Genomic DNA, 57,671 nt, shown 5'->3' with positions numbered 1-57,671 from the left:
TGCAAAATAGTGAAATTGACCTGTTAAATGATCAGGAAAAAATTGAAGATTTACGCAAACAGGTTGGCTTAACCAATGAGCAAACACAGGATATTTTATTGCAGTTAATTCGTGAGCGTCGTGAAGAAGAGCTGCGTTTAGAACAGGAGCCTTATAAATACTGCCCACATTGTGGAGAGAAGTTGTCGGAGTAAGCGAGGCTTGGGTTAAGAATTTCAATTCTAGTTTGGCTCTGCACGTTGGAAGCCTAAAACATGCTTGCTGAAAGCCATATTATTTTTATGGAATTGTATTGATTTCGTAGTAAATATCATCGAATAAAAACTAAGATGAAGAAAACTCATTATTTACATGCTAAGATTAAATTAATTCATTATTAAATTGAATCATGTTTGGCTTTGTTTCTTATTTTGCAAAATAAAAATGCGACCTAGGTCTAAACATGCAGTCAATAACTTGAAAAACTAGGAACAAGCAATGCTTGAAATTCGCCACTTAAAAACGCTATCAGCCCTGCGTGAACATGGTTCTTTGGTTGCTGCCGCCAATGATTTATGTCTGACGCCATCTGCCATTTCTCATCAACTCAAAGAACTAGATCATTGGTATGGCGTAGAAGTGGTGAACCGTCGTAGTCGCCCTGTGACATTTTCCAATGTCGGACAGCGTTTATTGAAACTGGCGGATGATGTCCTGCCACAAATTCAAATCACCCAAACTGATATTACCCGCATTGTGCATGGTCAAACGGGGCGAATTATTTTTTCTTCGGAATGTCATAGTTGCTTTGACTGGTTGATGCCGCTGCTGAATCAATATCGTCAGCAATACCCTGATGTAGATTTAGATTTTGCTTCAGGTTTTGAAGCCAATCCGCATGAATTATTGCAAAACGCAGAATTTGACCTATTGATTACTGCAGACCCGATTGCCTTAAAAGGTATCGAATATTTTCCAATTTTTGAATATGAATCGCGTTTGGTGTTGTCAAATACTCATCCTTTAGTACGTGCCGAGCGCATTACCGTACAGGAGTTGGCAGAAGAAACCCTGATTACCTATCCTGTCGATAAACACCGTTTAGATATTATGTCTAAGCTATTCATTCCAGCCAATATTCAGCCAAAAGCTATTCGTACTACAGATTTAACCCAAATGTTGATTCAACTGGTGGCGAGTGGGCGAGGGATTGGCGCATTGCCAGATTGGGTGGTGAATGAATATGAGCAAAAAGGCTGGGTAACTTCACGTCGTTTAGACTGCGTTGCTGCGGGAGGATTACGCCGTACCTTGTATGCGGGTTATCGTAGCGAAGAAAAAGAAAAGAGCTATTTTGAAGGCTTTTTGAAGCAATTAGAGAAATTTTCCCAAAAACGCACACAATATTATTCGAGTTAAAAATTGCACAATCAGCATTTTAAAGAGGATGCTGATTAATTGCTAAAAACACTAAGCTCATCTAAATCTCCACTAAAAACAGTGAGATGTTCTTGCTAAGCTTGCCTTGCGAAAATTAAGGGAGAGCGCTGTGAGTTCGGTACGTTGGCTGACCAAGGATTTGTGGATTGTTGCTGCGGGTTTTATGGCAGCAATGCATATTGGCAAGTTGCCACCGACTGTACCCATCCTACAAGCTGAACTCGGAATTAGTTTGGTTCAGGCAGGTTTTTTGCTGTCTTTGGTACAAGCTGCGGGCATGTCTTTGGCGTTGTTGCTAGGCAGTTATACCGCAAAAATTGGCTTAAAACGCTGTGTACTTTTGGGTTTGTCTTTATTGGCAGGTGCAAGTTTTGTTGGTGGTTTTGTACATAGCTTTTCCGCACTATTAAGTCTGCGTGTAATTGAAGGTTTTGGCTTTTTACTGATTACACTCAGCGGCCCTGCATTTATTCGTCAACTGGTTGCAGTGGAGCAGTTGCCTGCCAAAATGGGGCTGTGGAGTGCCTATATGGGCGGTGGGATGGGTATTGGTTTACTAAGTACGCCGTTTTTACTGCCCATCTTGGATTGGCAAGGCGTGTGGATGTGGTTGGGATTGTTATCCTTTGCGCTCGCAATCATCATTTATAAAGCCGTACCAAGTGTGCAGATCAGCACGCAAGCCATTGCCATCTTTGAACTGATTAAAAGCACTTTGAGCCATCCACCCGCATGGATATTGGCTTTGGTTTTTGGTGTTTATGCAGGGCAGTGGTTCAGTTTGGTGGGTTTTTTGCCGACCATTTATCAGCAATATCAAATATCTTTACAAACCGCAGGTGTGCTCACAGCTATGGTTGCAATGGCAAATGCGGTGGGTACATTTGTATGTGGGTTGTTATTACAGCGTGGGCTGAGAGCGCAAGTGTTGATGCAAATGGGTTTTGCGGTATTGATGCTATGCGCACTGAGTTTTTATATTTTGCGTGATGTTTTACCATTCATTGTGCAGTTTTTATTGGTCATCCATTTCTCTTTATTTGGTGGTTTAGTCGCAGCTGTGGTATTTGCGCAAGTACTTAATTTTGCACCACAACCGATTGCGATTAGTACCACCGTAGGTTTGGTGTTGCAGTGCTCGGCAATTTCACAATTTTTATTGCCGCCTGTGGTCGCAGCTATCGTATCTGCCACAGGAACATGGCTTTGGGTTGGTATTTTAATGGCCGTTTTATCTGCAATGGGAATGATATTAACATCTATCTTGTTTCGCAAAGTGGCTTAGATTTGGATGGTTTTTATTGAAATTGGTTGATACAAGACGATGAATTCAAGCAAAACCATCTAAACCAAGCGTCCCTAAATCTATGTTAAGAATAGCCAATAAACAAGGTGAGAATTCCTGCTGCAATCAGTGGTCCCACAGGCACGCCACGTAGCACAGCAACACCTGCGACTGTACCAATCAATAAGCCTGCGACCACATCAGGCTGATTGGTCATGAGCTTGACACCACGCCCGCCTAACCATGCCACAAAAACACCAATTGCAATCGCAAGTAAAGATTTCCAACTCAGGAAAGATTTTAGAATTGCTTCGCCTGGAAGTTTGCCACTGGCAATGGGTGTCAGTACGCCAATGGTGAGAATGATAATGCCCAGATTTAAGCCATGCTGCTGCAATAGTGGGAAAAATTCACTTAGCGGCGTAATTCTAAAAACAATCAGTACTGCTGCGGCAATGGTCACAGCCGTATTTTGGCTAAAAATACCGCATGCGAGTAGAACGATCAGCACCATCAGGTTAAGGTCTAATTGAGAGAGCATGGTGATCCATAAAAGGGGAAATAAATTGGAAAAGTGCAGTTATTGTAACTGTTTTGAACTACAAGCGGGCAAGGTACGCAATGTGTTCAGAATTTACGGTGTATTTGGTTTAGAATAGCAGCAAATATATTTATACTTTTTATCATTAGGTCGCTCATCATGTTGTTGGAAAAAATGTTGCAATCACAAGGCTTTGGATCACGTAAACATTGCCAACAACTCATTAAAAATGGTGCAGTCACCATTATGGGCGAAACCCAGACCAATCCTAAATTCGCGATAAAAATTGCGCCTGAAACGGTTTTGCAATTTTCGGTGTATGGGGAAAATTATCAATATCGTGAAAAGGTCTATATCGCCTTACATAAACCACAAGGCTATGAGTGTTCGCATCAGGCGACCCATCATTTTAGTGTGTTTGACTTGTTTGATGATGTATTGCTGAATCGTGGTTTGCAGTGTGTTGGACGCTTAGATCAGGACACCACAGGGCTGTTATTGCTGACGGATGATGGACAGTTTTTACAAGCATTGACCCATCCTAAAAAGCATGTGGCAAAAGTGTATGCTATGCACACCGCAGACCCGATTAATGCAACACAAATCCAGCAACTTGAGCAGGGTGTCGCATTGCGCAATGAATCAGGGACATTTGCTGCAACAGAGGTACAACAGCTTGCTGAACATGAATTGCAGATGACCATTCATCAAGGTGTTTATCACCAAGTTAAACGTATGCTGGCAGCAGTGGGCAATAAAGTAGAACAATTACATCGTCAGCAAGTTGGTGCATTAAACTTGACTGATTTGGCTTTAGATGTGGGTGAATGGATGTATTTAAGCCCTGAACATGTCGAGTTGGCAAAAAGCCGTATGGAATAACATGAGTTTAGCTGAGCTTTCATCAATAGCTTATGAGCAATGGCTTGGGCTAGGTTAAATTTAAATCCATTGTCTAACTCTGCAATCGTCAGATCAGATGACTATTTTAAAAAGCAGTGATAGGTTTGAAATTCATCATCTTTGACAAAACCCATCTTTTCATACAATTGGTGGGATTGGTAATTACTTTTCTGTGTTTCAAGGCTAATCCGTAGCGCATTTTCATGTCGTGCAAATAAAATTGCAGTATCAATGAGCTGTTTGGCCGAACCTTGTCGTCTAAAAACAGGGGTGACATAAACGTCATCTAAAATATAGTAGGTCGAGCAGGCAACCGAAGAAAAGCCTAAATAAAGTAATACAAATCCAGTGATTTTTTGATCTTTGATATGAATGAAAATCACACTTTCCTGATTTTCAAAACGCTGTTTTAAGAATGCTGCTGAAAGGCTTAAATTCGAGGATGCACCATAAAACTGACGATACTCATCGAACAATACAGCAAGCTGGTCTAAGTCTTCTAAAGTGGCACGTCTTACAATCATTACGATACTCCATGCTTTTTTATTGTCCTTGCATGAAGCATAGCTAAGTTTTTAAAGTAAATTTTTAAAGAATTGTTTAAAAATGCAACACTGTTAATTTTTGTCAGTTTCACCCAAAATTGCATTGAGTTCATCAAACAAGTCTAGATGTTCATCATCCAGTTCAAAATCTTCAACACTATTATTGCCAGTTACAGATGCTTCATTGCTTGGGGTTGCATCCACTAGCGTTGCTTTTTGCTCTTGTTTTAATTTGCGTAACTTAATCAATTGTTCCAGATTAATATTCTGATTTTCAATTGAAAAGGGAATTGATTTAGTCAGCACGACTTGCTTAAAAAACAAACGTACCGCTTGCGCAGGCGTAATCCCCAACTGTTTAAACACAGCAAAGGCTTGTTTTTTCTCTTGAGAGTCCAAGCGTACTTGATAGACTTCAGTTTTTCTCATAATTTTTAATAGAAGGAAGTAGATTTAAATTTTAGCAATATTGTAAACAATTCATTTGTAATTTCAATATGACTACAACGAAAATCCACTATTTTGTAATGACAAACATATTACAATGTCAATTCTTGCTGTGCGCTAAAGTGGAATTGTTGCTGGCTAATCGGGTCAAAAAAACTTAAATGCTTGGCAAGCAATTGTAGCGGTGCAGAAAAATCATCTGCTTGTTTGTGCTGTAAAATGGGATAAAACGGGTCGTTCTTAATCGCAATACCTAAGCTATTTAAATGCACACGCAGTTGGTGCTGCTTGCCTGTTGTAGGCTTTAATTCATATTTTGCCCATGTTTGATTATGTTCAAGCAAACGAATTTCTGTTTCGCTGTTAGGTGTGCCTGCCACGACGTGCATCAAATAAAAAGGTTCACCTTTTTCCATGCGTAATTGCACAGTACATGGTAGTGACAAATTAGCTTGATAAGGCGCAATGGCATGGTAGGTTTTTTGCACCTGACGTTCTGCAAATAATTGCTGATACACCGCCCGAGTTTCTGGTTGTTTGGAAAACAGCACCACACCCGCAGTTTCGCGGTCTAAACGATGAATAGGTGTGAGCTGCTCATTCTGTGTTTGTTTTTTTAAGCGTACTAATAGGGTTTCTTGTACATATTGCCCTGTAGGGCTCATGGTCAAAAAATGTGGTTTATCTACAACCAATAAGTGTTCATTTTCAAATAAAACTTGATGCTGAAAAGGCACGGCAACTTCATGCGCTAAAAAACGATAATAAAAAATATCCTGATGTGCGCTATAAGGTGTATCTAAATCTAAACGCTTGCCTTCGGCATCATAAACCAGACCATCCTCAAAGCGTTGCAGCCATTCCTGTGCAGAAATATGGGCAAACTGGGCACATAAATAACGAAAAATTGATTCAGGCTGTGTGCTTAATTTGGGTAAATGCAATTTGCTGGCGCTCACACCATCTAGCATGGGTGGAACAAAGGTGTTGGGATGAGTCGACTTCATCTGCAAATTGCTCATATTCAGGTGGGAGAGTTTCTTTTTCATCATATTGAAAATAGCCTAAGCAGTTTGGGTGCTAAGCTTAATAATCTTGATTCATTGCCTTGTCTAAACTTGTTATAAATTGTCCACATTTACACAGTTTTATCCATCAGTACATAGGCTTTAAAGCAGTGCGATGCTATCATAATTGGTCTTTTGAATCATGTCGTGAGCGTTATGCAGTATTCATTTAATTTGGCTTTAAATAATGAGCAAGATACCCAAAATCTGGCGCAGGTTTTGGCAACGCATTTTCGGTCGGGTGTGATTTATTTAATTGGTGATTTAGGCGCAGGAAAAACCACTTTATCGCGTTATTTTCTACAGCATTTGGGGCATCAGGGCGCGGTTAAAAGCCCGACTTACACCTTGGTGGAACCTTATCAAATACAAGGACAAGATATTTTTCATTTTGATTTATATCGTTTAAATGATCCTTATGAATTAGAGCTGATGGGCATTCGTGATTATTTAGAAACCCCAAATGCCTTGTTTTTATTTGAATGGCCATCAAAAGGTGGCGATGAAATTCCGCCCGCAGACCTGATCATTGAAATTAAAAAATCGGAAGATGAATTAAGCCGTACTGCAACGCTAAGTTCGTCTTCGGTTGCATTACAACAAGCTTTGGAGCAACAATTTAATCATGCCTAATGATGTGTTAAATCTACGTCGGATCCACACGCTTGAACCTGCCTTAGCCAACCAAATTGCTGCAGGTGAGGTGATTGAACGTCCTGCCTCTGTGGTCAAAGAGTTACTAGAAAACTCCATTGATGCAGGTGCAACCGAGCTGATTATTCGTGTGGCACAAGGCGGCAGTACACTCATTGAAATTATTGATAATGGTCGTGGCATTCATGCTGAAGATTTGCCTTTGGCGGTGACTCGTCACGCGACCAGTAAAATTCAAACGGCTGATGATTTACATGCTATTGTCAGTTTAGGCTTTCGTGGTGAAGCACTGGCATCAATTGCAGCAGTATCGCGTTTGACTTTGGTCAGTAGCCAAACTGAAGATGGTGTCGGTTATCAGGTCGAAGTCAATGGCACTGCCTTTGACCATCAAGATATTCAGGCCGTTGCTGCACAAAAAGGCACACATATTCGGGTACAGGATTTATTTTTTAATGTGCCTGCACGACGTAAATTCCTGAAAAAAGCGGGTACAGAATTCGGACATATTGAAGAAATTGTGCGTCGTTTGGCACTCACACATTTCGATATTCGTTTTGTTTTGGAACACAACGACAGCATCAAACTGAATTTACCCATTGCAGACAGTGGCGAATTGCGTTTTCAGCGCGTGCAGCAACTTTTAGGACGAAACTTTGTCGAAAATGCCTATTGGATAGATGCTGACAGTGTCACCATGCACTTATCGGGTTGGTTGGGGCATCCTTCCGATGCACGTTCGCAAGCCGACTTGCAGTATGTGTATGTGAATGGGCGCATTGTAAAAGACAAGACCATCTCCCATGCTTTGCGTATGGCATACGAAGGTATTTTGCATGGACATCAGCATGCTGCGTATTTACTGTTTTTAGAGGTTGAGCCTGAAAATATTGATGTCAATGTGCATCCGACCAAGCATGAAATTCGCTTTTTAAATCAGCGGGAAGTGCATGAGTTTGTACGACATTATGCCAAAGAAACCTTGGCGCAATTTCAAACTGCAACAGCAGATTTAGCCACTGCTATGAAAGCTGATCCTGTCGAACAAGCTGCGCCTTATGTGGTGCAACCGCGTTATCAGGAACAATTTTTACTGCACAAACATGCCGAGGCAAATCCTTACAATTCCGCTGACGATGCAGTAGATGCGTACACGATGCAGCCCGCTTCACAAGCGGGAAGTGAGTTACTTACCGATTTTAATCAGAGTCAGCCGCAGACAGTTCAATATAACCGACCTGTGCAGAGTAATTATCAAGGTTCGCAACAGCTCAACAATGCTTTAAAAAGCTATCTCGCGCCTTTACGTGATCTAGATCAAGACTCAGCCAATCTTACGCAAACAAACACAACACCTGCGGTGGATGAGCATCCGCTCGGCATTGCAATTGCGCAATTGCATGGTATTTACATTCTGGCGCAAAATAGTGAAGGCTTGATTATTGTAGATATGCATGCCGCCCATGAACGAATTGTGTTGCAACAGATGAAAGCCGCTTGGGATAAACCTGAGTTTTGGACTTCGCAGCAATTGCTGATCCCCAAAGTTATCAGCATTAGCCGCATGCAAGCCATGCGGGTGGATGATTTAAAAGAACAATTGGCACGACTGGGCTTGGAAATAGACCAATATGGCGATGAGCAGGTCATTGTGCGCGGTGTGCCCGCGATTTTGCATAAGGCAGATTTTGCCGAATTAATTCCTGAATTACTTGATGATTTAGACCCGAATGATGAGGCGCAAGCCTTGTTGCAAAAGCGTGATCATATTTTGGCGGGAATGGCATGTCATAGTGCAGTACGTGCACATCGGATGTTAAGTCTTTCTGAAATGAATGCCTTATTGCGTCAAATGGAACAAACCGAATTTGCTAGCCAATGTAATCATGGTCGCCCGACTTGGCGTGCCTTTCCATTGGCACAACTAGATAAACTTTTTGCTCGAGGAGAGTAGCGTTACATGTCAAATCAATTGCCGGTCATCAATTTAATGGGACCAACTGCAAGCGGTAAAACTGCTTTGGCATGTGAGCTGTATGAATTGGGGCATTTTGAGCTGATTTCAGTCGATTCTGCGCTAGTTTATCGAGATATGGATATTGGTACAGCCAAACCAACTAAAGAGGAACAGGCGCGTTATCCGCATCATTTGATTGATATTATCAGCCCGCTTGAAGTGTATTCTGCTGCACAATTTGTCGAAGATGCCTGCGCCTTGATTGACGATATGCACGCGATAGGAAAAACCCCAATTTTAGTGGGCGGAACCATGCTGTATTTTAAGGCATTGCTTGAAGGTTTATCTTCAAATTTACCCAGTGCCAATTACCAAGTACGTGCTGAAATTGAAGATAAAGCCGCGCGTGAAGGTTGGGAGGCTGTATATGCAGAATTATGTGCGGTAGATGCATTGGCGGGACAAAAGTTTAAAGTGTCCGATAAGCAACGTATTATTCGTGCTTTGGAAGTTTATAAATTAACAGGCACACCAATTACCCAACTGCAAGCAGAACAACCTAAAAATGTACCATATCGTTACACTTTTCATAACCACGCCTTAGTGCCTGATCGGGTAGAATTACATCAGCGTATTGAAAAACGCTTAGAGATCATGTGGGAAATGGGTTTTTTAAATGAGGTGCGTCATCTTATTGAAAAATACGATTTAGATGCAAATTTACCTTCCATGCGCTCTGTCGGTTATCGTCAAGCTTTAGAGTTTTTACAAAAAGGTGATGAAAGTCGCGGAAAAATGCAGGAAATGGAGGATAAGGCGCTATTCGCAACACGACAACTTGCGAAACGTCAATATACTTGGCTCAGATCGTTGCAAGAATCGCATAAATTTCACACATATTTTACGATAAAGCAGGCTCAAGAAGACTTGCGAAACTGGTACGGATAAAGCAAAATTTACACACTGTCTTTTTTATAATTTTTAATTGAAAAATAAAGATAGTTTTTGCGCTGATTTTTAATTATTTTTGGAGTTATAACATGTCTAAAGGTCAAACTTTACAAGATCCGTTCTTAAATTCTCTCCGTAAAGAACGTATTCCTGTTTCTATCTTCCTTGTGAACGGTATCAAGCTACAAGGTCATATTGAATCTTTTGACCAATATGTTGTTTTATTGAAAAACACGGTAAGCCAAATGGTTTACAAACATGCAATTTCTACAGTTGTTCCTGCACGTAATCCACGTCCAGCGGGTGCACCAGCAGGCGGTCAAGGCGCAGGCTTTGGTGGTCAAGGCGCAGGCTTCGGTGGTCAAGGTGGTGGCTTCGGTGGTCAAGGCGGCTTCGGTGCTCAAGGTGGTGGCTTTGGCGGTCAAGGTGGCTTCGGTGGTCAAGGTGGTGGCTTCGGTAGTCAAGGTGGCGGCTTCGGCGGTCAAGGTGGCTTCGGTGGTCAAGGTGGCGGCTTTGGCGGTCAAGGTGGCTTCGGTGGTCAGTCTGCAAGCGGTTTTGACAACGATTCTAAATTTGAAGAATCTCAAGAAGACGACAACAATCGTTAATTGATATTCTGAAAAAAAGCCTCTCATTTTGAGAGGCTTTTTTTATGTCTTACTCTTTTTCTGGTCAATTTACATACTCTGATTTATAAGCTTAAGTGTAAGCGTGTGCTGAACCTCATACCTATTTTTTGATTTTGGTCGGGTTGCCACTGATTTGGCAGGGTAATCCTCCCATAAATAAGTGCCCACTAAAATTTAAGTGGACACTATTGGGGCATTGCATTTTAGCGAAAGTGGGGGTTCACTGGATGCTTACTGCTTATAGTCTCTTTATGCAATCGTGCCCATCTAAAATTATTCAATTATTTGAAAATCATTGAGATCTGCCTGAATAGATTTTGGATTATTTGCGTATACAAATTCTGCATTTGTATACAACCAGCCTATTTGACCTTGCTGATTAAAGCGTTTATTCAAATATTTAAGGATAGGAGTATTTGAGAAAATCTCTTCTGAAAATACTTTAAATTCTCCTACATCTAGCTCTTCACTATCTTTCATAAATAATAAGCCATTTTTTTTAGTGGCAGATATATCTAAAGAGCGACTAACTAAACGATACCCATCCTTAGCCTGAGCATTTATCATACTTTGCAATGCTAAAGCACGTTCAAGTCTTGTACTCTCTGTTGGATAATCTTTGTATCGATATGTGTAGGTACCATTATGTTTACTACTATTTATACAAGTTACTATCTTAGGTTGATTTTCTTTATTATCTAAAATTTCTACATGATTTCCTGTAAAGTATTGTTTAAATTGAATAATGCGACAACCTTCTTGACCTAATTTATTAAGTACATTTATTAATTGATTAGTGTCAACAAGTGGGGAAAGATAACCACTATCATAAGTGTATGATGCATTATCATTTTCATTTTTTAAAAAATAGTCTTTAAAATTTAAGTCAGTAGAAGGCCTTACAGAATGAAGAAATTGGTATCCAGATTTTCCATTCTCATTAAGATTACTTAACCATGAAAAATAGATATTGCTAATAGAGCTTGCAGTTCGATCAGACACAATAGCAGAGTAGCGAGTATTCTGATTAGCTAACTTCATATAGCTATTTACAGTTTGATTTCCATACACCTTATTATTGTATGCGACAATTTTATATCCATTTTTCCCCATTTCATTAAGCTGAGATAGGAATGCAGTACTACTGGTTGAATTAACCGCATCTACATTTAAAAAATTTGCTGTTGTAATAAGGGTCTTAGGTTTTTCTGCAGTAAATAATCCGACATTACTTTTTACATAACAGCGATTATCCTTGTAGGGGTTAGATATAGAATTCCTTTCTAACTTAATGTAAGCAGGATTATTACTAGTTGAATTAATAATACAAAATGAGTCATCATTTAAAAAAGTTAAGACTCTATTTTCTTCTGAAGTTGTGCTATATTTTTGATATTTAACAGGATAGTAAAAGAAATTATCATATTTAATACCAGTTTTAATATCTTTTAGTATTAGATCTCCAAGTAATTGATAACGCTTGCTAACCAATTCACCTCCACACATTTTTAATGAAGGATTATATAGAGAATATTGAACACCTTCATTACTGGCTTCTACTGAATTATTCCCAGTTTTAGTAATTTCAATCTGAGCTAAATTACAATCAGAAATACCTAAGTTAGATGAGCCTTGAATCCACTCTCCAGCCAATTTATCCGCTACTGTTGTTGGTGTTGGTGTTGGTGTTGGTGTTGGTGTTGGTGTTGGTGTTGGTGTTGGTGTTGGTGTTGGTGTTTGTGTATTGGAATTATCTGAGCTGTCACTGTTACAACCAACCAAAGCAGTAATTATTACAGTCACAAAGCCACTTTTAATTATCTTGTTCATAATAAGCTACTCACTAGAAATATTTTTCACAGAGATAGCCATCAAAATTCTGATAGCTATGTTATCACTATCGCCCCCATTTTAAGAATTAATGAATTAAATGAGACTCTACCCATCCATTTCCATATTCTGTTGTTACTTCGATTAATCCATTTGAGCTGACATTACCTGCATAAATAATGTCAGAATTTTTAGAAAGCTTAGTTTTTACTTTGCTTGATTTATTAGACGTTTCATAAAGCGGTAAGTTGTTTAGTTTTGGGGTTAATTTTTGTCCTATAGTACGTTCAATATCTTTAGATGTTTCATCATTACCACGAAACTTAGTCATTTCTTTGGCTGTACCTGCTACTTCTTTGGTCGTTTCGTTAATTTGACTTAAGGTTCCTCTTAGATCTCTTAAACTGTCTGCAAAGCCAGCATAAGAAGACGTTGAACTAGCATAAATGGTAAACAGAAGAATCAGGGGTGAAATTTTCATCATACTTACTCCTTAACGATGATTATTTAAATTGAATACTTTGTTTAGGAATGCGAAAAATTCGCATTTTTATGATAGAATATTTAATTAACAGTTGTAAATAGATGAACGTTAAATAGTAAAAAATTAAAAAGTGATATAGTGAGAGCCAGGTTGTGAGTATTTTTATTTCACAAGATATGAAAATTCATCTGATATAATTTGTAAGAGACTAAAAATAGTGAGAAAATTTCAATTGTAATTCTATTGCTGTTGGTGTAATGACTAAACTTCCTACTAATGATGCTGAGTTTAATTTAAAGCAAGTGCTTGCACTCATGGATTATCTTAGCCAATGGTTAATTCGTTCTGGTGTTGGATATACAGAATTTTCAGCTGCTTTAAAACCAATTTTTTATCAACAGGCTCTTCAAGAATTAGAAAGGATTGATCAAAAGCCTACTATTTCTGCTATTAGTTTATTATCTGGTCTACACCGTAAGGATGTCAGTGCATATAAAGAGACAAAGCTGGCGGGTAAGCCTTTGACTGAAGCAAATATCTCTGAACCAATTAGTGTTCCTTCTCGGGTTATAGGTTTGTGGTTAGCAGAAGGCTGGGGAGAATGTTTACCATTCAGTAGTGATGAAGAAAATAATTTCGAAATTCTGGTAAAAAAAGTATCTACTGAACGCCATCCTAGGTCTGTGTTAAATGAGTTGATCCGATTAGGCATAGTACTTGAAAAAGAGGGTAATATTTTCTTGCAAAAAGGACAGTTTATTCCTGATCCTTCTTTACAAGAAGCTCGTAAAATTTTGATTAAAAATTTACAATCCCATCTGGCTGCAGGTTTACATAATTTATTTGAAAATAATCAGACAAACTTTTTAGAACAAGCTGTGTGTGCGGATGGCTTAACAGAAGCATCTGTTCAGTTTTTACGTGATCAAAGTCTAAAATTGTGGCACGAATATTCACTACAACTACTCAAGCTAGCTTCTGAAAAATGTACAGAGGATGAAGGCAAGCTAGATGCTTCTAAAACTTTTATATTTGGGGTTTATCAACATGACCGTGAAGAAAATGGTTAAGCTATTTTGCTTTAATGTTTTATTTTTAACAATGATTGGTTGCGGACAGGATTTTAGTGTAGGGGGAGCTAGTTTAGAAGGTACAGGTAATGGGCTTCCACCTCCACCTGGTCTTGGGAATGCTAACGACAGCAATAGTGATGATGTCTTTAAACAGGATCAATATACGTTAAGACTATCTGGGGCTGCAACTGATTTGTGTGGTCTAGTCGTTCGTGAAATTCAATTTTTGGATTTATATCAAAAAACAGATTTACGTAAAGATGCTTCGTATGATCTAAAAGTTGATAAAGATAAAGGTACTCCTATAGAGATTAAATTATCTTTTCTTAATAATTATTCGGATAAAGTGATATTAGAATATCCTGATTGCAATGTGCCTTTAGATTTTTATAATACTGAAACAAAAGATCAATTATTTCCTGAGATGCAGTGTTCCATTATTAAAAAAGTTGAATTAATGCCAGATGAAGAGCGTATTTTTCAGCTTAAATACAAGTTATTTGAACCTGTAAAAGGAGTATGGCAGTTAAATAATCAAGTCAAAATTACTATCCCATCTGAGCCAGAAGAAGAGTGTGGAGAATTGCAGCTACCATTGGAACTAATAGAAAATAAAAACTTTTCTTGATGAAAGTCGAACGGATGAGGACATAAGTTTGAGCAGATACCCTTGCAAATAAAAAAACCAGTGCGGTGGCACTGGTTTTGATTGTGATCTAAAGCTCTAAAAGCTATATGCGCTTAGGAGTTCTTTTTACGATCTAGGCTTGGGTCTTTGATTTCTACAAAAGCATTGTTGCGTGTTTCACGTAACCAACTGTCCAATTCAGTATCAAACTGGCGTTCACCTAGTATTTGACGTGCCATACGTTCTTGGTATTCACGAGTCATATCTTGCTGGCGTGTATCGGTCACTTGCAGTACATGCCAACCAAACTGGGTTTGGAATGGTGCGCTAATTTCACCTTTTGCAGTATTTTTCATTTGGTTTTCAAATTCAGGTACCATCACCCCAGGATTAACCCAACCCAAGCTACCACCATCACGTGCAGAGCCAGCGTCATTAGAGAACGTCGCTGCTAAGGTTGCAAAGTCTTCACCCGCTTTTAAACGGTTGTGAATACTGTCAATCATGTGTTTCGCATTTTCAGGGCTTACGACTTCACTTGGCTGAATCAAGATATGTCGAGTTTGATATTGTGGAACTAGTGCACGTTGCTCAGTACTTTTGCGCTCCAGTAATTTTACGACATGAATACCATCACGGACTTCAATCAGTTCACTGGTTTGCCCCACATCTAATGGCGTAATACGTGCAGCAAGTTCCGCGGGAATATCGGTCAAGTTACGTAAACCCATGTCTGCAGACTGAACGGTTACACCATTGCCTGTATATTTTTTACTAATGGCTTGAATGTCATTGTTCTGCGCCAATTCAGCTTTGACTTGTTGCGCAACTTGTGCGGCATTTTCTGCTCCAGAAACACGCACATGCAAAATATGGACTTGGTTGCCTAAGGCAGCCTGACCTTGTGGGGTTTTCAGAAAGTTATCAACGTCTTGATCGCTAATTTGAATACGTGACATCACCACTTGCTGACGCAAACGATTCATAGCTAAATCTTCGGCAATACGATTACGTAAAAACGCATAACTGCCAGGAGATGATTTATCTAACTTTTGCTGAAAAGCCTCTAAGCTATTGCTTCCATTTTGCTGTGCAACTTTTAACACAGCTTCATTCAGGGATTTTTCATCAGCTTTAATGTTATAGCGTTTGACTTGTTCTAATTGCGCTTGGCGTACAATCAGTTGTTCTAAAGCTTGTTGTTCTAAAATGTGTTGTGGCGGAACAGGGCGCTTTTGCATTTCAAGTTGTTGTTTGAGTTCAACCACGCTTTGCGCTAAATCACTTTTTAAAATGACACTATTGTCAACTACAGCCACAATTTGATCATTCGCAGCAAATGCAGGCAGCGCTGCTGTCATGCAAAGTGCTAAGGTTGATGCTTTTAAAAATCGTTTTAACTGTTCTGTTTTCATTAACGTTGTGTCCAAGATTGATTAATTTTATTAAAACCTAAAATACGGTTTTCAAGTAAAGATGCAAGTTTATTATTGAAACTGCCTAAACCTTTTAAATTTAACTCTGCCATAATGGCACGTTTGGGTTTAACGCCCGCATCCGTCACATCATCCAAGTCGTTATAGTAAGAGCGTCCATAGACTGAAATGCCCCAACAGCAAGATTCATAATTCACCCCTAGCAAATATTCACGGGCGACGCTATGGTCTAGGTCGTATTGCGCATGACCTAAAATACGCCAGTTGTTGTGAATCGGCTGAATAAACGATGCCACAACTTGATCATAATGGTCTTGGCGGTTTGGAATATAACGACGGTTAATATAGCCAAAGTTATATAAGTTACCCTGATCGCCAGCGTAAAGCAGATTTACATTACGCTGAGCATTGTCGCCATTAGACATCCAAGCAGCATTGGCACCGATGCTGAGGTTTTGGCTTAATTGGCTGGTGAGGCTGACAATTGGACCTGTACGGCTTTGCGTATCAAAATCATCGCTGGTATTTTCTAGTGTGACACGGCGGTCTTCAAAATAGAAACTTTGACCAATGCCTGCCTTAATACGTTCCAAACCAATTTCATCAAACAGGCTGTAGCTTAAGCCTAAAGATAAGAAATTATTATCTTCTAAACGGTCATGTCCATAGAAACGGTTTGGACTGAACAATTGATCATAATTGATTGATGCTGTTGCAGAATCAAAGTTGGGATGGTCATTTTGATTTTTATACGGTGCATAGGCATAGAATGCACGTGGTGTAATCGTTTGTAGGAATCGGCCATCTTTTTCAAAGGTAATCCCTGTGTCCAATGTAAATTGTGGCACAGTGACGGATTCACTCTCACTAGATGAGTTATATTGATTCAACGCATTTCTAGTGTCTTTGTCATAGAAGGTGTTAATGTTGCGTAAAGACACTTCTGGAATAACAAATGACCACGGATTGCGGTAGTTATAACGCACTGCAAAGTCGTTATAAATACGGGTGCCGCTTGGTTCGCCTACATCTAATGCACCAATGTCTTTTTTGAAGTAAGCCGTGTCGTTATTAAACTCGACTTGGAAACCTTGAGGATTACCTGTTTTATAATTCAACAAGAATTGTGGTAAACGTGCATAAGGGCGTTTTTCATAGGCAATAGATTGATCCAGCGTTTGGAAATCTTCAACTTTGAGCTGAGCTTTTAAGCCAGGAATACCATTGCGATAGTTAAGTTCCCAAGCACGACGTAAATTAAGATCGGTTTTGGAGTTAGGGTTATTATTTAAATCGGCAAAGTAATCTTTGTCTGAAGCATAGTTGTATTCAAGATTAGTCGAAAACTGATTGTTAATTTGCCAGTTGTGTAAAAAGTGCAAGTCTTTACGGTCTTGATCATCATATTTGGCATCCGATACTAAATAACCGCCCCAAATTTTACCTGAACCAAAATTTTCAGTTAAATAACGGAATTCACCTTCTAGCATCGCGCCACGATCGGCAATATAACGCGGGCTAACGGTTGCATCAAAATTCGGTGCAAGGTTTAAATACACAGGCACAGACAGCTCGACACCACCATCATTGGTAAAGCCAAAACTAGGCGTCAAAATACCTGTGGTACGGCGGTCATCAATTGGGAAATTGAAGTAGGGTACAGCTAAAACTGGTACATTTTTCACATACAATTTGGTGCCGCGTGTTTCACCGCGTCCCGTTTCCTGATTCAGCTTAATTTCATTGGCTTGAATTTTCCAGGTTGGCGCTTGCTCGGGCGGGCAGGTGCTGTAGGTGGCGTTATTGAGTACCATGGTATTGGTTGAGGTACGTGCAATTTTTTCTGCCATGCCATGAGCATGCTGTTCTTCAGCAATATAAAAACTGTTATTTAAATCGCCTTGCTGAGTTTTAAGGTTGTAGTTAATTTCATCACTTTGCGCAAGTAAACCAGCTTGTGCCATTTGTACACGACCTTCGGCTTTGGCAAAGGTTTGGGTTTGATCAATGGTAATTTTATCGGCGCGAATTTGACGGCCTTGCTGGTCAATCAGGACATTGCCTTCCAAGACGGAATCGCCATTTGGGTCATAGTGACCATAATCGGCAGTAACGGTAGAGGTCGCTTCTGCAGCATCTACGGCAAAGGTGCTTGAGCTGATAGGCGTCAGCCAAGCACCTTTGCAATAAGCCGAGCTGGCTGTGTTACCAAATTGTTGTTGCGCTTCGGGCGTTGCTTTATCAACATAATATTGCTCAAAGAATTGCTGACCTGGGTAAGTCTCTTGAATACTTTGTTTAAGCCGTTGGTTGTCAATATGACTGACCGATGAAGCCTGATCTGCTGTCTGTGCATAACTGGAAACAGAGTGACCACATAACAGAGTTAAGACCGCAGTCGCTAAAGGATTAAATTTAAACTGATGCTTCATTTATCTCATCAACCAAGAATGCTTAATCGCAATTAATTATTGTCGCATCATAGAGAAAAAGCGCAGAAGTAGCTACACTTAGCACTTTAAAAACTCAGCCTGTATTAGAATTTATTGCAAATGAATACACAACGCGAACAATTGATACAAACATGGATAACATCTGTACTTGGTTCAGATCAATTTGAAACTCATTTTTTAGCAGGCGATGCAAGTTTTCGTCGTTACGCACGAATCAAGTTGAATAATAAAACATTTATGCTCATGGATGCACCACCAGAAAAAGAAGATTGTGGTCCTTTTGTGACGATTGATGAATTTTTTGCTGCCCATGGCGTGCGCGTGCCAAAAATTGTAGCTAAAGACCTGACACAAGGCTTTTTGTTGCTTGAAGATTTTGGTGATGTCTTATTATCTACCTTGCTGAATGATCAGACTGTAGATGACTATTATGCGCAGTGTTTTAAACAACTGATTCAATTGCAAGGCATTGATGGTACCGCACATTTCCCTGAATACTCGTATGACAAACTGATCAGTGAAATGGAACTACTCACCGACTGGTTATTGCCTGCCTTACAGATTCAGCCAACGGCTGAAGAAAGTGCATTAATTAAACGTACATTTGCAATTTTGGCCAATGCCGCTTTGGCTCAGCCACAAGTGATTGTGCATCGCGATTTTCATAGTCGTAACTTAATGAAAATTAATGATGATACCGAGCTAGGTGTAATCGATTTTCAGGATGCAGTGATTGGTGCAGACACCTATGACCTGATTTCAATTACGCGTGATGCTTATGTACAGTGGAATGCTGAGCGTGTGTATCGCTGGTTTAAAATGTTTTATGACTTGTTGCCGGCAGCATCTAAGCAAGATCGTAATTTTGAACAATTTAAAAAAGATGCCGATATGATGGCAATTCAGCGTCATATTAAAATTTTAGGCATTTTTGTGCGTCTGTTTGAACGTGATGGTAAGTCGGGTTATCTCAAAGACCTACCTAGAGTAATGTGGTATTTGCTTGAAGAAAGCAAGCCGTATCCTGAATTACAACCATTTATGCAATTCATTCACAATACAGTAATGCCAAAATTTACAGCCAAATATGGTCAGTATGAGGTGGTTGCCTAAATGAAAGCCATGATTCTTGCTGCAGGCATGGGTAATCGTATGCGTCCTTTAACGTTGCATACACCTAAGCCATTATTGGAAGTCGGTGGTAAGCCTTTAATTGTGTGGCACATCGAAAAATTACAAAAGATGGGTGTGCAGGAAATTGTCATTAATACCGCATGGCTAGGTGAAAAACTTGCAGATGCTTTGGGTGATGGTTCGCAATTTGGTGTGAAAATTTTGTGGTCGCATGAAGGCGAAGGCTTAGAAACTGCAGGTGGCATCATCAATGCGTTGCCATTATTGGGCAATGAACCTTTTATATTGGTGAATGGCGATGTTTGGACCACCATGGATTTTGCGCCACTATTAAATGTGCAGCTTCAAGACGACTTGGCACATTTGGTTTTGGTGGAAAACCCTGTGCAGCATCCGCAAGGTGATTTCACTTTGGCTGCAAACAAAGCCTATACTTTTGAGCAAGCACGCTCAGGTGAAAATCTGACTTATAGTGGCGTGGCGGTGATGCATCCGCAAATGTTTAACGGTTTGGAATCGGGCAAACGTCCGCTTGCGCCATTGCTCAAACAAGCCATGCAGCAAGAAAAAATTTCTGCACAGAAATTGCAGGGTGTTTGGGTGGATGTTGGCACTCCTGAACGATTAAATACGCTAGATCAACAAATTCAGCAGGGTGTGTACGCTTAAGTGCATATTCACTAAGCATTCGCCCCTATGACTGCAACTATAAATCGGTATACTTCCATTAACTTTTTCGAGATGTGAATTGTGATGCATTCGTTTTTTCAGGAACTCAAGCAAGGTAGTCAGGCTTTAGGTTTAGAGCTCAGTGATGAGGCTTTAAATTTATTACTCAAATACCAAGATGCTTTGGTGCTATGGAACAAAGCGTACAACCTCACTGCAATTCGTGACCCGAAAGAAATGCTGGTGAAGCATTTGCTAGACAGTCTGAGCATCCTCAAAGATTTGCCTGCAGGTCGTTTACTGGATATTGGTACTGGCGGTGGTATGCCGGGCATGATTATTGCCTTGTGTCAGCCTGAGCGCGATTGCGTGTTATTGGACTCGAATGGTAAAAAGATTCGTTTCTTAAAACAGTTTATTGCCGATTTAAAACTGAAAAACGTCGTGGCAGTTCAGACCCGTGTTGAAAATGAAGACAGCATCCGCGAGTTAGGTCAGTTTGATGTAATTACCAGTCGTGCTTTTGCATCTTTAACTGACTTTGTAGCCGCGTCAAAACCATTTATGCATGAGCAAAGTATTATTGCATCTATGAAAGGTTTGATTCCTGCCGATGAAGTAGAGGCATTGAAAGATGAATTCAGCTGTGAAATTATCGAGCTTAAAGTTCCGCGCTTAGACGAACAACGTCATTTACTTTTATTAAAACGTATCTAATTTTCAAAGGACTGGGGTGATCATGGCACAAATTATTGCGATTGCGAACCAAAAAGGTGGTGTCGGAAAAACCACAACCGCAGTAAATTTGGCAGCATCTTTGGCTGTTTTGAAAAAGCGCATTTTATTGGTCGATATGGACTCACAAGGCAATGCCACCATGGGTTCAGGCATTCAAAAAAATGATTTGCTGTATTCAGTGACCGATGTATTGTTGGGCGAAGTGCCGATTGAAACTGCAATTAGCAAGGCAGAAGTTGGTTATAAAGTTTTGGGTGCCAATCGTGATTTGGCTGGGGTTGAATTGGTGATTGCTGAGCAAGAAGGGCGCGAGTTTATTTTGCGCAATGCCTTGCAAGAAGTTGCCAAAGACTTTGATTATATTATTGTCGATTGTGCGCCAAGTTTAAGCTTAATTACCGTGAATGCTTTGGCAGCAGTGCAAAGTGTGATCATTCCAATGCAGTGTGAATATTACGCACTTGAAGGTTTGGCTGACCTGACGCAAACCATTGACCGTATTCAACAAGCACTCAATCCTGATTTAGAAATTATTGGTGTATTACGCACCATGTATGATGCGCGTAATGCCCTAACCCGTGATGTGTCTGAAGAATTATCACACTATTTTGGTAAAAAATTATACGATACCGTGATTCCGCGTAATGTACGCTTGGCAGAAGCGCCTGCACACGGTTTACCCGTCATTTATTTTGAAAAAAGCTCGAAGGGTGCAGTTGCCTACCTGAATTTAGCAGCTGAAATGTTGAAAAAAAGCAAAGTGAAAAAAGGAAGTAAAGCATGACCACAAAAAAACGCGGATTAGCCAAAGGTCGTGGTTTGGATGCCTTATTGGGGTCAATCCAGAAAGAAAAATTACAACTTGAAGTGCAATCTTTAGATCATGGTCAGCTCAAACAAATTGATGTCAATTTATTAAAACGTGGTGAATATCAACCGCGTCGTTTTATTCAAGAACAAGATTTGCAGGAACTGGCGGCATCTATTGAAAAACATGGTGTAATGCAGCCCATTGTGATTCGTCCGATTGATGACGAACAACATCCTTATGAAATTATTGCAGGTGAACGTCGCTGGCGTGCTGCACAGTTGGCTGGTTTAACTGAAATTCCAGCAATTGTGCGTGATTTGACCGATCAGGTCGCGATTGCTTTGGCATTAATTGAAAACATTCAGCGCCAAGATCTTAATCCGATTGATCAGGCAATGGCGCTGCAACGCTTTCACGATGAGTTTGGCTTGAGTCATCAAGAAATTGCGGAAACAGTAGGTAAAGCGCGTACTACGGTCAGTAATTTATTGCGTTTACTCACTTTGGCTGAGCCTGTTAAAGAGTTGATGCAGCAAGGCTTGCTAGATATGGGTCATGCACGTGCTATTTTAACTTTGAAAGCTAAAGATCAGCTCAAAGTCGCGCAGCATGTAATTGAAAAGAATTTATCGGTACGTCAAACCGAACAGTTGGTACGTGACTTTAATGCGCCAAAACAAGAAAAGCCGAAAACGGCTATTGCGCCTGATATTCAACAACTCACGCAACGTCTTTCTGAGCGTTTTAGTGCAGATGTTAAAATTGATTATAACAAGCAAGGTAAGGGCAAATTGACCATCAGTTATCACTCTCTGGAAGAGCTGGATGGTATTTTAAATATTTGCCTGTCCGATTAATTTTAATTCGTATTTTATTGGGGAAAAGCGAATGTGGGAATTGGTAAAAGCAGGTGGCTGGCTGATGCTGCCGTTGGTATTGTGCTCGGTATTTACCGTTGCAATTACCATTGAGCGTTTTATGCGTTTAAAGAGAGCAGGTATTTTGCCCAATGCGTTGTTGCTCAACCGCGGGCAAAGTTTAGCGACTGTGTTGCAACAACTGAATCAAAGTGCCAACTTAAAAAACAGTACATTAGGCCGTATTTTTGAGGCGGGTGCGCGTAACAAACAACAATCAGAACACTATGCGCGTGCACAAATGGAAGCGACAGCTTCACAAGAAATTGGTTATTTAGAAAAAAATATCAACTTCTTGGGTACGCTCAGTGCAGTTGCGCCATTATTGGGTTTATTGGGTACAGTGCTTGGGATTATTGAATCATTTTTAGTGATTGATGTGGGTGCAAGTAATCCAACCTTAATGATTCCAGGGATTTCTAAAGCCTTAATTACCACTGCTGCAGGTATGTTAATTGCAATTCCAGCCTTATTTGCCTATCGTTATTTTCAGCGTTTGGTGCAAGAATATACTGCTGAGTTAGAGCAGCAAGCGACTTTGTTTCACGCAGGATTATTTCATCAGAGTCAACCTCATCAGCTTGATGCGGATGTGCAAGATGTGAAAAAAGTAAGCTAAGGTGAGTTTATGAAATTCAAACGCTCGCAAGTTGAAGATATTCATATTAACCTGACCCCAATGATTGACTGTTTGCTGTTCATCTTGGTGTTTTTGTTGCTTTCGACCACATTTAACCAATTTAGCCGTATGAATTTAACTTTGCCAGATGCGCAAGGTGTACCACCAAAATCTTATGAACATAAAATTGAAGTGGTGGTAGATTCTTCAGGGCATTATTCTGTCAATGGTCAGGCACTTTCGACTAAGGAAGTGGCAGATTTAAGCACAGCAATTAAACAAATTTCTCAAGATCGACGCGATTTAATGTTTATCATTGCTGCAGATGCCAAAGCCACTCATCAAGATGTGATTCGAGTGATGGATGTCGCAGGACAACTTGGTTTCGTCAACATCAATATCAGTACGAAAGTCCCAACTCGAGGTTATTAGTGAAGAAGGATTTACAGGTCTATCGCCGTCTTCTGAGATATTTGCTCCCATTTTGGGGCTTAGCAATCTTGGTGATTATCGGTTTCGCCATTAATGCAGCCACAGAAGTATCTGTGGCAAAACTCTTGGAAAAAATTATTAATGCCATTCAGGAGCGTGACCAATCTTTCACCACACTATTTCCGCTATTAGTCATTGCACTGATGTTTTTCCGTGGTTTGGGAACTTTTATTGGCGGTTACTATACCGCAGTGATTTCACGTAATTTGGTATTCAATATCCGTCAGGAAGTCTTTGCTAAATTGCTGCGTTTACCTGCACAGTATTACTTAGATAATACCAGTGGGCACATTACTGCCAAAATTATGTATAACGTAGAGCAGTTGACCGCTGCATCTACAGAATCGCTGCGTACATTGGTACAACAGGGTTTGATTACACTCGGCTTGCTCGGCTATTTGCTGTATACCAACTGGCGTTTGACCCTCTGTATTTTGGTATTTGGCCCATTAATTGGCTTGCTGATTCGTAAAGCTGCAAAACGCATGCGTCGTTTATCTATTCAAGTACAAGACACCATGGGGGATGTAAACCACGTGGTGCAAGAAACGGTGAATGGTAATTTGGTCGTCAAAGGTTTTGGTGGTCAGACCTATGAACAAAGCCGATTTAAAGAAAACTCTTTAGAAAACCTGCGTCGTGGTTTAAAGATGGTGGCAGTGCAGCAATTGAACAGCCCTGTGGTGCAGTTCATTATGTCCATTGCTTTGGCAATTATTATCTGGATTGCCTTACGCCCAGAAATTCTACGTGATATTTCAGCAGGCGAGTTTGTAGCCTACATTACTGCCGCAGGTATGTTGAGCAAACCAATTAAAGCCCTTACCGATATTAATGAAAAATTACAACGCGGCTTGGCAGCAGCACATTCAGTCTTTGAATTGCTCGATATGCCTGAAGAAGACAATCACGGGACGCTTACACCAGACCTAAAAGGCAATTTGCAATTTAAAAATGTGAATTTGGTGTATTCCGATGGACACCATGCCATTCATGATTTCAATCTAGATGTCAAAGCAGGCGAGACAGTGGCTTTGGTCGGTCGTTCAGGTGCGGGTAAAACCTCATTGGTCAATCTGTTGGTACGTTTTCAGGAAGTATCTTCAGGGCAAATTTTGTTTGATCAGCATGATATTCGTGACATTGAGCTGAATAGCCTGCGTTCACAAATTGCTATGGTCAATCAGCAAGTGGTATTGTTTAACCGTACGGTGCGTGAAAATATTGCCTATGGTCAGCTTGAAGGTGCGAGTGATGAAGCAGTGATTGCTGCAGCCAAAGCGGCTTATGCACATGACTTTATTATGGCTTTACCGCAAGGCTACGACACAGCATTAGGTGCGCAAGGTTTGAATTTGTCGGGTGGTCAGCGACAGCGTATTGCCATTGCACGTGCAATCTTGAAAAATGCACCGATTTTAATTTTAGATGAAGCCACCAGTGCTTTAGACAATGAATCTGAATACTTTATTCAACGTGCATTTGATGCGGCCATGCAAGACCGTACCACCATTGTCATTGCACACCGTTTATCTACCATTGAAAATGCTGACCGTATTGTGGTGATGGATCAGGGGCGTATTTTAGAACAAGGAACTCATCAGGAACTCATAGCGCAAAAAGGCGCGTACTTTCAGTTGCATCAACGTAACTTCGAGGAACATTAACTCATGGCTTTGGCACAATTTATTCAGGACGCTTGGCAGCAACAGGCCAAATGGCTGGTTGTGCTTAGACCCTTGTCTTTATTGTACCGTGGTGTGAGTTTGCTCAATCAAAATTTATATCGTTCAGGTATTAAAACCGCTTATACCGCGCCCGTACCTGTGATGGTGATTGGCAATATTACTGTGGGTGGCAGCGGCAAAACCCCTTTGCTGATTCACTTGGTCAAATATCTACAAAGTTTAGATGTTCGTGTTGGCGTGATTAGCCGTGGTTATGGCGGAAAAGGCCCATTTCCAGCCTATGTCAGCATTGACGCTAATGTTGACGTAGTGGGCGATGAACCGACTTTGATTGTGCAATCTACAGGCGTACCGATGGCTGTGGGGCCAAATCGTCAAAAAAGTATTGAATTGTTACTTGCACAGCATGAATTGGATTTAATTATTAGTGATGATGGTTTGCAGCATTTGGCTTTAAACCGTCAATTGGAATGGATTGTTTTAGATAATAATCGTGGTTTGGGTAACGAGAAAATATTGCCCGAAGGTTATTTGCGTGAACCAAAATCTCGATTAGAGCATGCCACGGTGATTGAACATGCAGCGCAACCGAGTTCTGAATTAAATATGCATTTGGCCGTTGCAGCGCCATACTTATTGCATCCCGCACAAGAATTAATTTTTGATCCGACCCAAAATTTTTATGCTGTCGTGGGCATTGGCTTTCCTGAGCGGTTTTATAAAACTTTAGAGTCGATGGGTGTGACCCAATTTCAATGCCATGAGTTTCCAGACCACCATGACTATGAAATTACCGATTTGCAGTTTGAAGATTCGCAACCGATTATTACCACAGAAAAAGATGCAGTAAAGTTATTGCCTCTGTTAAAACAATATCCAGATTTTCAGCGTGAAATTTGGGTTGTACCTGTAGATGCAGTATTGTCATCGGCCTGCTATGTCACCTTACATCAACAATTGAAACAATTGGGTTTAAACCTGCCTGAAAGACCATGATAAGGAAAATTATGAAGCACATTGTTATCCCTGCACGTTATGCTAGTTCACGCCTGCCAGGCAAACCTTTACTGGAAATTCATGGTCGTGCCATGATTTTACGTGTGGTTGATCAGGCAAAAAAAGTGGCAGGTTTTGATGACTTGTGTGTGGCGACCGATGATGCTCGTATTGCAGAATTATGCCGTGCCGAAGGTGTAGATGTAGTGCTGACTTCGGCAGACCATCCATCAGGTACAGATCGTTTAAGTGAAGTGGCGCGCATTAAAGGTTGGGATAAAAACGATATTATCGTCAATGTGCAGGGCGATGAGCCACTTTTGCCTGCGCAATTGGTGCAACAAGTGGCGCAGTTGTTAGAAGCTCAACCTGAATGCTCGATGTCTACGCTATGTGAGCCGATTCAGCAACTAGATGAATTTACTCGCGACAGCATTGTTAAAGTGGTCATGTCTAAACACAATCAGGCTTTGTATTTTAGCCGTGCCACGATTCCTTATGACCGCGATGGTGCGAAAGCAGCGACACCACAATTGCATGCACATGCGTATCGCCATTTAGGTTTGTATGCGTACCGTGTGGAATTGCTGCAAGAATATGTGACTTGGGAAATGGGAACATTGGAAAAGCTGGAAAGCCTAGAGCAATTGCGTGTCTTGGAAAATGGACATCGTATTGCCATTGCAGTTGCAGAAGCCAATTTACCACCGGGTGTAGATACCCAAGCAGACTTAGACCGTTTAAATGCAATGGATATTGCCCATTTTGAGTAAGTGAATCACCGACCATGCAACGTGATGTAATTGGACAAGTATATCCTTGGCAGCAACAAGTTTGGGAAAACCTGACAGGGCGATTTCCCAAAATGGGGCATGGTTTATTGTTTTTTGGCAAACAGGGTTGTGGTAAAGAAGCCTTTGCACAGCAATTTGTGGCTTGGATTTTATGCCAACAGCGTGATGTGCAGTCACAGCCTTGTGGTGAATGTAGCAGTTGTCAGTGGTTAAAATCAGATACACATCCGAATTATGTCTATATCAGCACCGATGAAGAGAATAAAAAGCAAAACGCGAAAATTAAGATCGAGAAGATCCGTGATTTATTACCTTTTGTCCAGCAAACGGTAGATGGCTGGCGGGTGATTGTGATTGAACCTGCTGAAGCCTTAAATATTGCATCTTCCAATGCGTTGCTGAAAACCCTCGAAGAACCGGGTGATCGCATCGTGATTATTTTGCTGGCAGATCATTATCTTAAATTACCTGCAACCATTCGTAGCCGTTTGCAGCATTTTGCTTTAGACCGTATTGATGCTGCACAGGCTACGGCATATTTGCAGCAGCATTTGCCCGATTTAGATGCGAACAAACAGCAATTGTTGATGAATTTGTCTAATCAAATGCCATTGCAGGCTTTGCAGTTGGCACAGGCAGAATGGCTGGAACAGCGTACAGATTTTCTGAAAGACTGGTATAAACTGGTGACGCAAAAAAATATGCCGATGGCAATCGCAACCAAGTGGAACAAGGCGCTGAGCTTTACTGATTTTAGTCAGATGTTTGAATACTTGTTGTGTGATTTAATTTGTGTCAAGCTAAATCAAAGCATTAAAAATTTGGATTTAAGCACCGCTTTGCAGCATTTGGCTGAACAATATGACTTAGAAAGTCTGTTTGGTTTATATGCAGAATTACAGCAAGCCAAGCCAATGCTTGAGCAAAACGTGCAAAGTAATCTAGTGCTTGATCAATTATGTATTAAGTTGATGAATATTTAAGGGGAACATGATGCAACCACGTATGGGCGGTATTATTCAGGCCAATATTCCTGATGTCGAAACGCTATATTTAAGTTATATGCCATACGTTGTGGGCGGTGGCTTATTTGTACCCTCAAAACAACCTGTAAAAATGGGTGAAGAAATCTTCGTGCTTGCAACTTTGCCTGAACAATCACAAAAAATTCCACTTACAGGAAAAGTCATCTGGATTTCGCAAAAGCAAAATGGCATTAAATTGCAGGGCTTTGGCATTCAACTGAGCGGTGAAAAAGGCGTTTATTACAAATCTGAAGCCGAAAGAATCCTTGCGGGGCTTAAGTCTGACAACCGTAACAGTTACACTATGTAGGTTGTTTGCTTTTAGGAAAAAATCGTGTTTGTAGATACACATTGTCATTTAACGATGCTGGATTTAAGCCCTTATGATGGTGACTTAGACGCAGCAATTGCTCAGGCACGCCTAGCGGGGGTGTCTAAAATTATGGGTATCTCTGTCGATTTAGACGATCATATTGCATTGTCAAAAATTGCAGCACGTCATGCCGATGTCGGTTATAGCGTGGGTGTGCATCCTTGTGAAAACGCTGAAAATATGGCACGCGCCACCACCGAGCAACTGATTGCTTTGGCACAAGCAGACAAAGTCTGGGCTTTGGGCGAAACAGGTCTAGATTATTTTCACAGTACCGATTTTGTCGCAGAGCAAAAAGCCTGTTTTGCACGGCATATTCATGCGTCACAAGCTGTAAAAAAACCTGTGGTGGTACATACCCGTGCTGCTAAGCAAGATACGGTAGATATTATCCGTGCAGAAAAATCGACACATGGTGTATTACATTGCTTTACTGAAGACTGGGCAACCGCCAAAGCGGTGTTAGATTGCGGTTATTATGTGTCGTTTTCAGGCATTGTTTCCTTTAAAAATGCACAAGATTTACGTGATGTGGCTAAGCAAGTACCTTTAGACCGTGTCTTAATTGAAACTGATAGTCCATATTTGGCACCTGTGCCATATCGCGGTAAGACAAATGAGCCAAAATACGTTCCGTATGTAGCCAAAGCCCTAAGTGATGTATATGATAAGTCCTTAGAGGAAATGGCTTTCATAACAACACAAAACTTTGAAAACCTGCTCAAAGGACATTAATTTGCATAGTGGAATGATGCAAAAATTTAATGTTCTGGTGATATTAAAAATTTCCATTGATTGAATAGTGAAAAGAGAGTTTATCGGGTGAAGATGGATCGTCAGGCTCAGTTTCGAGCAAGAGAAACGTTAATTTTCCAAGTGGCAGAGCAGTTGCTTTTGGAAAATGGTGAAGCAGGAATGACCCTTGATGCTTTGGCAGCAGAACTGGATTTGGCCAAAGGTACTCTATATAAACACTTTCAAAGTAAAGATGAACTATATATGTTGCTTATTATTCGTAATGAGCGCATGTTGCTAGAAATGATTAAAGATGCGGAAAAACAGTTTCCTGAACATCTAGCATTTTTTATGCTGCATCACTTACATCATCCTGAACGTACTGTGCTTTTTCATCAAATTGAAGAACGCCTTTCTACAACGGGTGTTGGCATTGGCTTGTTGTTTAGTGAACTATATCAGGTTCGTAAAAGCCGATTACGCATCATTATCCGTATGACTGAACAATATTTGGAATCTATTAATAGTCACATGGAAGTGCGTGATTATCTGGCTTCAATTTGGGCACTTACGCATGGTGCGGCAGCCATTTTAAACTCAAGTTTCTATCAGCGTTATTTAGGTTCCCGGGATACTTTACGTGTGGCCTATATCGATCAAGCGTTGGCGATGCCCAAACAAGCACAATCTTTCGAGCAATTGAATTAATACGCTATGAACACACCACTATCTTCGGTTCGCGGTTTTACGCTCATTGAATTGATGGTGGTGATAGTCATTATGGCGATTATGGCATCGCTGGTTTTAATGAATATCGGTGGTGTTGATCAGCGTAAAGCCATGCAGGCGCGGGAAGTGTTTTTATTGGATTTGCGTAAACTGAATCGTGAAGCCAATGATCAAGCGCGTATTTTTGCACTCAATTTGCATCAAGCAACCGATGTTTCACCTGCGCGATATGATGTACTGGAATATCAGCCTTATGCTTCAGAACAACAATTAACCCTGCAAAATAATCAAAAATGGCAAAACTATGGCGAATTTAAAAGCAGAACGTTGCCTGAACAAGTTTCTATCCAAATTTTATCTTTAGAACAAAGCTATCCGAATGCTAACAATAGTGAGTTGCTGCAAGGTAATGCACCCGCACTGATTTGGCTGGGCAATGGTGAAGCCAAACCTGTGCGTATTCAGTTCTATTTAGAACAGCGTCCTGTAGGTGCGGAAATAGAGGTCGATCATTTAGGAAAAATCCATGAAAGCTAAAGGATTTACACTACTTGAAGTTATGGTGGCTTTGGCAATTTTTGCAACAGCAGCTATGGCAATGACCAAAGTGGCGATGCAATATACCCAATCCACCGCCAATGCAATTTTAAGAACCAAAGCACAATTTGTGGCTTTGAATGAAGTGGCATTGATGGAAATGAATCGGCAATGGTTAAGTGGAACAGAGTCAAAGCAAGTGACACAACAGGGCGAAACATGGCAAATTGACAAGTCCACACAGCCAACCATTAGCCCGAATGTGCAACGTGTCGATCTTCAAATCAGTTTATATAATCAAGACACAGGACAAGTTGAAGCAGGAGTGACTTCTTTGGTGTTTTTTAATGCCCGTGAGCAGCAATCATGAGTACAAAGAAAGGCTTCACTTTAGTTGAGTTGCTAGTCGCTATTGCAATTTTTGCAGTGCTGTCTGCTTTGGGTTGGAAAGTATTTGATTATCTCGCCAAAGTCAAAGATCGCAATGCGATGCATGAAGCCAATCTAGAACAGTTGCAAGAAAGCTATCAACAAATATTACGTGACACGATGCAGGCTGTTCCATTAACGGCCAATGTCAAAGGGCAGCAACAACCTGCTTTGGTTTTACAAAATGGACGTTTTAATTTCAGTAAAACAGGGGTGACCGATCCTTTGCAGCAGAGTATTTCACCCCATGAGCGTGTTGAATATCAATATCGTGCCGATGAAAAAAAATTGTATCGTTTAAAATATCGTAATTTGCATCAAACGGGCAATGATCAGCCTGAGTCGAGCGTGATGTTGGATGAAGTCGAAGCCTTTGAGATTATGGTTTTGAATCCAAATGAATTGAGCAGTTGGCCTGAAAGCAGTGTCGATTCGCAGCAAACTGAACAATTAAGGCTACTCCCGAAAGGAATAAAAATAAATTTAACCGTGCGTGACGTGCAATACGAATGGATATTTAGCTTATTGCAGACTGATTTTTTAAAGAAGAAAGACAATTAAAGGCACAGTGGCAATGTATTCAAAATCGACTCAGCGCTTAGGTAGCATCATCAAATTACAACAAGGCATCGCCTTGATTACGATTTTGATGTTGGTTGCCTTAGCTACGATTTTGGCAGCGACCATTGCCAAGCGGCAAATGTACACCAGTGAAAATACCGCCTATTTGATGCGTCAAAATCAGGCATTGTTATATGCCAAAAGTGCTGAAGTATTTTTTGCAGAATTACTGCAAGATGATGCTGAAAATGCAGGCCAAGTTGATCACTTACAAGAGAACTGGGCAAAACCGATGCCGCCATTTCCAGTCGAAGATGGTTATGTATCGGGCGTGCTGCAAGATGAGTCAGGGAAATTTAATTTAAATAGTTTGCTGACAACCGAAGATCAAGTAAACGAAAAAGCAAAAAAATATTTTGAAAAATTATTGCAGCGTGTTGGGCTACCTGCGCAATTAAGTGAAGCTGTGATTGATTGGCAAGATGCAGATGATGAACCGAGTGGTGCTATGGGTGCAGAGTCGAGTTATTACCAAGGTTTGCCAATTCCTTATTTACCGCCCAATAGCTTGTTTCATAGTGCGGAAGAATTAAAACAAGTCCGTGGTTTTGAAGGTGCGAAGTATCAGCAAATTGCACCTTATGTGAGTGCCTTGCCAAAACGAGATACCACTATCAATATTAATACCGCACCTGCTTTAGTTTTGGCGAGCTTTGATGAAAAATTGGATGTGGTTGCTGTGCAAAATCTACTTGATCGTCGTAATGCCAATTTAGAGCACTTTAGCAATGTAAATGCTTTGTGGGAGTTAGATGGCTTTCAAGCTGTCGATAGCGCGATACGCAATGAATTTACAAGTTTATTGGGTGTGCAATCCCATTATTTTAAAGCCAAAATTGAAGTGGTATTGGGCGAGCGCAAACGTCAATTTAGCAGTGATTTGGTGCGTAGCGAAAAATCTGTCAATGTCAGTGGGCGAAGTCTGGCGCCATTTTAAGTATTAGCATTAACCTTGACTTAGTTGCTGTTATTCGGATGCAAATGCATTGCATATCTGTACTGAAACTGATCATTACGATTTTTGTCTGGCAATCTGCGGGCTAAAATTGGCTTATTGTTCACGTTTTGCATTATAATTAAAAAGAATATCCCCCAAATATTTTGATGACGTTAAGACCCATGTTAATTCGAAAGTTATTTAAGTTTGAAAATGCGCATATTGTGCGTAATTGCACTTCAGACCGCTGTAAGCGCTCGATTCATGGTCATAGCTATAAAGTAGAATTATTACTGAAAGCTTCAAAACTTGATCATGGACAAATGGTGTATGACTTTGGTTTGCTTAAAGGTGTAATCAAAGAATTATTTGATGCCTTCGATCATGCCATTTGTTTTTGGGAGCAGGATGACCCTGCATATATTCAAGCCTGCAAAACGTTCAGCGCACGTTGGGTATCTTTACCAGTATCGCCATCAGCAGAGCAGTTTTCACGTATTTTCTTTTATTTGGCACAACAAGTTTTGGCATCAACCATCACACAAAATGGGGAAGGTGATGTAGAAGTCTATTCTGTGATTGTACATGAAACTGATACAGGCTATGCACAAAGCTTTTTGGAAGATATTGAAAATGCGCAGATGGGATTGCTAAGTCTGGATCAAATTCATTTCTCTGAGCAAGTACAGACAGAATGGTCAGACCCACAAATGTATGAAAAATTAAAACAGGGGATGACATTCCAAAACCCGAATGTCGAGTTACAAGTTAAACTTTAAATCACATCATTAGACATCAACAAGGATTGATAGCGGTATGTCTTTTACTGAGCAGCAATATGCGAGCTTAAATAAAGTTCAGTTAGATGAGAGTTGGAAATACAATCTAGCTGAATTTTTATTGAGTCCACAAATGGATGCGCTACGCGATTTTTTGTTGCAGGAAAAACAACAGAATAAGGTGATTTATCCACCAAGTTCACTGATATTTAATGCTCTAAATACCACGCCTTTAAATCAGGTGAAAGTCGTGATTATTGGGCAAGACCCTTATCATGGACCTAATCAGGCACATGGACTTAGTTTTTCTGTACAAAGAGGGGTTGCATTGCCACCATCTTTGCGTAATATTTTCCATGAGTTACATACAGATTTAGGTGTGCCTATTCCAAGACACGGTGATTTAACCCATTGGGCAGAGCAAGGGGTATTGCTGCTCAACAGCGTGTTAACGGTAGAAGCAGGACAACCAACCTCGCACCAAAAGCAGGGTTGGGAAGATTTTACAGATCATGTGATTGATGTGTTAAATCAACAACGTGAGCATATTGTGTTTATTTTGTGGGGCGCGTATGCACAACGTAAAGGACAACGTATAGATCCAAATAAACATCTGATTTTGAAGGCAGCGCATCCATCCCCATTGGCAGCAAACCGCGGTGGTTTTTTTGGATGTAAAGTATTTTCAAAATCAAATAATTATCTTAAACAAAATGGCATTGAGCCTATAGACTGGCAGCTGGACGCATGACACATTCTCCCATTTCTAAAGAATATCATCCGGATTTAATTGTCGAAGAAGCAAATAACGGTTGGCGCATTGTACGTTTGAATCGCCCAAAATCTTTGCATGCTTTAGATGAATCTATTGTTTCTGCATTATTGGCAGTATTTGAAGACTTTCATACCGATGATAGCGTAAAAGCAATTTGGCTAGATTCGACCACACCAAAAGCATTTTGTGCAGGCGGTGATGTGCGTAAATTACGTCAGCTTGTCATTAATGATGAGGTTGCAACTGCCAATAAATTCTTTGAGCAAGAATATGCGTTGGACTTGTTGCTACATAACTATGCCAAGCCTGTTTTAGTGTGGGGTGAAGGTTATGTCATGGGTGGTGGCTTAGGTCTATTTATGGCTGCACCATTCCGTTTGGTGACACCGTATTCACGTTTAGCTATGCCAGAAATTAACATTGGTTTATACCCAGATGTAGGGGCAACTCGTTTCTTGGCTGACCGTGGTGCGATTGGCTTGTTCACAGGTTTAACGGGTTCAATTATGACTGCTGCAGGTGCGTATGGTATTGGTTGGGCAACCCATATTTGTGATGCACAACGCGCTTCTGTATTAGAAAAAGTCATTAATATTGACTGGAATCATTACCCTGCAGGTGACTTCCGTGCCATTGATGATACCTTGAACAGCATGCACCGTCCTGTAGGGCCTGGGCCGCTACAGAATTCTTTGGATGTGATTCAAAGCGTGTGCCGTGGTGTGAGTTTTGAAAGTGATTATGAATCCATCATTGGTCTAAGCGATGCACGTAGCGATTGGTTACGTCAAGCCAGTGAAAACTTGCAAAAAGGTTCACCAACCACAGCAGCTTTAACGTGGTTACTATGGCAATGGGGTAAGAAGGTTCACGCTTGGAATGAAGTGTTTGAACTGGAAACGCAAATTTCAGACTGGAAAATTCGCCACGCAGATTTTGTCGAAGGTGTGCGCGCACGTTTGGTCGATAAAGACCTTGCACCAGCTTGGCAGCAAAATGGGCCAGTGCAGCTCAAAACCATTTTTGCAGACAATCCACCTGTGACGAGCATTGAAAGCTGGAATGAGTTATTGAAACAATACGAGATTATTTAATTCGTATTGATTTTTACTCATATTTAAATGTCAGAACAGAACTATAGTGATGAAGACTGGATGCAGCTTGCCTATGCGCAGGCTGCTTTGGCTGCAGCACAGGGGGAAATTCCTGTGGGGGCTGTCATCGTTAGTCAAAATCAAGTGATTGGCGCGGGTTATAACGCGCCTATTTCCTTACACGACGCAACCGCACATGCCGAAATTGTGGCAATCCGTGCAGCATGTGATCATATTCAAAATTATCGTTTGCCTGAAGATGCCACGCTTTATGTCACACTGGAGCCTTGTACCATGTGTGTGGGTGCGCTCATTCATGCGCGAATCAAACGTGTGGTATTTGGAGCAACTGAACCCAAAGCCGGCTCATTGATCAGTGCTAGAAAGCTTTTAGAGTCAGGCTATTACAATCATATTTTTGAGTATCAATCAGGTTGTTTAGAGCAGCAATGTTCAGCCCAGTTGAGTGATTTTTTTAAGATGCGCCGTGCGCAAAAGAAACAACAAAAGCAGCAATAGTTGATAAATGACCTCCATGATCAAAACCAGTTCTGAGTTTTAGGCTTGATTTGCGTTAAACTAAATCAAACACAACATAGCATTCATCATCAGGGCAAACCATGCACGCTATTCAAATTAAAAAAGAATTTAATGCGCCAGTTGCGCAAGTATTTGAATTACTTTCTAAACATGCAACTTATAATATTGCGTTTGCACCAATGCAAGTGGTGCGCATTAAAGACTCTGCTGACCCTGAACGTCCAGATGGTGTAGGTTCGGTGCGTCGTATGGGGATTGGGCCAATTAAACCTTTGCAAGAGCAAATTACCGTGCTTGAACCGAATCAGCGGATTGAATATAAAATCATTAAAAATCCATTGATCAAACATCATTTGGGTACCATTGAATTTCAGCAAGTGGCAGATCACAAAACCTTGGTCACGTATAGCATTGAGCTACAAGCGCGAGTTCCGTTTGTGAGCAAAGCTATTCTTGCGCAGTTGAAAACTGCAATTAAAATTGGTTTATCCAAACTAGCAAAATCTCTCTAATCATTTCGGAAACAGCATGACGGTTCAAATTATTACCATTGATGGCCCTAGCGGTTCAGGTAAAGGCACACTCGCGGCAAAATTGGCAGCATATTATCAGTTTCATTTACTCGACTCTGGTGCGTTGTATCGTTTGTTGGGTTTGGCGTTACATAAGCAGAATTTGCTAGATCAACTTGATACTGAACTGAGTCAATGCGTTGCCATTGCAACACAGCTCAATATTCAATTTGTGACCCAGCCAGATGGCACACAAGTGTTGCTTGATGGTGAAGATGTCACGCAAACCATACGTACCGAACGTGTGGGGGAATATGCCTCAAAAGTTGCGGCAGTACCTGAATTGCGCACAGCATTACTTGCACGTCAGCATGCCTTTGCCCAAGCACCAGGCTTGGTTGCAGATGGACGCGATATGGCGACCAGTATTTTCCCAAATGCGCAGGCTAAAATTTATTTAACTGCTTCGGCAGAGTCACGTGCACAAAGACGAGTAAAACAGTTGCAGGGTATGGGGCTGGATGCTAAAATAAGCGACATTTTAGCGAATATACAGGCTCGCGACAAACGAGACATGGAGCGCACAGTTGCTCCGCTCAAGCCCGCAGAAGATGCTTACATCATTGATAGTTCTGAGTTGAACATTGATGAAGTGTTTGCATTAATGACGGCTTATGTCGATCAGAAGCTTGCTATTTGCCGCGCTTAACCGCGTGAAATAAACCTATTCAGCGAACGCATAGCTTGATCAGTTCTATACGGACTATGTAGACGCTTAACTAAACCGGCCTTGTCTGATCCAAGACCGCTGACTTTATCAGGTATATCATGACCGAATCTTTTGCAGCCCTCTTTGAAGAAAGCGAATTAAACCTCAACGTTGAAAAGGGTGCTGTCATCCAAGGCGTTGTAGTAAGCATCGACTCTGACTGGGTAACAGTTGATACTGGCCTTAAATCAGAAGGCGTTGTTGACCGCGCTGAATTCTTAAACGAACAACGCGAACTTGAAGTTCAAGTTGGTGACACCGTTGATGTTGTTGTTGAAGCACTTGACAACGGTATGGGCCAAACTGTTTTATCACGTGAAAAAGCGAAACGTGCTGAAACTTGGACTAAACTTGAAAAAATCTTTGAAGACGGCGAAATCGTTACTGGTGTTATCTCTGGTAAAGTTAAAGGCGGTTTCACTGTAGACATCGGTCCAGTTCGTGCGTTCTTACCAGGTTCTTTGGTAGACACTCGTCCTATCCGTGACACAACTCACCTTGAAGGTAAAGAGTTAGAGTTCAAAGTTATCAAACTTGATGCTAAACGTAACAACGTTGTTGTATCTCGTCGTGCAGTTATGGAAGCTGAATCTTCAGCTGACCGTGAAGCGCTTCTTGCTCAGCTTGAAGAAGGTCAAACTGTTACTGGTACGATTAAGAACCTTACTGACTACGGTGCATTCGTTGACCTTGGCGGTATTGACGGTCTTCTTCACATCACTGACATGGCTTGGAAACGTATCAAGCATCCATCAGAAGTGGTTGAAGTGGGTCAAGAAGTTACTGTTAAAGTACTTAAATTTGACAAAGAGCGTAACCGCGTATCTTTAGGTCTTAAGCAATTAGGCGAAGATCCATGGTTAGCGATCATGAGCCGTTATCCTAAAGGTTCTATCGTTAAAGCTCGCGTAACAAACTTAACTGACTACGGCTGTTTCGCAGAAATCGCTGAAGGCGTTGAAGGTTTAGTACACGTTTCAGAAATGGACCACACTAACAAAAACATCCACCCATCTAAAGTTGTTCAGATTGGTGACGAAGTTGACGTTATGGTTCTTGAAGTGGACGAAGAGCGTCGTCGTATTTCTCTTGGTATCAAACAAACTCGTGCTAACCCATGGGAAGAGTTTGCTAAGAACCACGACAAAGGTGAAAAAGTTTCAGGTACAATCAAGTCAATCACTGACTTCGGTATCTTCATCGGTTTACCAGGCGGTATCGATGGCCTAGTTCACTTGTCTGACATTTCTTGGAACGAGCAAGGCGAAGAAGCTATTCGTCGTTACAAGAAAGGTGACACTGTTGAAGCGGTTATCCTTTCTGTAGACGCTGAAGGCAACCGTATCAGCCTTGGTATCAAGCAATTGAACAGCGATCCATTCAACGATTTCTTAGCTGCTAACGAACGTGGTGCTTTGGTTAAAGGTACTGTAACTGCTGTTGATGCTCGTGGCGCAACTGTTAAGTTAGCTGACGAAGTTGAAGCAACACTTAAAGCATCTGAAATCAACCGTGATCGCGTTGAAGATGCAACTAAGTTCTTGGAAGTTGGTCAAGAAGTTGAAGCGAAAATCATCAACGTAGACCGTAAATCTCGCTCTATCAACTTGTCTATCAAAGCGAAAGACGAAGCTGAAGAGAAAGAAGCTGTTGCTAACTTGAAAACTGCAACTAGCGGTCAAGACAATGGTCCTAAGACAATTGGTGACTTGATCAAAGCTCAAATGGGCAACTAAGTTGCGGGTAAACTGTATGGTTAATGTAAATTAGCACATACTTTTTACACAAATACTGTAAACGGTAGCGTAGTATTCAATTATTACGCTACCGTTTTGTATTTAAACAGGTTATTATCAGTTTAGGTAAAAGTAGCTTGATAATTAAAGAGGTCGCAGATGACTACTGAAGCACTTAATAAGTCTGATTTGATAGAACGAATTGCTTTGAAAAATCCACATTTGGCTGAGCCATTGGTGGAAGAAGCTGTGAAGATCATGATTGATCAAATGATTGCATCACTATCGGCAGATAACCGAATTGAAATTCGTGGATTCGGTAGTTTTGCATTGCATCACCGTGAACCACGTGTAGGTCGTAACCCAAAAACAGGTAAGTCTGTAGAAGTTGCGGCTAAAGCTGTACCGCACTTTAAACCGGGTAAAGCACTACGTGATGCAGTAAACGAGTCTGTAAATAAATAAAATTCCTAGGGGTGTTTATGCGTTACGTTCTAGTCGCTATTTTAGTTATTCTATTTGGATATTCTCTGGCATTGGTTTTGCAAAACGGCACTGAACTTTCAGTTGACCTGTTATTTACTCAAGTGCCTGCAATGCGTTTGGGTCTATTGCTACTGATTACATTGGCACTTGGTTTGGTGCTAGGGTTATTGTTGGGCGTGCAGGTTTTCCGTGTATTCCAAAATAGTTGGGAAATTAAGCGACTACGTAAAGATATTGAATACCTACGCAAAGAGCAAATTCATGCAGCTCAACTGGCTGCTGCTGAAGCTGCTGCGCATACTCGTCATGAAAAAACGGTATTAGATGTGCATACTGAAGATCGTTCTTCTAATGCACTTTAATTTGCTCTGTTGAGCGAATTGATCATCAACACCTCAAGGTTATCTTGGGGTGTTTTTTTATGTGTGCCTTTGACGAATGGCTGATTATCGCTGCGATGGGGGATAAGCTGTCTTTTTGACTATCTGCTTGGCACGAATCACTTTATAATAGCGACTCTTTGTCAAATCCATAGGTAATTCTCTTGAGTATCATTGTTGCCCTCGATGCTAAAAGCCAATATGACGCCTTAACCATTGCAGAACAATTAGACCCTGCATTATGTCGAGTAAAAGTTGGTAAAGAGTTATTTACCCATGAAGGTCCTGCAGTCGTGAAAGCCTTGCATGACAAAGGTTTTGAGGTTTTTCTAGATTTGAAATTTCACGATATTCCAAATACAACGGCTCAGGCTGTATGTGCTGCAGCAGATTTAGGCGTATGGATGGTCAACGTGCATGCCTCAGGTGGTCGTAAAATGATGGAAACCTGTGTGGAGCGTTTAAAAGCAGGGAATTATCAGACTCAACTGATTGCAGTGACTGTACTAACCTCTATGGGGCGTGAAGATTTAAAAGATTTAGGTTTAGATATTGAGCCTTTTGAGCAAGTTCAGCGTTTAGCTAAACTCACTCAAGAAAGTGGTTTAGATGGTGTGGTGTGTTCTGCGCAAGAAGCCAAAATGTTGCGTGAAATCTTAGGGCAGGATTTTGCCTTAGTAACTCCAGGGATTCGTCCTGAAGGCTCAAATGCCGATGATCAAAAACGTATTGTGACTCCCAAACAAGCTATGCTGGATGGTTCTACGCATTTGGTGATTGGTCGTCCAATTACAAAATCTGAAAATCCACGTCAGACTTTGAAAGATATTTTAGCGACGCTTTAATTTTACTATCGCTGACTCTCTAAAAGGGAGATAAGCCCTCTCTCTAACTCTCGCCTAAATAGAGCGCAAACCCTCTCTCCAACTCTCTCCCAGAGGGAGAGAGGACAATTGTTGATTCTTTTTAAATAGCAGCCAATACACTTACAGCAATGGGTGCAAGGATTGACAATACAAATCCACTGACCATGGCATGTGGAATAAAATCGTTGCCACAGGCTTGTTTTACCATGGGCAAAGTGACGTCCATGGCAGTTGCGCCTGCGGCAGAAATTGCAGCACGTGGATAACGCCATCCCAAAATATACATCAGCAATATCGCAAAAATCTCTCTGAATAAATCATTCATTAACGCAATACTACCCAATTCGGCATTGCGAAGTTCCGACACCACAATCCCGCTCATGGAATAAAATCCATAACCTTGTGAGAGCATAAGCAAATCTTGTAGAGCGATGGGAAGCCAAAGTGCGCAAAGTAGTACCCCTGCAACTGAACCGAAAATACAGCCTACGGGCACCATTAAAATTTTCCAATTCAGCCAAGAACGATCTAAAGGCGAATAAGCGAGATCGAGTCCAATCATCCACATAAACAGCAACAGTAAATACCAAGTGTTGATCTGAACTTGGAAATCCATAGCACTAAAAAGTAGATGCAGCACGTAGCCTGCCAAAAGTGCAAAAAAGGCATAACTGATGTTGATGCAGGATTGAATCAACAACTGTAATGAAACTTTGCCTTGCGTTGCTTGCAGCCCCAAACCTTTGTAAAGCAAATAACAACACAGAAAAGCACCAATTGATGTAGCAAATGCAATCTGTAAAGCTGTAGATAGAATATGCGATGGCTGCTGTAGTGAACCGAGCGTTTGTGAAAATTCCATCGCAATTGCAATTAGCAGGATATAGCTAAAATATGGAAGCAGTTGAAACGCAATTTTTTCGATTATTCGAGGGAGGCGTTTTGCCAGTACAAAGCCTAGACATAAACAGCAGAGTAATTGGAAAATCAGCCAAAGAGATTGCATGAGATCAACAGGTGGGAGATAGATAAAAACCTGTTGATTATGCCAGTTTGCTTTTAAAAGCGGAAATTTATGCCGCTTTACTGATTAATCTGAAATCACTCGGATGCAGCGACTTGGTTTTTAGCCAATATTTCCAAGTATAGGTTGGCCAAAGTGCAAAGTTTTTTCCACCATCTTGTTGATACCAACTTACACAGCCAGATTGCCAAACCGTGTTATTTAGCATGTCTTGCACATCGTGGTTAAATTGATCTTGTACTTGATCTTTTACTACAATTGCATTGCTCTGTGATTGTGCCACCAAATCCATCATTTGCAGAATGTAATCGACTTGCGATTCGATCATAAAAATAACCGAGTTATGCGCCAAAACTGTATTTGGCCCAAGCAACTGAAACAGGTTCGGAAAACCTTTGTGGCTAATGCCGTAATAGCTTTCTGCGCCATCTTTCCATGCCTGTTTTAATTCAACGCCATGTTCACCAATGCAGCTAAATGGCTGTAGATAGATACGCGGATCGGTAATAAAGCCTGTGCCATAAATCAGACAATCAATTTTTCGCATTTTACCATCTTTGGTGATGATGCTGTCTGCAGTCAATTCCTGTATTGCATCAGTCACTAATTCGACGTTGTCACGGTTAAAAGTTGGGAAGTATTTATTGGACACTAAAATACGTTTACATCCCATAATGTAGTCAGGCGTGAGTTTTTGTGCCAATTGTTTGTCTTTGACCTGAAAACGAATAAAGGCTTCTGCCAGTTTTTGGGTATATTTCATCACGCTAGGTTGCATGATTGGAATTGCACGTGATTCATTCGACCAATACAAACGCGCACGATGCAATTTTCTAAACCAGTCTGCTTGTTTAAACAGTTTTTTCTCAATATTCAGATATTTGCGTTCATCTCGTGGAATGACCCATGCAGCTGTACGTTGCATGACATATAACTGTTTAACTTGAGGTGCAATTTCAGGAATGTATTGAATCGCGCTGCCGCCTGTGCCAATAGATGCCACAACTTTGCTATTTAAGTTGTATTGATGATCCCATTGAGACGAGTGAAAAACCTTGCCCTGAAACTTTTCAATGCCTTTAATGTGCGGGATTTGTGGCACATGCAGTGGGCCAGAAGCAAAGACTAAATATTGGCAACTCAATTGTCTGCCATCTTTTAACGCAACATGCCATACACAGTCTTTTTCATGGTATTCGGTATGCACCACTTCGCTGTTAAATTGGCAATATTCACGCAGATTAAATTGTTGCACCACATCTTGAATATATTGAAAAATTTCTGGTGCTTCGGCATAGCGTTTTGACCAGTCAGTTTTGGGTGCAAATGACAATGAATACAGATGCGACTGCACATCACAAGCCGCACCAGGGTATTGATTTTCACGCCAAGTACCACCCACTTCATCAGACTTTTCTAAAATCACAAAGTTATGAATATTGCGTTGTAGTAAACGAATCGCCATGGCTAATCCGCCAAAGCCTGCACCAATAATTGCGACTTGATAATACGCTGCTGCATCCTGCATGAAGATATCCTTATATTTATTTTGTTTGATTTGAGTTTGTTTGAGTCAGGATAGAATAAGCCAGCATGCGGTAACATGATCGTGCTGACATAAAAATTGATATTTTCGGCAATTTCTATCTGTGGATGAATCGGGTAAAAAGGATATTCCGTTTCGCACTGTTCATTTTATGAAAAGATCCATACTTGGCTTAATGTATTTAATACAAGGCATGCGTAAAGCAGGCGTTGATGTCGATGCAAAATTGCAAAGTATCGGCTTGCGTGCAGATGCGCTGGATACCAGTTCAATTATTCATCTGAGTTTGGAATGGGATATTCTAAAAGTCATTGGTGAAGATGTAGAGCCTGAAATGGGGCTGTTTATTGGACAGCATTATGCTTTGGCAGGTTATGGTCCTTTATTGATGTTATTGGTGACCAGTCCAGATATTGCCACTGCATTAGAAAAAGGGATTCAATATCAGGGATTGACGCATTTAAGCGGGAAACTAAGTTTACAACATAGCACGCGACATATTGCATTGTGTTATCAACCCAATGATTTACATAGTAGTTTAGGTGTATTACGTGCGCAGTGTGAAATTTCAGGCACATTCAAATTTATTCAAGACCTATATAAAATGATGGGGATGAGTGCGCCACGTATTCGCATAGAATTGCCATTTGTACAGCCGCAGCAAAGTGAAGTTTTGCAAACTTTTTATGATTATTACGGTCAAGATATTGTTTTTAATCAATCACAAGCAGCATTTTGGTTTGATGATGCAGTTCTCACAGCACGTATTCCCTCTGCCGATGCAGTCACTTTTAGCAGTTATGAAGCCAAGTGTGTGATTGAGTTAGAGCGACTTAAACTTGAAGATGATGCGCCTTCGGTAGTGCAGCGCGTAAAAGATTATTTGGAGTTACAACAGGGCAGTATGCCGAGCATGGCAGAAACAGCACATGCTTTGCAAATTCCTGAACGGACATTGCGCCATCAACTGCAACAACTGAACACCAGTTATAAACAAATTCGTGAAGATCTCATCAAAGATAAAGCATTGCGATTAATTGAATATCAGGAATATTCAATTGAAATGATTGCAGAGTTACTTGGTTATTCAGAACCCGCAGCATTTAATCATGCCTTTAAGCGGTGGTTTGGACAAAGTCCACGCCAATATACAAAATAGCCTAAGTATTTTGCAAACTATGCCAAAGTGCTATATCTCGTGATTCGATCTTCGTTATAATCTATTTGCCCAAATAAGTACTGATGAATATGTCTGATTTTAATTCGCCACAAACCACAGCCTTTACTCCATTATCGCCTGCGGAGCGTTATGCACAAGCGTTAGCCTCTGGACAATTTATGCCAGATGATGCGCAGGCGCAGGCTGTACACGAACTTGAGCGTGTGTGGCAGGAATTAATTCAACGCTATAAAGCATCAAAAAAAGCGTTCCGCCGTTTCCGCCGCCAAACAGCACCACAGGGTGTTTATATGTGGGGTGGTGTAGGTCGTGGTAAAACATGGCTCATGGATCAGTTTTACGACTCGATTCCATTTAGACGTAAAACACGTATGCACTTTCACCACTTTATGCAGCATGTGCATCGTGAACTGAACAAACTTTCAGGGCAGCGTAACCCGCTCGATTCTGTTGCAGACCAAATTTATAAAGATGCAGTGGTGATTTGTTTCGATGAATTTTTCGTATCTAACGTGACTGATGCGATGATTCTGAGTGACTTGTTCCAAAAATTATTCCATCGTGGCATTACTTTGGTGGCAACATCTAACATCGCCCCAGACGGTTTATATAAAAATGGTATCCATCGAGATCGTTTTATTCCAACCATTGAAATGGTCAAAAAACATTGCCAAGTGCTAAATGTCGATGCTGGTGTAGATTATCGCTTACGTGTTTTGAAACAGGCGCAATTATTTAAATCGCCTTTAACGCATGATAATCAAAACTGGATGGCACAGCGTTTCAGTGCTTTGAGTAATACACAACATTATTCTTCTGAGCCAATTATTATCAACCAACGTATTGTTGAAACAATTGCGCATACTGAAGATGTGTTGTGGTGTGAATTTTCAGAACTGTGCTTTAAACCGCGTAGTCCTGCAGACTTTATTGAAATTGCCAACATCTACAACACGGTTTTGGTGAGCAATGTACCGCATTTAACAGACTTCTTGTCTGAAGGAACACGTCGTTTTATTTATTTGGTCGATGAATTTTATGATCGTGGTGTCAAGTTATTACTGACTTCTGAAGATTCGATTATTGAAATTTATCAGGGCGAAAAACTGGCATTTGAAATTGAACGCACACGTTCACGTTTATTGGAAATGCAGTCTGATGATTACTTAAATGAAGAACATCGACAGATACAGGCCACCGAAGCCAAACATCAAATCAGTTGATCTTTTAAGCGCCTAGAACTAGGCGCTTTTTTATGATAGAAAAGATGTGACTGTTGGTTTTATCGACATTTTGTCATAAACATGGCTTAATCTTGAAGGGTTGCAATAAGACTGACGTCGATTTTTACAACAAAATCTGAACTTAAGTCTAATTTCGACATTTCAAAAACTTTATACACTGTAAAAGTGTATTTAGATGAGTAATAGTGTCGTGTTTCTGATCAGGATTTATGATGATTGTTGTCATTCATCTTGTAATAAATGATCGTTATTTTGAAATGTGATAATACTATTCAGCTAAATATAAATCAGTATACTAGAATCTCTTGTATAAAAAGTAGCAATATCAGGAAAGACAATGACTGCACGTATTCAAAAAGGCAAGTTAGCGATTGCTAAAGAACTTTACGATTTCATCGAAAATGAAGCATTACCAGGTTCTGGTTTGGACAGTGATACATACTGGAAAAACTTTGAGCAAGTCGTTGTCGATCTTAGCCCTAAGAACAAAACATTACTCGCAAAGCGTGATGAGCTTCAGGCTAAAATTGATGAATGGCACCGCAATAATACATTTGAATTAGAAGCTTACAAAGCTTTCTTGACTGAAATTGGCTACTTATTACCAGAAGTAGAAGATTTTCAAATTACCACCGAAAATGTTGATGAAGAAATCGCATTATTGGCTGGTCCACAGCTCGTAGTACCTGTACGTAACGCACGTTATTGCTTGAACGCAGCAAACGCACGTTGGGGTTCGTTATATGACGCACTTTACGGTTTTGACGTTATTTCTGAAGAAAATGGCGCAGAAAAAGGTAAAGGCTACAACCCAGTTCGTGGTGAAAAAGTAATTGCATTCGCGAAAAACTTCTTAAATGAAACTTTCCCATTGGCGCAAGGTTCACATGCCGACGCGACTCAATATGCTGTAGAAGCAAACAAACTTGTTGTTCGCCTAAAAGATGGTTCTACAACAACTGTTGCGGATAGCTCTAAATTCGTTGGTTACAATGGCGAAGCTTCTGCACCAACTGAAATCGTACTGAAAAATAACGGCCTGCACGCAGTCATCCAGATTGATGCAAACAGCCCAATTGGACAGACAGATGCAGCTGGCGTGAAAGATGTTGTGCTTGAAGCGGCTGTAACGACGATTCAAGACTTGGAAGACTCTGTTGCAGCAGTTGATGCTGAAGAAAAAGTTGAAGGCTACCGTAACTGGTTAGGCTTGATGAAAGGTACGCTTGAAGAGTCTATCGAGAAAAATGGCAAGACCATTACCCGTAAACTAAATGCTGACCGCACCTTCAAAAATGTTGAAGGCGGTGAGACCAAGGTTCATGGCCGTTCATTGATGCTGCTTCGTAACGTGGGTCACTTGATGACAAACCCGGCGATCCTTGTAGATGGCGAAGAAATTTATGAAGGCATCATGGATGCATTGGTCACTCCATTGCTTTCTGTGGCTGATATCCGTGGTGAGAACACGATCAAGAACTCACGTACTGGTTCTATGTATATCGTTAAGCCAAAAATGCACGGTCCAGAAGAAGTAGCATTTGCGGTTGAGCTGTTTGAACGTGCTGAACAAGCGCTTGGCTTACCTGCTAAAACCCTGAAAATCGGTATCATGGATGAAGAGCGTCGTACCTCTGTTAACCTGAAAAACTGTATTGCTCAGGCGAAAGACCGTACCATCTTTATTAACACCGGTTTCATGGATCGTACAGGTGATGAAATCCATACCTTCATGGAAGCAGGTCCATTTGTTCGTAAAGGCGAAATCAAAGGCCAAAAATGGTTCCCAGCTTACGAAAACCGTAACGTCATGGTAGGTCTACAAACAGGTCTACGTGGTAAAGCACAGATTGGTAAAGGCATGTGGCCAAAACCAGACATGCTGTTAGACATGTACAAAACCAAGACTGAACATCCTGAAGCAGGCGCAAGCTGTGCATGGGTTCCGTCTCCAACAGGTGCAGTGATTCACGCGATTCACTACCATCAAATTAATGTAGCAAACCGTCAGCAAGAATTGCTTGCAACTGAAGCATTGCCTTTAGATGATTTGTTAACTCCACCTCTTGCAACTGATACCAACTGGTCTGAAGAAGAGAAACTAAAAGAACTGGAAAATAACTGCCAAGGTATCTTGGGTTATGTCGTTCGTTGGGTTGATCTGGGTGTAGGTTGTTCTAAAGTTCCAGACATCAATGATGTGGGCCTGATGGAAGACCGTGCAACTTTACGTATTTCTTCTCAGCACGTTGCCAACTGGTTACGTCACGGAATTGTAACGCGTGAACAGGTTGAAGAAGTAATGCAGCGCATGGCGAAAATTGTAGATCAACAAAATGCTGATGATCCACTATACACGCCTATGTCTAACGACTTTGCTAATAACATTGCATTCCAAGCTGCATCTGACTTGATCTTCAAAGGTGGCGAGCAACCTTCTGGTTACACAGAGCCACTTTTACACGCAGCGCGTTTAAAGTTAAAAGGTTATACAGGTGATTAATCCTTTAGGATTTGATTTACTGATTGTGTAATACAAACAAATGAGCCTCTTCGGAGGCTTTTTTGTTGCCTGTATTTTGCTTATGGTTTTTTGAAAATTTTGCAGCTGAATAGTTACAGGATGTACTTGCTGCTAGAAAAACATCAAGCTGCGGAGTAGAGTGAAAGTCATATATAAAAAGTAGCGCAAGGACAAATACATGCCAGCATATCAAGATTTGAATCAACAATTTATTGGCGGCAAGTGGTCGGTTGGGACATCTACTAAAACCATTCCAAACTTGAATCCATATCATCAAACTACAATTTTTGAGATGCAGGGCGCCAGCGTGGTAGATGTTGATAGTGCCTATAGTACAGCGCAAAAAGCTTTTGATGAACAATTGATTCAATCCACAAGTCTGCGTCAATACATCATTAAGAACTTAGAGCAAGTCATTCAGCAACGACGCGAAGAAATTATCCAGTGGCTGATTGATGAGTCGGGCAGTACCCGTTTAAAAGCCAATATCGAAGTCGATGCTGCTTTAGGGATTATTCAAGAAGCTGCACAATTTCCCGAGCAAATGACCACGACGCAACTGGAAAGCAAAGATCCGAAAGTCCGTAGTGTTGTTTTGCGTAAACCTTTGGGTGTTATTGCTGTGATCAGTCCGTGGAATTTCCCTTTCCATTTGTCTATGCGTTCAGTGGTTACAGCGATTGCTTGTGGTAATAGTGTAGTGCTCAAACCTGCCAGTGATACGCCAGTCACAGGTGGAACTATACTCGGTAAACTGTTCGAAGAAGCAGACTTGCCTGCAGGCGTACTCAATGTGGTGGCGGGTGCGAGTCGTGAAATTGGTGATTACTTTGTTGAGCATGCAACTCCTAAAATGATTTCATTTACAGGCTCTACAGAAGTTGGACAGCATGTAGGGCAACTGGCCGTTGCGGGTGAGCATTTAAAACGTGTCGCCTTAGAACTCGGTGGCAATGCACCTTTAGTCATTTTGGATGATGCAGATATAGATTTGGCCGTAGAACTAACTGTGATGGGGCGCTTTTTGCATCAAGGTCAAATTTGCATGAGTACCAATCGGGTCATTGTCGATCAGTCTATTTATGCAGCCTATCTTGAAAAATTGTTAGCAAGTGTGTCGCAATTAGTAGTAGGTGATCCGAATAAAAATGACACCTTGATTGGGCCAATTATTAATGCAGAACAGGTGAAAAAGCATCAGCATATTATTCAAAAAGCACAGGCGCAGGGTGCAGAATTGGTTTATGCGGGCGGGGTTACGGGGAACTTAGTTGCACCACATGTTTTTGTGAATGTCGCTGCCGATTCAGAAATTGTACAAAATGAAAGTTTTGGACCTATTTTACCGATTCTCAAAGCAGCAGATACCGCACATGCCTTACAGTTAGCGAACGATACACGCTATGGTTTATCTGCTGCTGTATGCACTACAAATGTAGAACGCGGTGCAGAATTTGCAGCACAGTTTGATGTTGGAATGACACATATTAATGGTATTACCGTTGCCGATCATGCCAATGCACCGTTTGGTGGTGAGAAAAACTCAGGCTTAGGTCGTTTTAATGGGCGCTGGATATTTGAAGAATTTACCCGCACGCATTGGCTGACATTGCCAGCTTAACGGTAATTATTTGTCCTGCGTTTTGTTTGAGTAAGAAGGAATGCGTGGGTGCGCACTTACTGTTCATGATCAAAACGCATAATATAGTGCGTGTGTCTAATCATCCAATTTGTATATGTGTGCCAATTTTAAACCAATAAGCATAGCGCAATTATCTGCATTAGGTCTGCCTGAAATTCCGTTTGAATATGCTGAAGAAGCGTATCCAAATTCGAGTGTGCCACTATTGTTTAAGTCTGAACAAGGTTTAGAGTGGCGCTCGGTGAATTTTGGCTTGATTCCCAAATGGGCGGAAGACAGAAGTATTGCGCAAAAAACCTATAATTGCCGTAACGAAACTTTATTAGAAAAACCAAGTTTTAGTGAAGCTGCTTATAAGTGTAAATTTGGCGCGATTGTTGTGTCAGAATTTTATGAATCCAAATATATAGACAGTAAACCGCAGCGTTGGGGTGTACGTCGTAAAGATGGACAGGCCTTTTTTATTGCAGCACTGTATGAAATTTGCCGTTTAAAGGATGGGCAAGGCACGGAAGAAATTGTCCGTTCTGCGAGTATGATTACCATGGACGCAATTGATCACGCGATGATGAAGGAATTTCATGAGCCTGGGCCAGTCAAACGTTCTGTTATTGTTATTCCACATGCACGTTTAGATGAATGGCTAAGTTTGAAAACACCGAACATACACAGCTTTGTGCAGGGCTTTCCTGTAGACGAGTTTGAGTGTTCACATGTACCAAAAGCAAAGATCGAAAAAGTAAGCCCCCAGCTCAATTTTTTCGATCTTTAAGTACATCTTGTGCTTATATAGGATAAGAACAGATGTGGAACAATAACGTGATGTTTAGCGTGCTAAATTATTAAAAATATGACGTAAACTTTCCATCATTTTTTCAATTTGTAGTGGAGTTAAACCATCAAATGACTGCTCTAAAACAACGCTAGTCAGATCATTAATTTTGTTGGTCATCTCATTACCTTTTTCAGTAAGCACGACACGAGTGATACGCGCATCATCATCACAAGAATAAGTTTCAACCAAACCTTCATCTTTTAAACGATAAACAATTTTAGTTGTAGTTGACATTTTTGACACCACCATGTCTGACAAATCAGACACACTCGCATGTGCTTTTGACCTTAATGCCAATAAAATACGACGGCGAGAATTATCTAAACCATACTTTTTAAGTGCCTGATCGACATTCTGTACATATTGAGCATGTACTTGTGTGACCCAATAATACGGAAATTGTTCAATATCATATTGGTCGGCGGATGGTAGAAATTTTGAATATTTCTTGGACATTGCATATTCCCTGCATTGTTTTAATTGTATTTTTGATATTTCACATTTTATGTGAAAACTCATGTGCTTAGCAAGATGCTTTCAGTGGCTAAAATTTGGTTGAAATCTGATGAAATATGATGAATCTCGATTTAGAAGCTGGCTTTGAAATGGCTATTTTTCCAAGCGCGTAAGCATTTGTTTAAGTTCAATCCATATTCATGTGTCATATCAATTAATCCTATAGAATTGTTTTAGTTTGGATTAGTAGTGAGTTATCTGGTTTTATAAGTTGAATTATCAATTTAACCATCAACTTAGGCTGCATTTTAGTTAAAAAAATACATTTGTACACTTGGCTTTTAGGTAAAAGTGCGGGTTATTGCGTTGAATTTTGCAAAAAAATTATAAGCTTTGGTCTAATCTTTTAACAATAGTTGTTTTTTATCAATATTTTAAGTTTAGATTAAAGTGTGGGTTGGCTTACAGTTGTAATCTATGACTAATGCGTCTAAAAATACATTACAATTCATTTGACATTTTTAATCCATTCTCACGGCTTTTGTTTGGCTGTCATCGCTCTAAAAAAATTAAGAATGTGAAAAATAAAGTAAAAACCATCTTATAGATCGTACTGTTTAGTTTTATTCAAAAAAATTAAAAATTTAATTACAAATGTTCAAGATTGTGCATAATTAAGCTATCTATTGCTAAAAAGGTTACTTTTATGGATCCGTCGCCGTGCGCAGGTCTACTTTATATTTCGATTTCTGCTAACTATCTCGGAGCTATGAACTAATGGAGTTTTTATTAGATCCGGGAATATGGGTTGGTTTAATTACACTTATTATTCTAGAAATCGTATTAGGTATTGATAACCTAGTCTTTATTGCAATTCTTGCAGAAAAATTACCCCCAGAACAGCGTGATAAAGCCCGTGTGATTGGCTTATCTTTAGCGTTGTTTATGCGTTTAGGATTGTTATTTGCAATCTCTTGGTTGGTTACTTTAACCGAACCGTTAATTACCTTATTTGAAAAAACCTTTTCAGGGCGTGACCTCATTCTCTTGGGTGGCGGTTTGTTCCTCGTCTATAAGGCGGTAGGAGAGTTGCATGAGAAGATGGAAGGCAAACCCGAAGTCAAAGTCACGACCAATGTGGTTTATGCAAGTTTTGCCGCAGTTGTAGCACAAATTGTTGTTCTAGATGCAGTTTTCTCTTTAGACTCAGTCATTACCGCAATTGGCATGGTCGACAACATCTATGTGATGATGGTTGCCATGGTGGTTGCAATGTTGGTGATGTTACTTGCATCTAAGCCATTAACTGCTTTTGTGAACCGTCATCCAACAGTGGTGATTTTGTGTTTAAGCTTCTTACTATTAATTGGTATCAGCTTGATTGCAGAAGGTTTTGGCTTCCATATCCCTAAAGGTTATATCTATTCGGGTATTGGTGTTGCGATTGCTATTGAAGCGTTTAACCAATTTGGTCAGCGCAATGTTGCAAAACATGAAGCAAAAATTCCGTTACGTCACCGTACTGCAGATTCAATTTTAAAATTGATGGGGGGGCGAGTTGAAACCAGTAGCCCTGATTTGCATAACGAAGCGCAAGAAGCGTTTGCAGATGAAGAACGCTACATGATTGGTGGTGTCTTGACCTTGGCAGAGCGTTCAGTCGCATCAATTATGACGCCACGTAGCCAAATTTCATGGGTCGATATTGAAGATTCACCTGAACAAATCCGCGAACAGATTCTATCTGTACCACACAGCTTATTCCCAGTGTGTCGTGGTAGTTTAGATAAAGTCATTAGTATTGTACGTGCCAAAGAGTTGTTGGATGTATTGGACGAAGAAGAAGAGCTTAAAGCTTTAATTAAACGTCAGCGTCCAATTTACATTTTTGAAAAAATGAAAGTGATTGATGCGATCAATACGTTACGTACCTCTAAAGGTTCTTTGGTTTTAGTCAGCGATGAGTTTGGTAATGTTCAAGGTTTGATTTCACCGCTTGATGTGTTTGAAGCGATTGCAGGTGAATTCCCTGATGCAGACGAACAGTTAGATTTGGTTAAAACCAATGAAAACGAATGGAAAGCAACAGGTATGCTGGATTTATACCAGCTTGAACTTGAACTGGGTATGATGGATCTGATTGAAGAAGATGCAGGCTACATTAGCGTTGCAGGTTTGATTTTAGATAAAACCCAAGGTGAAGTTCAGGTCGGCACGCAGTTGGATTATCAAGGTGTGCACTTTGAAGTGACAGAACTTGATGGTAACCGTATTAAAACTGTGATGATTCGCTTACGCTAATTACTAAGCTTTGAATTAAATCACTCAAAAAGCTCTACCGAAATGGTGGAGCTTTTTTATGGTGTAATAAAAAGATTGTGATGTTTCATCCTGAAAATGTGTATCAGCGATAAGTCTGGATTTTAAAAGCTGAACATGAAATGTGGCATGGAATAGAAAAAAAGAAACAACCAAACAGGATTACAAATTTGGTTGCTTAAACAGGGAAAAGAAAAAGCGAGAAACTAAAACAAATGTTTAATTTGTATGTGACTTCGCCACTAAAAATTAAACTGCCAATTGATTTTCAATCACATTCCATAAATTTCGATGTGACTTTTTAAACATCGCCATATGCCCAATGGCTTTATGCTGATAACGCTTTGGTTTAAGTTCAATCATATTAGTCGATGCATGGGGATAGAGACGGAGTAAATCTTTCACATTGGCTTCGGTGGCAATCTCATCATCCGAACTCCAAATAGCAGTAATCGGGCAACGAATTTCATCGTGATAATGCTGTGAAACTGTTTTGCCTATAGCATTGATGACATAGCCGGGTTTGCTACAAAATTGTGCCCATTGTTGGGCCACATTTTTAGGTAGGTTTTCGCCCATGCCAATTGCATTGGTTGGGCCATAACCATGTGTGATTCTGGCAAGTGGAAAAATAACTTTAAACATCACAGGGGCAAGTAGGCGAGTACGACCTTTTAAACCTTTTGTGTGGCCTGTAGAGCCTGAAACAGCTACGACTTTTGCCACTTTATGATATTCAGGATTAATCCCCAGTAATTGTCCGCCTGCGCTGTGTCCCAATAAAACCACTTGTTCAGCTTGCGTTTTTTGCAGCAAAGTATTTACTGCTGCAGGAATATCTAACTGCCCCCAATCAACAATACTGGCTTCACATTGTTTCAATGGTTCGTGTAACGAATCACCAATACCACGAAAATCAAAACACAGCACAGCATAGCCTTGTTCATTTAGCCATGTGGCAAAAGCGTGATAAAAATTCTTGGTAATGCCTGTCGCGGGACAAATCAAGACGGGTAGACGCTGTGCTTGTGTATATTGATTTGGATAATAACGGGCAGCGAGGGCATAACCATCTGCACATATACTATTTAAGCTTTCAAATGTGCTCATAATGTTTTAAGGATGATGAGAATAAAGTTACTTTACACGAGTTCCAAAAAGAAACTTGTATTTATTCTGACTCTAAAGTCAAGCTTAGTAGTCTGCGAGTGTAGTTAAATAGCCACACGAAAAATAAAAGAGTGTTAAACATGGAAAGTTTATCTTTGGCAGTGCGCCTTGCGATTATTTTCAGTGGAATATTTTTGTGGGTGGGGATGCTTACAGGCGTGTGGAAATATTGGCAAATTCGTGCTTCTGCCCAAGCGCGTGCTCATTATTATGTGGATATCGCACATCGCAGTAGTTTGTTATATGCACCTGCAAGTTTAATTTTAGCGGTCTTGGCTTATTTTTGTATTTGGGATGCCACTGTAATTTTAATTTGTGTGATTCTAAATTTAGTATTTTTTAGCTTTTCTATTCTGAGTTATATCTTGCATGGATTGCTTAAAGATACCACTAATCAATTTAAACAACCGCATCAAATTGCAGCATGGACATTGCCAAGTTGGTGCATGAGTTTGGCGATGCTGTTATTGATTGTGGCTGAATTGGGTGGGACTAGTGTGTTATTGCTTGGCGCAATCTATGGATTGTTGTAATTCTAATTGCTCAGTTTAATTTTTTCTTGGTAGCCCGTAGAAGATTTTGAGATTTTTGCTGTAGATCAGGAATGATGATTAGAATCTACTTTTTGAGTTTGGCGGCAGAGGAGTGATCCATCTGCCGCAAAGTGAAAGCGAAAAAGCTAAAATGAGTGGGTGCTAGGGTAAGATTAATGAACTTCTACGTTTTTATGTTCACGAAACTTTTGGTCAATGGATGTCCAAATCGCAAAGGCTATACATACCAATAAGGCATATAAAAAATAGGTTGGTTTCAAGTTGCCTTGAATTGAGCCTTGGAGCAATAGGGTCAGCATCAGTGCAAAAGTGGTGCTTAAAAAAGTAACTAGATTTTGGTTAGCCTTCAGAGCGTTAATGAAGACTTGCGTATTGAAATGTGAAAACATCTCCATCCCTCCTTGTTATAAATCACTAAAATCAGAGCATTTTAGTCAGATTGGTTTTATTGTTCTACCTTGTTCAGCAAACTATTTCAAGCCCTTATAGTCATATTTTGATAAAAAACATCATTTTCATATGAAATACTACTATTTGTTATCATTTATTTACAAAATAATAAAAAGTAGTGTGTTTTTTAAGCCATTTAAATACGATTTCAATCGTACTTGCATATTTTATGCCAGCTAATTTTGAGGGCGACTATACGACTTTAGCGTTAATTTGAGCTCTGCTTAAAATGGGTGAATGATTTATTTTGTTTTAGTTTTTTATTGAAAATATTTTAATTTCATTTGTTTATTTATACCAAATAATTATTTGGGTTGCTATTATCATGACTGATAAATTGCCTTAAAAAGAGGCAGTTTTAGCACAAGAAACAATAAGTGCGGGTTTGGGTAAAACCTGACAATTATTGTCTAACTTAAATTCGTATTTGGATAAAACACGACTTTAATACAATACAGCTCGAAAATAGAGCATGACTTGAAAAAATAGCCGAGCTCGAAGTCCGTACTGGCTATTTTTTCATTCGATCATGAATTGTAGCGAATACAAAAATCAGTAATGCAGGAATCAACCAAGCGAGGTTTTGTTCACTCAGGGGAAAATTGGTCAGTGTGGTTGGCAAGAATCTAGCTAAGTCTGCGGCCTTCATTGCATCAATGATGCCAAAGAGCAATGCAACTGCGGCAGTAGGTGCAATCACGCGGGTTGGAATACGGAATAATCCCCAGAAAAAGCTGAGTAGAATGACCACAATTGCAGGTGGATAAATCGCGCTTAAAATAGGCACTGAAACTGCAATGAGTTTGGTGAGTCCAAGATTGGAAATAACAAAGGCAAAGCCCACTAAAATAAATACCCAACGGCGATAATGAATTTTAGTAATTTGCTCAAAATATCCAGCACATGCGCATGTCAGTCCAATTGCCGTAACCATGCAGGCAATAAAAATCATTGCAGCTAAAAATACCGAGCCAAATCCGCCAAAAGCATGTTGCACATAGGCATGTAAAATGACTGCACCATTACTGGCATTGGCGGCAACATCGTGACTGCCCATCCCCAGTTTAAATAGGCTTAGATAAACTAAAGTTAAACCGATCCCTGAAATTAAACTTGCCCATACCGCATAGCGGGTGATGAGTTTTTTATCAGTTACGCCACGTGAACGAATCGCATTAATAATCACAATCCCGAATACCAATGCACCTAAGGTATCCATAGTGAGATAACCGTTAATAAAGCCTTCAGATACAGGACTGTTCACATAATTGTGAATGGCAGGTGAAATTGTACCTGTCGGAATAATAAATGCAGTGATGCCTAAAATTAGTAATGACAGAATTTTAAGCGGGGAAAGTACATAGCCCACTGTATCTAAAATTTTGTGTGGATACAGTGAAACTAACATCACCAAGGCAAAATAGATGGCGCTATAAATGAATAAGGTGCTCGCGGAATCGCCAAAATAGGCAGAGAAACCAATTTCATAAGATACGGTAGCGGTACGTGGTGTGGCGAAAAGCGGGCCAACCGCTAAATAACAGACGACTGTTAAAATTAAGCTCGCGATTTTGCCTAAAGGCGAACTTAAAATTTGTATAGAACCTTCGACACGTGACAACGCCATAATGGTAATCACGGGTAAGCCAACTGCGGTAATGAGAAAACCGAGCGCAGCAAGCCAGACGTGTTCGCCCGCTTGCTGTGCCACGATAGGTGGGAAAATAATATTACCTGCACCAATAAACAGCGCAAAGGTCATAAAACCCAAGGCAATAATATCCCGTGTGCGTAAATTCGTCATGGGAGAGAAATAAGATGTAAACAAAAGAAAGCGATTTTAGTAGATCGAGCTATGATTTTCTAATTTATTTTATAGGTCATATGAATATTTTTTATGATATGTGTTTGTAGGCTATTTTAATCTTCACTATAAAAATTAAATAACTTACTGTTTATCTGATGTATTTTTGAAAAATGCTGATCCCACATAGTATAGATGGCTTATCTAGTATAAGTTTTGGTTGCTATTTTAAATGCGCAGTTCTTAAACAAAACTGTTGGTCGCATGACGATGGATACTTGTTTGGCAGCTTGAGCTGATTTTACAAGCCGAAAGGGTTAATAACTGCTAGTTGAAATCTACCTATTTCTATATTATTATATACAAATGAGTAGATATGTTAGTATTGGCGTTGCAGCTAAAACACTGGGTGTTTCCATCCAAACCCTAAGAAGATGGGA

General features: G+C 40.4%; 59 protein-coding genes (1 of these 59 running past the window's edge). 45 read left to right on the top strand and 14 right to left on the bottom strand.

Going from position 1 to position 57,671, the window contains the following annotated elements; all coding sequences use genetic code 11:
* The 3 genes from FTT78_RS09045 to FTT78_RS09035 form a co-directional block, all read left to right on the top strand.
* Positions 1-194 carry the 3' portion of an ion transporter gene (locus FTT78_RS09045; protein ID WP_180044061.1) on the top strand. Its footprint begins 790 nt before the window's first position, so the window shows 194 of its 984 coding nt (coding positions 791-984); its start codon lies off the left edge, out of view; the stop codon is at positions 192-194.
* A gap of 283 nt (positions 195-477) precedes the next feature.
* Positions 478-1,398, top strand: coding sequence for a LysR family transcriptional regulator (locus tag FTT78_RS09040; protein ID WP_004976859.1), 921 nt, complete (start codon positions 478-480; stop codon positions 1,396-1,398).
* Between the two features lie 130 nt (positions 1,399-1,528).
* The gene (locus FTT78_RS09035; protein WP_180044059.1) at positions 1,529-2,704 is read left to right on the top strand and encodes an MFS transporter; all 1,176 of its coding nucleotides are present in this window, start codon (positions 1,529-1,531) and stop codon (positions 2,702-2,704) included.
* Positions 2,705-2,789: 85 nt separating this feature from the next.
* Here FTT78_RS09035 and FTT78_RS09030 read toward each other — a convergent pair whose 3' ends face one another.
* On the bottom strand, positions 2,790-3,245 hold the full coding sequence (locus FTT78_RS09030) for a DUF441 domain-containing protein (RefSeq protein ID WP_004976854.1): 456 nt from the start codon (positions 3,243-3,245) through the stop codon (positions 2,790-2,792).
* Positions 3,246-3,404: 159 nt separating this feature from the next.
* On the opposite strand from FTT78_RS09030, the gene FTT78_RS09025 reads away from it, so the two are divergent.
* Entirely contained in the window at positions 3,405-4,127 is a 723-nt protein-coding gene (locus FTT78_RS09025; protein WP_131261624.1) for a pseudouridine synthase, read from the top strand.
* Between the two features lie 101 nt (positions 4,128-4,228).
* Here the strand turns inward: FTT78_RS09025 and FTT78_RS09020 are convergent, their stop codons facing one another.
* The 3 genes from FTT78_RS09020 to FTT78_RS09010 form a co-directional block, all read right to left on the bottom strand.
* Positions 4,229-4,672 carry a GNAT family N-acetyltransferase gene (locus FTT78_RS09020; protein ID WP_004976850.1) on the bottom strand — a complete coding sequence of 148 codons (444 nt, stop codon included), beginning with the start codon at positions 4,670-4,672 and terminating at the stop codon, positions 4,229-4,231.
* Positions 4,673-4,765: 93 nt separating this feature from the next.
* Positions 4,766-5,122, bottom strand: a complete 357-nt coding sequence (locus FTT78_RS09015; protein WP_004976848.1) for a type II toxin-antitoxin system RelB/DinJ family antitoxin — start codon at positions 5,120-5,122, stop codon at positions 4,766-4,768.
* Positions 5,123-5,232: 110 nt separating this feature from the next.
* On the bottom strand, positions 5,233-6,147 hold the full coding sequence (locus FTT78_RS09010; RefSeq protein WP_154320807.1) for a pseudouridine synthase: 915 nt from the start codon (positions 6,145-6,147) through the stop codon (positions 5,233-5,235).
* Between the two features lie 216 nt (positions 6,148-6,363).
* On the opposite strand from FTT78_RS09010, the gene tsaE reads away from it, so the two are divergent.
* The 4 genes from tsaE to hfq all read left to right on the top strand — a co-directional run bounded on the left by tsaE (position 6,364) and on the right by hfq (position 10,377).
* The gene (gene tsaE, locus FTT78_RS09005; RefSeq protein ID WP_096901184.1) at positions 6,364-6,840 is read left to right on the top strand and encodes a tRNA (adenosine(37)-N6)-threonylcarbamoyltransferase complex ATPase subunit type 1 TsaE; all 477 of its coding nucleotides are present in this window, start codon (positions 6,364-6,366) and stop codon (positions 6,838-6,840) included.
* Positions 6,833-8,815 (top strand): DNA mismatch repair endonuclease MutL, encoded by a 1,983-nt coding sequence (gene mutL / locus FTT78_RS09000; RefSeq protein ID WP_004976842.1) that lies wholly within the window; start codon positions 6,833-6,835, stop codon positions 8,813-8,815. Before tsaE ends, mutL begins: the two co-directional genes overlap by 8 nt.
* 6 nt (positions 8,816-8,821) lie before the next feature.
* Positions 8,822-9,766: a tRNA (adenosine(37)-N6)-dimethylallyltransferase MiaA gene (gene miaA, locus FTT78_RS08995; RefSeq protein ID WP_180044057.1), complete on the top strand. Its 945-nt coding sequence runs from the start codon at positions 8,822-8,824 to the stop codon at positions 9,764-9,766.
* Between the two features lie 92 nt (positions 9,767-9,858).
* Complete coding sequence (hfq, locus tag FTT78_RS08990) at positions 9,859-10,377, top strand: RNA chaperone Hfq (protein WP_180044055.1); 519 nt, start codon at positions 9,859-9,861, stop codon at positions 10,375-10,377.
* A gap of 294 nt (positions 10,378-10,671) precedes the next feature.
* Here hfq and FTT78_RS08985 read toward each other — a convergent pair whose 3' ends face one another.
* Both FTT78_RS08985 and FTT78_RS08980 read right to left on the bottom strand, forming a co-directional pair.
* On the bottom strand, positions 10,672-12,228 hold the full coding sequence (locus FTT78_RS08985; RefSeq protein ID WP_180044053.1) for a PT dipeptide repeat lipoprotein: 1,557 nt from the start codon (positions 12,226-12,228) through the stop codon (positions 10,672-10,674).
* A gap of 88 nt (positions 12,229-12,316) precedes the next feature.
* The gene (locus FTT78_RS08980) at positions 12,317-12,712 is read right to left on the bottom strand and encodes a hypothetical protein (RefSeq protein WP_131261492.1); all 396 of its coding nucleotides are present in this window, start codon (positions 12,710-12,712) and stop codon (positions 12,317-12,319) included.
* 257 nt (positions 12,713-12,969) lie between these two features.
* On the opposite strand from FTT78_RS08980, the gene FTT78_RS08975 reads away from it, so the two are divergent.
* Together FTT78_RS08975 and FTT78_RS08970 are read left to right on the top strand one after the other, a co-directional pair.
* Positions 12,970-13,782: a DUF6502 family protein gene (locus FTT78_RS08975; protein WP_178867737.1), complete on the top strand. Its 813-nt coding sequence runs from the start codon at positions 12,970-12,972 to the stop codon at positions 13,780-13,782.
* Positions 13,760-14,413, top strand: a complete 654-nt coding sequence (locus FTT78_RS08970) for a hypothetical protein (protein WP_131261490.1) — start codon at positions 13,760-13,762, stop codon at positions 14,411-14,413. Before FTT78_RS08975 ends, FTT78_RS08970 begins: the two co-directional genes overlap by 23 nt.
* A gap of 113 nt (positions 14,414-14,526) precedes the next feature.
* Here the strand turns inward: FTT78_RS08970 and FTT78_RS08965 are convergent, their stop codons facing one another.
* Positions 14,527-15,828: a peptidylprolyl isomerase gene (locus FTT78_RS08965; protein WP_131261489.1), complete on the bottom strand. Its 1,302-nt coding sequence runs from the start codon at positions 15,826-15,828 to the stop codon at positions 14,527-14,529.
* Complete coding sequence (locus FTT78_RS08960; protein ID WP_180044051.1) at positions 15,828-18,281, bottom strand: LPS-assembly protein LptD; 2,454 nt, start codon at positions 18,279-18,281, stop codon at positions 15,828-15,830. Before FTT78_RS08960 ends, FTT78_RS08965 begins: the two co-directional genes overlap by 1 nt.
* Positions 18,282-18,401: 120 nt before the next feature.
* Here FTT78_RS08960 and FTT78_RS08955 point away from each other — a divergent pair, with 120 nt between their 5' ends.
* The 28 genes from FTT78_RS08955 to pyrF all read left to right on the top strand — a co-directional run bounded on the left by FTT78_RS08955 (position 18,402) and on the right by pyrF (position 40,462).
* Positions 18,402-19,415: an aminoglycoside phosphotransferase family protein gene (locus FTT78_RS08955; RefSeq protein WP_180044049.1), complete on the top strand. Its 1,014-nt coding sequence runs from the start codon at positions 18,402-18,404 to the stop codon at positions 19,413-19,415.
* Complete coding sequence (gene murU, locus FTT78_RS08950) at positions 19,416-20,105, top strand: N-acetylmuramate alpha-1-phosphate uridylyltransferase MurU (RefSeq protein WP_131261486.1); 690 nt, start codon at positions 19,416-19,418, stop codon at positions 20,103-20,105.
* Between the two features lie 84 nt (positions 20,106-20,189).
* On the top strand, positions 20,190-20,822 hold the full coding sequence (gene rsmG / locus FTT78_RS08945) for a 16S rRNA (guanine(527)-N(7))-methyltransferase RsmG (protein ID WP_131261485.1): 633 nt from the start codon (positions 20,190-20,192) through the stop codon (positions 20,820-20,822).
* A 22-nt stretch (positions 20,823-20,844) separates the two neighbouring features.
* Entirely contained in the window at positions 20,845-21,627 is a 783-nt protein-coding gene (locus tag FTT78_RS08940; RefSeq protein WP_096901175.1) for a ParA family protein, read from the top strand.
* A complete protein-coding gene (locus FTT78_RS08935; RefSeq protein WP_180044047.1) occupies positions 21,624-22,511 on the top strand; it encodes a ParB/RepB/Spo0J family partition protein in 888 nt (295 codons plus the stop codon). Before FTT78_RS08940 ends, FTT78_RS08935 begins: the two co-directional genes overlap by 4 nt.
* A gap of 31 nt (positions 22,512-22,542) precedes the next feature.
* Positions 22,543-23,190 (top strand): MotA/TolQ/ExbB proton channel family protein, encoded by a 648-nt coding sequence (locus FTT78_RS08930; RefSeq protein WP_004976814.1) that lies wholly within the window; start codon positions 22,543-22,545, stop codon positions 23,188-23,190.
* A gap of 9 nt (positions 23,191-23,199) precedes the next feature.
* Positions 23,200-23,622: a biopolymer transporter ExbD gene (locus FTT78_RS08925; protein ID WP_004976812.1), complete on the top strand. Its 423-nt coding sequence runs from the start codon at positions 23,200-23,202 to the stop codon at positions 23,620-23,622.
* A complete protein-coding gene (gene msbA, locus FTT78_RS08920) occupies positions 23,622-25,349 on the top strand; it encodes a lipid A export permease/ATP-binding protein MsbA (protein WP_179990134.1) in 1,728 nt (575 codons plus the stop codon). The genes FTT78_RS08925 and msbA overlap by 1 nt, the downstream gene beginning before the upstream one ends.
* A gap of 3 nt (positions 25,350-25,352) precedes the next feature.
* Positions 25,353-26,366 carry a tetraacyldisaccharide 4'-kinase gene (gene lpxK, locus FTT78_RS08915; protein WP_179990275.1) on the top strand — a complete coding sequence of 338 codons (1,014 nt, stop codon included), beginning with the start codon at positions 25,353-25,355 and terminating at the stop codon, positions 26,364-26,366.
* Between the two features lie 11 nt (positions 26,367-26,377).
* Positions 26,378-27,139 (top strand): 3-deoxy-manno-octulosonate cytidylyltransferase, encoded by a 762-nt coding sequence (kdsB, locus tag FTT78_RS08910; RefSeq protein WP_004976805.1) that lies wholly within the window; start codon positions 26,378-26,380, stop codon positions 27,137-27,139.
* A 14-nt stretch (positions 27,140-27,153) separates the two neighbouring features.
* The gene (locus FTT78_RS08905; protein WP_004976804.1) at positions 27,154-28,143 is read left to right on the top strand and encodes a DNA polymerase III subunit delta' C-terminal domain-containing protein; all 990 of its coding nucleotides are present in this window, start codon (positions 27,154-27,156) and stop codon (positions 28,141-28,143) included.
* A 10-nt stretch (positions 28,144-28,153) separates the two neighbouring features.
* On the top strand, positions 28,154-28,495 hold the full coding sequence (locus FTT78_RS08900) for a PilZ domain-containing protein (RefSeq protein WP_026438361.1): 342 nt from the start codon (positions 28,154-28,156) through the stop codon (positions 28,493-28,495).
* Positions 28,496-28,519: 24 nt separating this feature from the next.
* A complete protein-coding gene (locus FTT78_RS08895) occupies positions 28,520-29,293 on the top strand; it encodes a TatD family hydrolase (RefSeq protein WP_004976800.1) in 774 nt (257 codons plus the stop codon).
* A 93-nt stretch (positions 29,294-29,386) separates the two neighbouring features.
* On the top strand, positions 29,387-30,001 hold the full coding sequence (locus FTT78_RS08890; protein WP_004976797.1) for a TetR/AcrR family transcriptional regulator: 615 nt from the start codon (positions 29,387-29,389) through the stop codon (positions 29,999-30,001).
* Between the two features lie 6 nt (positions 30,002-30,007).
* Positions 30,008-30,559: a prepilin-type N-terminal cleavage/methylation domain-containing protein gene (locus FTT78_RS08885; RefSeq protein ID WP_131261481.1), complete on the top strand. Its 552-nt coding sequence runs from the start codon at positions 30,008-30,010 to the stop codon at positions 30,557-30,559.
* Positions 30,549-30,929, top strand: coding sequence for a type II secretion system minor pseudopilin GspI (gene gspI, locus FTT78_RS08880; RefSeq protein ID WP_004976793.1), 381 nt, complete (start codon positions 30,549-30,551; stop codon positions 30,927-30,929). The genes FTT78_RS08885 and gspI overlap by 11 nt, the downstream gene beginning before the upstream one ends.
* Positions 30,926-31,549, top strand: coding sequence for a type II secretion system minor pseudopilin GspJ (gspJ, locus tag FTT78_RS08875; protein ID WP_131261480.1), 624 nt, complete (start codon positions 30,926-30,928; stop codon positions 31,547-31,549). The genes gspI and gspJ overlap by 4 nt, the downstream gene beginning before the upstream one ends.
* A 13-nt stretch (positions 31,550-31,562) precedes the next feature.
* Positions 31,563-32,546 carry a type II secretion system minor pseudopilin GspK gene (gene gspK / locus FTT78_RS08870; RefSeq protein ID WP_180044045.1) on the top strand — a complete coding sequence of 328 codons (984 nt, stop codon included), beginning with the start codon at positions 31,563-31,565 and terminating at the stop codon, positions 32,544-32,546.
* 182 nt (positions 32,547-32,728) lie between these two features.
* Complete coding sequence (locus FTT78_RS08865) at positions 32,729-33,325, top strand: 6-carboxytetrahydropterin synthase (RefSeq protein WP_104851897.1); 597 nt, start codon at positions 32,729-32,731, stop codon at positions 33,323-33,325.
* Between the two features lie 37 nt (positions 33,326-33,362).
* Positions 33,363-34,076, top strand: coding sequence for a uracil-DNA glycosylase (gene ung / locus FTT78_RS08860; protein WP_004976786.1), 714 nt, complete (start codon positions 33,363-33,365; stop codon positions 34,074-34,076).
* Positions 34,073-35,194, top strand: coding sequence for an enoyl-CoA hydratase/isomerase family protein (locus tag FTT78_RS08855; RefSeq protein ID WP_004976784.1), 1,122 nt, complete (start codon positions 34,073-34,075; stop codon positions 35,192-35,194). Before ung ends, FTT78_RS08855 begins: the two co-directional genes overlap by 4 nt.
* A 27-nt stretch (positions 35,195-35,221) precedes the next feature.
* The gene (gene tadA / locus FTT78_RS08850) at positions 35,222-35,713 is read left to right on the top strand and encodes a tRNA adenosine(34) deaminase TadA (RefSeq protein ID WP_004976782.1); all 492 of its coding nucleotides are present in this window, start codon (positions 35,222-35,224) and stop codon (positions 35,711-35,713) included.
* Between the two features lie 101 nt (positions 35,714-35,814).
* Positions 35,815-36,246, top strand: coding sequence for an SRPBCC family protein (locus tag FTT78_RS08845; RefSeq protein ID WP_019836521.1), 432 nt, complete (start codon positions 35,815-35,817; stop codon positions 36,244-36,246).
* Positions 36,247-36,262: 16 nt separating this feature from the next.
* A complete protein-coding gene (gene cmk / locus FTT78_RS08840; protein ID WP_154320795.1) occupies positions 36,263-36,955 on the top strand; it encodes a (d)CMP kinase in 693 nt (230 codons plus the stop codon).
* 119 nt (positions 36,956-37,074) lie between these two features.
* A complete protein-coding gene (rpsA, locus tag FTT78_RS08835) occupies positions 37,075-38,751 on the top strand; it encodes a 30S ribosomal protein S1 (RefSeq protein WP_004976774.1) in 1,677 nt (558 codons plus the stop codon).
* Between the two features lie 159 nt (positions 38,752-38,910).
* Positions 38,911-39,216, top strand: a complete 306-nt coding sequence (locus tag FTT78_RS08830; protein ID WP_004976773.1) for an integration host factor subunit beta — start codon at positions 38,911-38,913, stop codon at positions 39,214-39,216.
* Between the two features lie 17 nt (positions 39,217-39,233).
* The gene (locus FTT78_RS08825; protein WP_004976771.1) at positions 39,234-39,599 is read left to right on the top strand and encodes a lipopolysaccharide assembly protein LapA domain-containing protein; all 366 of its coding nucleotides are present in this window, start codon (positions 39,234-39,236) and stop codon (positions 39,597-39,599) included.
* Positions 39,600-39,781: 182 nt separating this feature from the next.
* Positions 39,782-40,462 (top strand): orotidine-5'-phosphate decarboxylase, encoded by a 681-nt coding sequence (gene pyrF / locus FTT78_RS08820; protein WP_019836519.1) that lies wholly within the window; start codon positions 39,782-39,784, stop codon positions 40,460-40,462.
* A 121-nt stretch (positions 40,463-40,583) separates the two neighbouring features.
* Here pyrF and FTT78_RS08815 read toward each other — a convergent pair whose 3' ends face one another.
* Both FTT78_RS08815 and FTT78_RS08810 read right to left on the bottom strand, forming a co-directional pair.
* Entirely contained in the window at positions 40,584-41,489 is a 906-nt protein-coding gene (locus tag FTT78_RS08815; RefSeq protein WP_004976767.1) for a lysine exporter LysO family protein, read from the bottom strand.
* Between the two features lie 67 nt (positions 41,490-41,556).
* Entirely contained in the window at positions 41,557-43,035 is a 1,479-nt protein-coding gene (locus FTT78_RS08810; RefSeq protein WP_154320792.1) for an NAD(P)/FAD-dependent oxidoreductase, read from the bottom strand.
* 169 nt (positions 43,036-43,204) lie between these two features.
* Between FTT78_RS08810 and FTT78_RS08805 the strand changes: the two genes are divergently transcribed.
* The 5 genes from FTT78_RS08805 to FTT78_RS08785 all read left to right on the top strand — a co-directional run bounded on the left by FTT78_RS08805 (position 43,205) and on the right by FTT78_RS08785 (position 50,415).
* Entirely contained in the window at positions 43,205-44,212 is a 1,008-nt protein-coding gene (locus FTT78_RS08805; protein WP_180044043.1) for an AraC family transcriptional regulator, read from the top strand.
* An 89-nt stretch (positions 44,213-44,301) separates the two neighbouring features.
* Positions 44,302-45,456: a cell division protein ZapE gene (gene zapE, locus FTT78_RS08800; RefSeq protein ID WP_004976758.1), complete on the top strand. Its 1,155-nt coding sequence runs from the start codon at positions 44,302-44,304 to the stop codon at positions 45,454-45,456.
* A 358-nt stretch (positions 45,457-45,814) separates the two neighbouring features.
* Positions 45,815-47,980 (top strand): malate synthase G, encoded by a 2,166-nt coding sequence (locus FTT78_RS08795; RefSeq protein ID WP_004976757.1) that lies wholly within the window; start codon positions 45,815-45,817, stop codon positions 47,978-47,980.
* A 199-nt stretch (positions 47,981-48,179) separates the two neighbouring features.
* On the top strand, positions 48,180-49,622 hold the full coding sequence (locus FTT78_RS08790) for an aldehyde dehydrogenase family protein (RefSeq protein ID WP_136144233.1): 1,443 nt from the start codon (positions 48,180-48,182) through the stop codon (positions 49,620-49,622).
* Between the two features lie 115 nt (positions 49,623-49,737).
* Positions 49,738-50,415: an SOS response-associated peptidase family protein gene (locus FTT78_RS08785; RefSeq protein ID WP_154320789.1), complete on the top strand. Its 678-nt coding sequence runs from the start codon at positions 49,738-49,740 to the stop codon at positions 50,413-50,415.
* Positions 50,416-50,469: 54 nt separating this feature from the next.
* Here FTT78_RS08785 and FTT78_RS08780 read toward each other — a convergent pair whose 3' ends face one another.
* Positions 50,470-50,934, bottom strand: coding sequence for a MarR family winged helix-turn-helix transcriptional regulator (locus FTT78_RS08780; RefSeq protein WP_004976754.1), 465 nt, complete (start codon positions 50,932-50,934; stop codon positions 50,470-50,472).
* A gap of 777 nt (positions 50,935-51,711) precedes the next feature.
* On the opposite strand from FTT78_RS08780, the gene FTT78_RS08775 reads away from it, so the two are divergent.
* Positions 51,712-53,235, top strand: a complete 1,524-nt coding sequence (locus FTT78_RS08775; RefSeq protein WP_004976753.1) for a TerC family protein — start codon at positions 51,712-51,714, stop codon at positions 53,233-53,235.
* Positions 53,236-53,502: 267 nt separating this feature from the next.
* Here the strand turns inward: FTT78_RS08775 and FTT78_RS08770 are convergent, their stop codons facing one another.
* Positions 53,503-54,363, bottom strand: coding sequence for an alpha/beta fold hydrolase (locus tag FTT78_RS08770; protein ID WP_180044041.1), 861 nt, complete (start codon positions 54,361-54,363; stop codon positions 53,503-53,505).
* Positions 54,364-54,503: 140 nt separating this feature from the next.
* On the opposite strand from FTT78_RS08770, the gene FTT78_RS08765 reads away from it, so the two are divergent.
* Positions 54,504-54,956 (top strand): hypothetical protein, encoded by a 453-nt coding sequence (locus tag FTT78_RS08765; protein ID WP_004976749.1) that lies wholly within the window; start codon positions 54,504-54,506, stop codon positions 54,954-54,956.
* A 173-nt stretch (positions 54,957-55,129) separates the two neighbouring features.
* On the opposite strand, the gene FTT78_RS08760 is transcribed toward FTT78_RS08765, so the two are convergent.
* Together FTT78_RS08760 and brnQ are read right to left on the bottom strand one after the other, a co-directional pair.
* Positions 55,130-55,366 carry a hypothetical protein gene (locus FTT78_RS08760; protein ID WP_004976747.1) on the bottom strand — a complete coding sequence of 79 codons (237 nt, stop codon included), beginning with the start codon at positions 55,364-55,366 and terminating at the stop codon, positions 55,130-55,132.
* A 572-nt stretch (positions 55,367-55,938) separates the two neighbouring features.
* The gene (gene brnQ, locus FTT78_RS08755) at positions 55,939-57,231 is read right to left on the bottom strand and encodes a branched-chain amino acid transport system II carrier protein (protein WP_154320787.1); all 1,293 of its coding nucleotides are present in this window, start codon (positions 57,229-57,231) and stop codon (positions 55,939-55,941) included.
* Positions 57,232-57,671 lie beyond the last annotated feature (440 nt).

Origin of the sequence: Acinetobacter sp. YH01011 (assembly GCF_013420785.1) — a bacterium.
Lineage (GTDB): Bacteria > Pseudomonadota > Gammaproteobacteria > Pseudomonadales > Moraxellaceae > Acinetobacter > Acinetobacter towneri.
Note: the sequence above shows the minus strand (reverse complement) of the source record. Positions and strands in the feature narration are given on the sequence as shown.

Bases quoted from the DNA above. Each gene is read 5' to 3' on its own strand.
- FTT78_RS08925 (WP_004976812.1), top strand. From the start codon at position 23,200: ATGAAATTCAAACGCTCGCAAGTTGAAGATATTCATATTAACCTGACC.
- cmk (WP_154320795.1), top strand. From the start codon at position 36,263: ATGACGGTTCAAATTATTACCATTGATGGCCCTAGCGGTTCAGGTAAA.
- FTT78_RS09010 (WP_154320807.1), bottom strand. From the start codon at position 6,147: ATGAAGTCGACTCATCCCAACACCTTTGTTCCACCCATGCTAGATGGT.
- FTT78_RS08855 (WP_004976784.1), top strand. From the start codon at position 34,073: ATGACACATTCTCCCATTTCTAAAGAATATCATCCGGATTTAATTGTC.
- FTT78_RS08975 (WP_178867737.1), top strand. From the start codon at position 12,970: ATGACTAAACTTCCTACTAATGATGCTGAGTTTAATTTAAAGCAAGTG.
- ung (WP_004976786.1), top strand. From the start codon at position 33,363: ATGTCTTTTACTGAGCAGCAATATGCGAGCTTAAATAAAGTTCAGTTA.
- FTT78_RS08970 (WP_131261490.1), top strand. From the start codon at position 13,760: ATGACCGTGAAGAAAATGGTTAAGCTATTTTGCTTTAATGTTTTATTT.
- FTT78_RS08890 (WP_004976797.1), top strand. From the start codon at position 29,387: ATGGATCGTCAGGCTCAGTTTCGAGCAAGAGAAACGTTAATTTTCCAA.
- FTT78_RS09025 (WP_131261624.1), top strand. From the start codon at position 3,405: ATGTTGTTGGAAAAAATGTTGCAATCACAAGGCTTTGGATCACGTAAA.
- FTT78_RS08935 (WP_180044047.1), top strand. From the start codon at position 21,624: ATGACCACAAAAAAACGCGGATTAGCCAAAGGTCGTGGTTTGGATGCC.
- FTT78_RS08845 (WP_019836521.1), top strand. From the start codon at position 35,815: ATGCACGCTATTCAAATTAAAAAAGAATTTAATGCGCCAGTTGCGCAA.
- FTT78_RS08960 (WP_180044051.1), bottom strand. From the start codon at position 18,281: ATGAAGCATCAGTTTAAATTTAATCCTTTAGCGACTGCGGTCTTAACT.
- rpsA (WP_004976774.1), top strand. From the start codon at position 37,075: ATGACCGAATCTTTTGCAGCCCTCTTTGAAGAAAGCGAATTAAACCTC.
- tsaE (WP_096901184.1), top strand. From the start codon at position 6,364: ATGCAGTATTCATTTAATTTGGCTTTAAATAATGAGCAAGATACCCAA.
- FTT78_RS08825 (WP_004976771.1), top strand. From the start codon at position 39,234: ATGCGTTACGTTCTAGTCGCTATTTTAGTTATTCTATTTGGATATTCT.
- FTT78_RS08965 (WP_131261489.1), bottom strand. From the start codon at position 15,828: ATGAAAACAGAACAGTTAAAACGATTTTTAAAAGCATCAACCTTAGCA.
- FTT78_RS08805 (WP_180044043.1), top strand. From the start codon at position 43,205: ATGAAAAGATCCATACTTGGCTTAATGTATTTAATACAAGGCATGCGT.
- FTT78_RS08815 (WP_004976767.1), bottom strand. From the start codon at position 41,489: ATGCAATCTCTTTGGCTGATTTTCCAATTACTCTGCTGTTTATGTCTA.
- FTT78_RS09030 (WP_004976854.1), bottom strand. From the start codon at position 3,245: ATGCTCTCTCAATTAGACCTTAACCTGATGGTGCTGATCGTTCTACTC.
- brnQ (WP_154320787.1), bottom strand. From the start codon at position 57,231: ATGACGAATTTACGCACACGGGATATTATTGCCTTGGGTTTTATGACC.
- FTT78_RS08790 (WP_136144233.1), top strand. From the start codon at position 48,180: ATGCCAGCATATCAAGATTTGAATCAACAATTTATTGGCGGCAAGTGG.
- gspJ (WP_131261480.1), top strand. From the start codon at position 30,926: ATGAGTACAAAGAAAGGCTTCACTTTAGTTGAGTTGCTAGTCGCTATT.
- FTT78_RS08985 (WP_180044053.1), bottom strand. From the start codon at position 12,228: ATGAACAAGATAATTAAAAGTGGCTTTGTGACTGTAATAATTACTGCT.
- zapE (WP_004976758.1), top strand. From the start codon at position 44,302: ATGTCTGATTTTAATTCGCCACAAACCACAGCCTTTACTCCATTATCG.
- FTT78_RS08905 (WP_004976804.1), top strand. From the start codon at position 27,154: ATGCAACGTGATGTAATTGGACAAGTATATCCTTGGCAGCAACAAGTT.
- tadA (WP_004976782.1), top strand. From the start codon at position 35,222: ATGTCAGAACAGAACTATAGTGATGAAGACTGGATGCAGCTTGCCTAT.
- mutL (WP_004976842.1), top strand. From the start codon at position 6,833: ATGCCTAATGATGTGTTAAATCTACGTCGGATCCACACGCTTGAACCT.
- lpxK (WP_179990275.1), top strand. From the start codon at position 25,353: ATGGCTTTGGCACAATTTATTCAGGACGCTTGGCAGCAACAGGCCAAA.
- FTT78_RS08770 (WP_180044041.1), bottom strand. From the start codon at position 54,363: ATGAGCACATTTGAAAGCTTAAATAGTATATGTGCAGATGGTTATGCC.
- hfq (WP_180044055.1), top strand. From the start codon at position 9,859: ATGTCTAAAGGTCAAACTTTACAAGATCCGTTCTTAAATTCTCTCCGT.
- kdsB (WP_004976805.1), top strand. From the start codon at position 26,378: ATGAAGCACATTGTTATCCCTGCACGTTATGCTAGTTCACGCCTGCCA.
- FTT78_RS08775 (WP_004976753.1), top strand. From the start codon at position 51,712: ATGGAGTTTTTATTAGATCCGGGAATATGGGTTGGTTTAATTACACTT.
- FTT78_RS08795 (WP_004976757.1), top strand. From the start codon at position 45,815: ATGACTGCACGTATTCAAAAAGGCAAGTTAGCGATTGCTAAAGAACTT.
- FTT78_RS08760 (WP_004976747.1), bottom strand. From the start codon at position 55,366: ATGTTTTCACATTTCAATACGCAAGTCTTCATTAACGCTCTGAAGGCT.
- FTT78_RS08940 (WP_096901175.1), top strand. From the start codon at position 20,845: ATGGCACAAATTATTGCGATTGCGAACCAAAAAGGTGGTGTCGGAAAA.
- FTT78_RS09040 (WP_004976859.1), top strand. From the start codon at position 478: ATGCTTGAAATTCGCCACTTAAAAACGCTATCAGCCCTGCGTGAACAT.
- FTT78_RS08900 (WP_026438361.1), top strand. From the start codon at position 28,154: ATGCAACCACGTATGGGCGGTATTATTCAGGCCAATATTCCTGATGTC.
- FTT78_RS08765 (WP_004976749.1), top strand. From the start codon at position 54,504: ATGGAAAGTTTATCTTTGGCAGTGCGCCTTGCGATTATTTTCAGTGGA.
- FTT78_RS08830 (WP_004976773.1), top strand. From the start codon at position 38,911: ATGACTACTGAAGCACTTAATAAGTCTGATTTGATAGAACGAATTGCT.
- FTT78_RS08785 (WP_154320789.1), top strand. From the start codon at position 49,738: ATGTGTGCCAATTTTAAACCAATAAGCATAGCGCAATTATCTGCATTA.
- FTT78_RS08780 (WP_004976754.1), bottom strand. From the start codon at position 50,934: ATGTCCAAGAAATATTCAAAATTTCTACCATCCGCCGACCAATATGAT.
- gspI (WP_004976793.1), top strand. From the start codon at position 30,549: ATGAAAGCTAAAGGATTTACACTACTTGAAGTTATGGTGGCTTTGGCA.
- FTT78_RS08865 (WP_104851897.1), top strand. From the start codon at position 32,729: ATGTTAATTCGAAAGTTATTTAAGTTTGAAAATGCGCATATTGTGCGT.
- FTT78_RS08810 (WP_154320792.1), bottom strand. From the start codon at position 43,035: ATGCAGGATGCAGCAGCGTATTATCAAGTCGCAATTATTGGTGCAGGC.
- murU (WP_131261486.1), top strand. From the start codon at position 19,416: ATGAAAGCCATGATTCTTGCTGCAGGCATGGGTAATCGTATGCGTCCT.
- FTT78_RS08980 (WP_131261492.1), bottom strand. From the start codon at position 12,712: ATGATGAAAATTTCACCCCTGATTCTTCTGTTTACCATTTATGCTAGT.
- FTT78_RS09020 (WP_004976850.1), bottom strand. From the start codon at position 4,672: ATGATTGTAAGACGTGCCACTTTAGAAGACTTAGACCAGCTTGCTGTA.
- rsmG (WP_131261485.1), top strand. From the start codon at position 20,190: ATGCATTCGTTTTTTCAGGAACTCAAGCAAGGTAGTCAGGCTTTAGGT.
- miaA (WP_180044057.1), top strand. From the start codon at position 8,822: ATGTCAAATCAATTGCCGGTCATCAATTTAATGGGACCAACTGCAAGC.
- FTT78_RS08930 (WP_004976814.1), top strand. From the start codon at position 22,543: ATGTGGGAATTGGTAAAAGCAGGTGGCTGGCTGATGCTGCCGTTGGTA.
- FTT78_RS08885 (WP_131261481.1), top strand. From the start codon at position 30,008: ATGAACACACCACTATCTTCGGTTCGCGGTTTTACGCTCATTGAATTG.
- gspK (WP_180044045.1), top strand. From the start codon at position 31,563: ATGTATTCAAAATCGACTCAGCGCTTAGGTAGCATCATCAAATTACAA.
- FTT78_RS08955 (WP_180044049.1), top strand. From the start codon at position 18,402: ATGAATACACAACGCGAACAATTGATACAAACATGGATAACATCTGTA.
- FTT78_RS09015 (WP_004976848.1), bottom strand. From the start codon at position 5,122: ATGAGAAAAACTGAAGTCTATCAAGTACGCTTGGACTCTCAAGAGAAA.